Annotated in this window: 40 protein-coding genes and 6 pseudogenes (1 of these 46 only partly in view); 20 read left to right on the top strand and 26 right to left on the bottom strand. The window is 68.0% G+C overall.

From position 1 onward, the window contains the following. Positions 1-45: 45 nt before the first annotated feature. The 3 genes and pseudogenes from CKW46_RS09145 to nei2 all read left to right on the top strand — a co-directional run bounded on the left by CKW46_RS09145 (position 46) and on the right by nei2 (position 6,139). A pseudogene (locus tag CKW46_RS09145) lies at positions 46-719 on the top strand (TetR/AcrR family transcriptional regulator). Between the two features lie 32 nt (positions 720-751). Next, positions 752-5,371 carry an ATP-dependent helicase gene (locus CKW46_RS09140; RefSeq protein WP_482053074.1) on the top strand — a complete coding sequence of 1,540 codons (4,620 nt, stop codon included), beginning with the start codon at positions 752-754 and terminating at the stop codon, positions 5,369-5,371. A 3-nt stretch (positions 5,372-5,374) separates the two neighbouring features. Continuing rightward, positions 5,375-6,139: an endonuclease VIII Nei2 gene (nei2, locus tag CKW46_RS09135; RefSeq protein ID WP_117437985.1), complete on the top strand. Its 765-nt coding sequence runs from the start codon at positions 5,375-5,377 to the stop codon at positions 6,137-6,139. 14 nt (positions 6,140-6,153) lie between these two features. Here the strand turns inward: nei2 and CKW46_RS09130 are convergent, their stop codons facing one another. The 3 genes from CKW46_RS09130 to pstS form a co-directional block, all read right to left on the bottom strand. After that, positions 6,154-7,071 (bottom strand): CE1 family esterase, encoded by a 918-nt coding sequence (locus CKW46_RS09130; RefSeq protein ID WP_012393114.1) that lies wholly within the window; start codon positions 7,069-7,071, stop codon positions 6,154-6,156. A gap of 52 nt (positions 7,072-7,123) precedes the next feature. Beyond that, positions 7,124-8,254: a PPE family protein gene (locus CKW46_RS09125; protein WP_482053073.1), complete on the bottom strand. Its 1,131-nt coding sequence runs from the start codon at positions 8,252-8,254 to the stop codon at positions 7,124-7,126. A gap of 85 nt (positions 8,255-8,339) precedes the next feature. Continuing rightward, on the bottom strand, positions 8,340-9,452 hold the full coding sequence (gene pstS / locus CKW46_RS09120) for a phosphate ABC transporter substrate-binding protein PstS (RefSeq protein ID WP_015354815.1): 1,113 nt from the start codon (positions 9,450-9,452) through the stop codon (positions 8,340-8,342). Between the two features lie 260 nt (positions 9,453-9,712). Between pstS and CKW46_RS09115 the strand changes: the two genes are divergently transcribed. Next, positions 9,713-10,033 carry a DUF732 domain-containing protein gene (locus CKW46_RS09115; protein ID WP_015354814.1) on the top strand — a complete coding sequence of 107 codons (321 nt, stop codon included), beginning with the start codon at positions 9,713-9,715 and terminating at the stop codon, positions 10,031-10,033. A 21-nt stretch (positions 10,034-10,054) separates the two neighbouring features. Here the strand turns inward: CKW46_RS09115 and CKW46_RS09110 are convergent. The 4 genes and pseudogenes from CKW46_RS09110 to phoU form a co-directional block, all read right to left on the bottom strand. Beyond that, a pseudogene (locus tag CKW46_RS09110) lies at positions 10,055-12,951 on the bottom strand (arylsulfatase). 21 nt (positions 12,952-12,972) lie between these two features. Next, on the bottom strand, positions 12,973-13,839 hold the full coding sequence (locus CKW46_RS09105) for a pseudouridine synthase (RefSeq protein WP_482053072.1): 867 nt from the start codon (positions 13,837-13,839) through the stop codon (positions 12,973-12,975). Positions 13,840-14,044: 205 nt separating this feature from the next. Next, positions 14,045-15,043, bottom strand: a pseudogene (locus tag CKW46_RS09100) (magnesium transporter CorA family protein). A gap of 41 nt (positions 15,044-15,084) precedes the next feature. Continuing rightward, positions 15,085-15,750 (bottom strand): phosphate signaling complex protein PhoU, encoded by a 666-nt coding sequence (phoU, locus tag CKW46_RS09095; protein WP_011740600.1) that lies wholly within the window; start codon positions 15,748-15,750, stop codon positions 15,085-15,087. 319 nt (positions 15,751-16,069) lie between these two features. Here phoU and CKW46_RS09090 point away from each other — a divergent pair, with 319 nt between their 5' ends. Then, a complete protein-coding gene (locus tag CKW46_RS09090) occupies positions 16,070-20,533 on the top strand; it encodes a cation-translocating P-type ATPase (protein WP_499019063.1) in 4,464 nt (1,487 codons plus the stop codon). Between the two features lie 132 nt (positions 20,534-20,665). Continuing rightward, positions 20,666-21,304, top strand: a complete 639-nt coding sequence (locus CKW46_RS09085) for a DUF5994 family protein (protein ID WP_482053384.1) — start codon at positions 20,666-20,668, stop codon at positions 21,302-21,304. A 7-nt stretch (positions 21,305-21,311) separates the two neighbouring features. Here the strand turns inward: CKW46_RS09085 and CKW46_RS09080 are convergent, their stop codons facing one another. Further along, positions 21,312-22,856 carry an FMN-binding glutamate synthase family protein gene (locus CKW46_RS09080; protein ID WP_015354808.1) on the bottom strand — a complete coding sequence of 515 codons (1,545 nt, stop codon included), beginning with the start codon at positions 22,854-22,856 and terminating at the stop codon, positions 21,312-21,314. A gap of 211 nt (positions 22,857-23,067) precedes the next feature. Here CKW46_RS09080 and CKW46_RS09075 point away from each other — a divergent pair, with 211 nt between their 5' ends. Beyond that, on the top strand, positions 23,068-23,250 hold the full coding sequence (locus CKW46_RS09075) for a hypothetical protein (RefSeq protein ID WP_482053070.1): 183 nt from the start codon (positions 23,068-23,070) through the stop codon (positions 23,248-23,250). A gap of 13 nt (positions 23,251-23,263) precedes the next feature. On the opposite strand, the gene CKW46_RS09070 is transcribed toward CKW46_RS09075, so the two are convergent. Beyond that, entirely contained in the window at positions 23,264-25,021 is a 1,758-nt protein-coding gene (locus CKW46_RS09070; protein ID WP_012393103.1) for a glycerol-3-phosphate dehydrogenase/oxidase, read from the bottom strand. A gap of 91 nt (positions 25,022-25,112) precedes the next feature. Then, positions 25,113-26,525, bottom strand: coding sequence for an NAD(P)H-quinone dehydrogenase (locus CKW46_RS09065; RefSeq protein ID WP_482053383.1), 1,413 nt, complete (start codon positions 26,523-26,525; stop codon positions 25,113-25,115). Positions 26,526-26,666: 141 nt separating this feature from the next. On the opposite strand from CKW46_RS09065, the gene CKW46_RS09060 reads away from it, so the two are divergent. Further along, positions 26,667-27,146 (top strand): gamma-glutamylcyclotransferase family protein, encoded by a 480-nt coding sequence (locus tag CKW46_RS09060; RefSeq protein ID WP_011740604.1) that lies wholly within the window; start codon positions 26,667-26,669, stop codon positions 27,144-27,146. 91 nt (positions 27,147-27,237) lie between these two features. Here CKW46_RS09060 and CKW46_RS09055 read toward each other — a convergent pair whose 3' ends face one another. From CKW46_RS09055 to CKW46_RS09045, 3 genes are all read right to left on the bottom strand, one after another. Next, positions 27,238-28,125, bottom strand: coding sequence for an endonuclease domain-containing protein (locus CKW46_RS09055; RefSeq protein WP_499019059.1), 888 nt, complete (start codon positions 28,123-28,125; stop codon positions 27,238-27,240). Positions 28,126-28,236: 111 nt separating this feature from the next. Next, positions 28,237-29,406, bottom strand: a complete 1,170-nt coding sequence (locus CKW46_RS09050) for an amidohydrolase (protein ID WP_117437995.1) — start codon at positions 29,404-29,406, stop codon at positions 28,237-28,239. Continuing rightward, the gene (locus CKW46_RS09045; RefSeq protein ID WP_015354803.1) at positions 29,403-30,584 is read right to left on the bottom strand and encodes a M20 family metallopeptidase; all 1,182 of its coding nucleotides are present in this window, start codon (positions 30,582-30,584) and stop codon (positions 29,403-29,405) included. Before CKW46_RS09045 ends, CKW46_RS09050 begins: the two co-directional genes overlap by 4 nt. Before the next feature lie 82 nt (positions 30,585-30,666). Here CKW46_RS09045 and CKW46_RS09040 point away from each other — a divergent pair, with 82 nt between their 5' ends. Both CKW46_RS09040 and CKW46_RS09035 read left to right on the top strand, forming a co-directional pair. Next, a complete protein-coding gene (locus CKW46_RS09040) occupies positions 30,667-31,488 on the top strand; it encodes a purine-nucleoside phosphorylase (protein ID WP_015354802.1) in 822 nt (273 codons plus the stop codon). After that, positions 31,478-33,058, top strand: a complete 1,581-nt coding sequence (locus tag CKW46_RS09035; RefSeq protein ID WP_482053068.1) for a phospho-sugar mutase — start codon at positions 31,478-31,480, stop codon at positions 33,056-33,058. The genes CKW46_RS09040 and CKW46_RS09035 overlap by 11 nt, the downstream gene beginning before the upstream one ends. Before the next feature lies 1 nt (position 33,059). Here the strand turns inward: CKW46_RS09035 and upp are convergent, their stop codons facing one another. After that, a complete protein-coding gene (gene upp, locus CKW46_RS09030; protein ID WP_015354800.1) occupies positions 33,060-33,683 on the bottom strand; it encodes a uracil phosphoribosyltransferase in 624 nt (207 codons plus the stop codon). 91 nt (positions 33,684-33,774) lie between these two features. Here upp and CKW46_RS09025 point away from each other — a divergent pair, with 91 nt between their 5' ends. Next, entirely contained in the window at positions 33,775-34,662 is an 888-nt protein-coding gene (locus CKW46_RS09025) for an alkaline phosphatase family protein (protein WP_085981831.1), read from the top strand. Between the two features lie 48 nt (positions 34,663-34,710). Next, a complete protein-coding gene (gene satS, locus CKW46_RS09020; RefSeq protein ID WP_117438000.1) occupies positions 34,711-36,009 on the top strand; it encodes a protein export chaperone SatS in 1,299 nt (432 codons plus the stop codon). Positions 36,010-36,097: 88 nt separating this feature from the next. Here the strand turns inward: satS and CKW46_RS09015 are convergent. Next, a pseudogene (locus CKW46_RS09015) lies at positions 36,098-36,995 on the bottom strand (alpha/beta fold hydrolase). An 18-nt stretch (positions 36,996-37,013) separates the two neighbouring features. On the opposite strand from CKW46_RS09015, the gene CKW46_RS09010 reads away from it, so the two are divergent. Both CKW46_RS09010 and CKW46_RS09005 read left to right on the top strand, forming a co-directional pair. Beyond that, positions 37,014-38,486 carry an HNH endonuclease signature motif containing protein gene (locus CKW46_RS09010; RefSeq protein WP_015354796.1) on the top strand — a complete coding sequence of 491 codons (1,473 nt, stop codon included), beginning with the start codon at positions 37,014-37,016 and terminating at the stop codon, positions 38,484-38,486. Between the two features lie 108 nt (positions 38,487-38,594). Further along, complete coding sequence (locus CKW46_RS09005) at positions 38,595-40,121, top strand: NCS1 family nucleobase:cation symporter-1 (RefSeq protein WP_117438003.1); 1,527 nt, start codon at positions 38,595-38,597, stop codon at positions 40,119-40,121. Here CKW46_RS09005 and puuE read toward each other — a convergent pair. From puuE to CKW46_RS08990, 3 genes are read right to left on the bottom strand one after another with little or no spacing between them, the layout of a single operon-like run. After that, positions 40,100-40,990, bottom strand: a complete 891-nt coding sequence (puuE, locus tag CKW46_RS09000) for an allantoinase PuuE (protein WP_085979794.1) — start codon at positions 40,988-40,990, stop codon at positions 40,100-40,102. The two genes, CKW46_RS09005 and puuE, sit on opposite strands and share 22 nt — an antisense overlap. A gap of 17 nt (positions 40,991-41,007) precedes the next feature. Then, positions 41,008-41,967, bottom strand: coding sequence for an allantoicase (gene alc / locus CKW46_RS08995; RefSeq protein WP_482053067.1), 960 nt, complete (start codon positions 41,965-41,967; stop codon positions 41,008-41,010). After that, positions 41,964-43,247, bottom strand: coding sequence for a DUF6986 family protein (locus CKW46_RS08990; protein WP_117438006.1), 1,284 nt, complete (start codon positions 43,245-43,247; stop codon positions 41,964-41,966). Before CKW46_RS08990 ends, alc begins: the two co-directional genes overlap by 4 nt. A gap of 122 nt (positions 43,248-43,369) precedes the next feature. Between CKW46_RS08990 and CKW46_RS08985 the strand changes: the two are divergent. After that, positions 43,370-43,897: pseudogene (locus CKW46_RS08985) on the top strand (PE family protein); the annotation flags it as partial. A 1,014-nt stretch (positions 43,898-44,911) separates the two neighbouring features. Next, positions 44,912-45,189 (top strand): annotated as a pseudogene (locus CKW46_RS08980) (PGRS repeat-containing protein); the annotation flags it as partial. Between the two features lie 978 nt (positions 45,190-46,167). Here the strand turns inward: CKW46_RS08980 and CKW46_RS08975 are convergent. The 3 genes from CKW46_RS08975 to CKW46_RS08965 are packed head-to-tail and all read right to left on the bottom strand — an operon-like array spanning position 46,168 to position 48,949. Then, complete coding sequence (locus CKW46_RS08975) at positions 46,168-47,256, bottom strand: adenosine deaminase (protein ID WP_482053066.1); 1,089 nt, start codon at positions 47,254-47,256, stop codon at positions 46,168-46,170. Next, positions 47,253-48,554, bottom strand: a complete 1,302-nt coding sequence (locus CKW46_RS08970) for a thymidine phosphorylase (RefSeq protein WP_482053065.1) — start codon at positions 48,552-48,554, stop codon at positions 47,253-47,255. The genes CKW46_RS08975 and CKW46_RS08970 overlap by 4 nt, the downstream gene beginning before the upstream one ends. Further along, positions 48,551-48,949: a cytidine deaminase gene (locus tag CKW46_RS08965; protein ID WP_012393084.1), complete on the bottom strand. Its 399-nt coding sequence runs from the start codon at positions 48,947-48,949 to the stop codon at positions 48,551-48,553. The genes CKW46_RS08970 and CKW46_RS08965 overlap by 4 nt, the downstream gene beginning before the upstream one ends. A 303-nt stretch (positions 48,950-49,252) precedes the next feature. Between CKW46_RS08965 and sdhC the strand changes: the two genes are divergently transcribed. The 4 genes from sdhC to CKW46_RS08945 are packed head-to-tail and all read left to right on the top strand — an operon-like array spanning position 49,253 to position 52,650. After that, positions 49,253-49,591, top strand: a complete 339-nt coding sequence (gene sdhC / locus CKW46_RS08960; protein WP_012393083.1) for a succinate dehydrogenase, cytochrome b556 subunit — start codon at positions 49,253-49,255, stop codon at positions 49,589-49,591. Continuing rightward, a complete protein-coding gene (locus tag CKW46_RS08955; RefSeq protein WP_012393082.1) occupies positions 49,588-50,055 on the top strand; it encodes a succinate dehydrogenase hydrophobic membrane anchor subunit in 468 nt (155 codons plus the stop codon). The genes sdhC and CKW46_RS08955 overlap by 4 nt, the downstream gene beginning before the upstream one ends. A gap of 28 nt (positions 50,056-50,083) precedes the next feature. After that, a complete protein-coding gene (sdhA, locus tag CKW46_RS08950) occupies positions 50,084-51,838 on the top strand; it encodes a succinate dehydrogenase flavoprotein subunit (RefSeq protein WP_015354789.1) in 1,755 nt (584 codons plus the stop codon). Then, entirely contained in the window at positions 51,838-52,650 is an 813-nt protein-coding gene (locus tag CKW46_RS08945) for a succinate dehydrogenase iron-sulfur subunit (RefSeq protein ID WP_020788440.1), read from the top strand. The genes sdhA and CKW46_RS08945 overlap by 1 nt, the downstream gene beginning before the upstream one ends. An 11-nt stretch (positions 52,651-52,661) precedes the next feature. Here the strand turns inward: CKW46_RS08945 and CKW46_RS08940 are convergent, their stop codons facing one another. The 5 genes from CKW46_RS08940 to CKW46_RS08920 form a co-directional block, all read right to left on the bottom strand. Then, the gene (locus tag CKW46_RS08940) at positions 52,662-54,389 is read right to left on the bottom strand and encodes a hypothetical protein (protein WP_499019253.1); all 1,728 of its coding nucleotides are present in this window, start codon (positions 54,387-54,389) and stop codon (positions 52,662-52,664) included. Between the two features lie 122 nt (positions 54,390-54,511). Beyond that, positions 54,512-54,706 (bottom strand): hypothetical protein, encoded by a 195-nt coding sequence (locus CKW46_RS08935; RefSeq protein WP_499019054.1) that lies wholly within the window; start codon positions 54,704-54,706, stop codon positions 54,512-54,514. Continuing rightward, a complete protein-coding gene (locus CKW46_RS08930; RefSeq protein ID WP_499019052.1) occupies positions 54,706-55,839 on the bottom strand; it encodes a hypothetical protein in 1,134 nt (377 codons plus the stop codon). Before CKW46_RS08930 ends, CKW46_RS08935 begins: the two co-directional genes overlap by 1 nt. Further along, entirely contained in the window at positions 55,778-57,265 is a 1,488-nt protein-coding gene (locus CKW46_RS08925) for a PE family protein (protein WP_482053063.1), read from the bottom strand. Before CKW46_RS08925 ends, CKW46_RS08930 begins: the two co-directional genes overlap by 62 nt. A gap of 212 nt (positions 57,266-57,477) precedes the next feature. Then, positions 57,478-57,671 carry the 3' end of a condensation domain-containing protein gene (locus CKW46_RS08920; protein WP_015354785.1) on the bottom strand. It continues 250 nt past the right edge of the window, so the window shows 194 of its 444 coding nt (coding positions 251-444); its start codon lies off the right edge, out of view — the gene reads right to left on this strand; it ends in the stop codon at positions 57,478-57,480.

Here is a 57,671-nt window from a genome sequence, read left to right as displayed (position 1 = left end):
TGCGCGCTAGCGGAGGGCGTTGGCCGCGTGAGTAGTATCTTCCCCATGGCGACAGCCAGAAGGCGGTTATCCCCGAGGATCGACGCGCTGAACTGCTCGCCCTGGGGGCGGAAGTTTTCGGCAAGCGACCTTACGACGAGGTCCGCATCGATGAGATTGCGGAGCGCGCCGGGGTTTCGCGCGCGCTGATGTATCACTACTTCCCGGACAAACGGGCGTTCTTCGCGGCGGTCGTCAAGGACGAGGCGGATCGGCTCTACGAGGCCACCAGCATCGAGTCCCCCGTCGGAATGACGATGTTCGAGGAGATCCGCCTCGGCGTGCTGGCCTACATGGCCTACCACCAACACAACCCGGAGGCCGCCTGGGCCGCCTACGTGGGCCTGGGACGCTCCGATCCGGTTCTGCTGGGCATCGATGACGAGGCCAAGAACCGCCAGATGGAACACATCATGACCCGGATCGGCCAAGTCGTGAGCGGCATTCCGGGCAGCACCGCGCTGGACCAGCATGTCGAGCGTGACCTGCGGGTGATCATCTACGGCTGGTTGGCGTTCACCTTCGAAATCTGCCGCCAGCGGATCATGGACCCCGGCACCGACGCCGACCGCCTCGCCGACGCCTGTGCCCACACGCTGCTGGACTCGATCGCGCGGGTGCCCGAGATTCCCGGCGAGCTCGCCGAGGCGATGGCGACCGCCCGACACACGCCGCAATAGTTTTTGTCGGTGCCCGTTGGCACCATGGCTAGGTGAGCACCGCGCGCCCCGAACCCCTGGGCCCCGAACCCCTGGGGCGGTTCAGCGCGATCACTCGCGAATGGTTCACCAACACCTTCGCCGCGCCCACCCCAGCACAGGCCAGCGCCTGGGCCGCCATCGCGGCCGGCGACAACACGTTGGTGATCGCCCCGACCGGCTCGGGTAAGACGCTCGCCGCGTTCCTGTGGGCCCTGGACAGCCTGGCCCGTTGCCCCGACCGCACGGCCGGCACCCGGGTGCTCTACGTGTCGCCGCTGAAGGCCCTGGCGGTCGATGTGGAGCGCAACCTGCGCACGCCGCTGGCCGGGCTCACCCGGCTTGCCGAACGCCGGGGTCTGCCCCCACCGCAGATCAGCGTCGGGGTCCGCTCCGGGGACACACCGCCGGCGGTGCGCCGCCAACTCATCACGCGACCGCCCGACGTGCTGATCACCACCCCGGAGTCGCTGTTTCTGATGTTGACCTCGGCCGCACGCGAGACGTTGGCCGGGGTGCAGACCGTCATCGTCGACGAGATCCACGCGATCGCGGCCACCAAGCGCGGAGCGCACCTGGCGCTATCCCTGGAGCGACTCGACCAACTGGCCCCCGATCGCCGCGTCGGGCCCCCCGCGCAGCGCATCGGGCTATCGGCGACCGTACGACCGCCCGAGGAACTCGCCCGGTTCCTGTCCGGATCGGCGCCGACCACCATCGTCGCCCCGCATTCGGCCAAGACCTTCGACCTCACGGTGCAGGTTCCGGTGGCTGACATGGCCAACTTGGCGGACAACACCATCTGGCCCGATGTGGAGTCTCGGTTGGTCGACCTCATCGAGTCGCACAACTCGACCATCGTGTTTGCCAATTCGCGGCGACTAGCCGAACGGCTCACCGCACGGCTCAACGAGATTCACGCGGAGCGGTCCGGCATGACGCTCCCGTCGGAGGCCAACACGCAGGTCGCCGGCGGCGCCCCGGCCCAGATCATGGCCAGTGGGCAGACCTTCGGCGCTGCGCCCCTGCTGGCCCGGGCCCACCACGGTTCGGTCAGCAAGGAACAGCGCGCCCAGGTCGAGGAGGACCTCAAACGCGGAGCGCTCAAGGCGGTGGTGGCAACCTCGAGCCTGGAACTCGGGATCGACATGGGGGCTGTCGATCTGGTGATTCAGGTGGAAGCACCGCCGTCGGTGGCCAGCGGCCTGCAACGCATCGGGCGGGCCGGCCACCAGGTCGGCGAGGTTTCCCGCGGGGTGCTGTTCCCCAAGCACCGCACCGACCTACTCGGCTGCGCGATCAGCGTGCAGCGCATGCGCACCGGCCAGATCGAGACCATGCGGGTGCCGGCCAACCCGCTGGACATCCTGGCCCAGCACACGGTCGCCGCCGCCGCCCTGGAGCCGCTCGACGCCGATCAATGGTTCGACACCGTGCGCCGCAGCGCTTCCTTCGCCACCCTGCCGCGCAGCGTCTTCGAGGCCACGCTGGATCTGCTGTCGGGCAAGTATCCGTCCACCGAATTCGCCGAGTTGCGCCCACGACTGGTCTACGACCGCGGAACCGGAACGCTGACCGCACGCCCCGGGGCGCAGCGCCTGGCCGTCACCTCCGGCGGCGCCATCCCCGACCGCGGCCTGTTCACCGTCTACCTGGCCAGCGAAGCGGAAAAGCCCTCTCGGGTAGGCGAACTCGACGAGGAGATGGTCTACGAGTCCCGGCCGGGTGACGTGATCTCGCTGGGTGCCACCAGCTGGAGAATCACCGAGATCACCCACGACCGGGTGCTGGTGATACCCGCTCCGGGCGAACCCGCTCGGCTGCCCTTCTGGCGCGGTGACGATGTCGGCCGCCCCGCCGAACTGGGCGCCGCACTGGGCGCGCTCACCGGCGAGTTGGCCCGGCTAGACCGCGCGGAATTTGACAAGCGTTGTGCGGGGTTGGGTTTCGACGATTTCGCAACGGACAACCTGTGGGGACTGCTCGACGACCAGAAGACCGCGACCCGGGTGGTACCCACCGACACCACGCTGCTGGTCGAGCGCTTCCGCGACGAGCTCGGCGACTGGCGGGTAATCCTGCACTCGCCCTACGGCCTGCGGGTGCACGGCCCACTAGCGCTGGCAGTCGGCCGGCGACTGCGTGATCGCTACGGCCTCGACGAGAAGCCAACGGCCTCCGATGACGGCATCGTGGTTCGATTGCCCGACACCATTTCCGACACCGGCACCGAAACGCCCCCGGGTGCCGAGCTGTTCCTTTTCGACGCCGACGAGATCGACGCGATCGTGACCGCCGAAGTGGGCGCTTCGGCGTTGTTCGCCTCCCGATTCCGGGAGTCGGCGGCCCGGGCGCTGCTGCTCCCCCGCCGCCATCCCGGCCGCCGGTCACCGTTGTGGCACCAGCGCCAGCGCGCCGCGCAGCTGCTGGATGTGGCGCGCAAGTACCCCGACTTCCCGATGGTGCTGGAAACGGTGCGCGAGTGTCTGCAGGATGTCTATGACGTTCCGACGCTGACCACCCTGATGACCGACATCGCCCAGCGTCGGGTTCGGGTGGCCGAGACCGAAACCACCAAGCCCTCGCCGTTCGCGGCGTCGCTGCTGTTCGGCTACGTCGGCGCGTTCATGTACGAGGGCGATGTGCCGCTGGCCGAGCGCCGCGCCGCGGCACTGTCACTGGACAGCACGCTGCTGGCCGAGTTGCTCGGCCGCGTCGAGCTGCGCGAGCTGCTGGACCCCGAGGTGATCGCCGCGACCGGCGGCCAATTGCAGCACCTGTGCGCCGATCGGGCCGCCCGCGACGCGGAAGGGGTGGCGGATCTGCTGCGGCTGCTGGGTCCACTAACCGAGGACGAGGTCGCGGCGCGGTCCGACACCACCGGCGGCACCGACATCGGCGGCTGGCTAGAGGGCCTGCGTGCCGCGCGGCGCGCGCTGGAGGTGTCCTACGCGGGCCACAGCTGGTGGGTGGCTGTCGAGGACATCGGCCGGCTGCGCGACGGCGTCGGCGCGGCGGTTCCGGTGGGCTTACCGGCCGCCTTTACCGAGGCGGTGGCCGACCCGTTGGCCGAGCTGCTGGGCCGCTATGCACGCACCCACCCGCCGTTCACCACCGCCGAGGCCGCGGGCAGGTTCGGCTTGGGGCTGCGGGTGACCGCCGATGTACTGGGCCGGCTGGCCAGCGACGGGCGCTTGGTGCGCGGCGATTTCGTCGCCACCGGGGTCTTTGGCGGCGCGGGGTCCGAGCAGTGGTGCGATGCCGAGGTATTGCGCATCTTGCGGCGCCGTTCGTTGGCCGCGCTGCGGGCCCAGGTTGAGCCGGTCAGCACCGCTGCCTACGGGCGTTTCCTACCGGAGTGGCACCAGGTGGGCGGCGCCGACTCGGGCCACGGCGGCATTGACCGGCTGGCATCGGTGATCGATCAGCTCGCCGGCGTGCGGATCCCCGCGTCCGCGCTGGAACCGCTGGTGCTGGCCCCGCGGGTGCGCGACTATTCCCCGGCGATACTCGACGAGCTGCTTGCCACCGGCGAAGTCACCTGGGCGGGCGCCGGATCCATTTCGGGCAGTGACGGTTGGGTGACGCTGCACCTTGCCGATTCGGCTCCGTTGACCCTGGCCGCACCCGCCGAGATCGAGTTCGGCGAAGCCCACCGGGCGATCCTGGACACGCTGGCCGGCGGAGGTGCCTACTTCTTCCGCCAGCTCATCGGCGACATACCGGATGAGGCGGCGATCAAGGCCGCCCTGTGGGAACTGATCTGGGCCGGCCGGGTCTGCGGCGACACGTTCGTGCCGGTGCGGGCATTGCTCGGTGGCGGCGGCCCGGGGAGCCGAAAACGCTCCGCCCCCGCGCATCGCGGACACCGCCCACCCCGGCTCAGCCGATACAGCGTCGCCCATGCCCAGCCCCGTTCCGTCGACCCGACCGTGGCCGGCCGCTGGTCGCTGCTGCCGCCGCCGGAGCCGGACTCGACGGTGCGGGCCCACTACCAAGCCGAGCTGCTGCTGAACCGACACGGTGTGCTGACCAAGGGTGCGGTGGCCTCCGAAGGTGTTCCGGGCGGATTCGCGACCCTCTACAAGGTGTTGAGCGCGTTTGAGGATGCCGGGCGATGCCACCGCGGCTACTTCGTCGAGTCGCTCGGTGGTGCGCAATTCGCCGTCGCGGCCACCGTCGACAGATTACGCAGCTACCTCGACGATCCGAGCGCTTTCACCGACAGCCGGCGTCCGCAGTATCAGGCCGTGCTGCTGGCCGCCGCCGACTCGGCCAACCCCTATGGCGCCGCGCTGCCGTGGCCCACTTCGGACGACGACGGTTCCAACGTCGGGGCCCGCCCAGGCCGCAAGGCCGGGGCACTGGTCGTGCTGGTGGATGGCGCCCTGGCCTGGTTCCTCGAACGAGGCGGGCGAACGCTGCTGACCTTCACCGACGACCCCGAGGCCAACGCTGCGGCGGCCATCGCGCTGGCCGACCTGGTCGCCACCCGGCGGGTCGGGTCACTATTGGTCGAGCGAATCAACGGAGTGCCGGTGCTACAGGCCGGGGCCGGCCAGGCGAGCCTGGCGGTCACCGCCCTGGCCGATGCCGGCTTCCTACGCACGCCTCGCGGTCTGCGGCTTCGGTGAGCCATGCCCGAGGGTGACACCGTCTGGCACACCGCAGCCAGGCTGCGTCAATACCTGGCCGGAAAAACGCTGACCCGCTGTGATATTCGGGTGCCGCGGTTCGCGACCGTGGACCTGACCGGGCAAGTGGTGGAGGAGGTGCAAAGCCGCGGCAAGCATCTGTTCATCCGGACCGCTCTGGTCAGCATTCACTCCCATCTGAAGATGGACGGCAGCTGGCGAGTCGGCGACCGGCCGCCGCGGGTAGACCACCACGCACGAATCATCCTGGAAGCCAACGATATCCGGGCAGTGGGCGTTGACCTGGGCGTGCTGGAGCTGCTGGAGCGCGACAACGAGGGCGCCGTCGTCGCGCATCTGGGGCCCGATCTGCTGGGTGAGGACTGGGATCCACACATCGCGGCCGCCAACCTGGCCGCCGACCCGCATCGTTGCATCGCCGAGGCACTGCTCGATCAACGGGTGCTGGCCGGGATCGGCAACGTTTACTGCAACGAGCTGTGCTTCGTCAGCGGACACCTGCCAACCGCGCCGGTCAGCGACGTTGCCAAGCCGCTGCGCCTGGTTACCCGCGCTCGAGAAATGCTGTGGGCCAACCGGCTGCGCTGGAACCGCACCACCACCGGCGAGACCCGCGCCGGTCGGCAGTTGTGGGTCTACGGCAGGGCCGGTCAGCCATGCCGGCGCTGCGCGACCGGCATCGAGCGCCAAGGGCCTGACGGCTCCAGCGAGCGGGTGCGGTACTGGTGCCCGGCCTGCCAACGCTGAGCCGGCGATCCCAGCTACTCGCGGGCGTGGGTCACGAAGAATTGGACAATCGCCTCCGACCCGTCGAATGCGCGGGTGGTGGCCCCGATGACCGGCTTGGGCAGGTACTGCCTGCTGCCCGGCCAGGTGTGCCCGCCGTTGCCGATCTGGTAGAAGATCACTTCCGTGCCGGGGGCGCACGCGGTGGAATCGAAGCGCAGCACCACCGTTGAATCCCCGGCTTCGGGCAACTCTGCTACCGCTGGTTTGCCTTGGCACTCATCGACTGCCCGCCAGCGCTCGATCATGCTCGCGGCCGAGATGGCGCGGCTGAGCCCGCCGCGCCCGCGCACCTTGCCTCCCTTGAAGGGCACCACCCGATCTGCGGTACCGTGCGCCGCCAACACCGACACCGGGCGGGACGGATTGCACGGCACACCCACGCCCAGCGTGCCGGCGATCGGAGCGATCGCCGCGAATACGTCCGCGCGGTCACACGCCAGGCGGTTGGACATGAATCCCCCGTTGGACATCCCGGTGGCGAAGACGTGCCCGGCCGGCACCCCAAAGTCCTTCTGTACCTTGCCCACTAGGGCCACCAGGAAGCCGATGTCATCGAGGTGGCGCCGGTCGGCCGGTGCGGCCCCCCGCCCGTCGGCCCAGCTCTTGTCGTAGCCGTTGGGATACACCACCAGCAAGTTGTTCGCGTCGGCCGCGGAGTCGAAGTCGGTGAGGCGTTGCTGTCCGGCGCCGCTGGAGCCGCCACCGTGCAGATTGAGTACCAGCCCAGTCGGCGGACCGGGCGGCACGTGCAGGATGTAGGTCCGCTTGAGACCGCCGAACGCAAACATTCCGGCCTCGTTTCGCGCGCGGGGCACCGAGGTTTGTTGTTCACCGCACCCCACCAGGCATAGCGCCAGAACCAGCAGTGATAGCCAGCGCACCCCGAGCATGACGCAAAGTTACCGACCGCTGCCCCAACGTGCTTGACGGCCTCCCCGCCGTTCAGCCCGCCGATGGCGGTCGGGGCATGAACGTCCCCTTGAGTTCCAGGCCGTATTCGAGGTCTTCGTACTTCTGCTGCTTGCGCTTGCGCCAACCGCTGCCCGCCGAGATCGGCGGTGGCATCAGCGCTGGCAGCATCGGAAACCCGGACTCCGCGGTCCCGAGCGGTGATGCCACCGACGCGAGTTGCACCGGCGTCTGGGCGGCTGGCAACAGCCCGGCCGCAGCGGGTGGTGCGGTGAGGTTGCCTATCGGCATGCCGACCCCCAACGCGGCCGTCGGCGCCGCCGCGGCGCCGACACCTTCCACAGCGCTGGACAAGGTGGCCGCCGACTCCCCCAGCGCCGACTCACCTTCCGACAGTCCCTCGGCGATGTCGGGGGCCACCGACGTCAACGCCTGCGCCGAGGTGTTCTGCGCCAGGTAGCTGAGCAGGTTGACCGGAAAACCGGACGACACAAATTGATTGGCATAGGTGTTGGCCAATCCAAACCAGCCGCTGTTGGGATCGATAGAGGTCAGCGACTGCAATACATCAAGCGGGGAGGCGGCCGCAACGGGAGCCGCGGCCGCCGCGGCCACGTTGGCTCGAGTGGCCGGGCCGGTCAGATCGGGCGTCGACAGCGGCGAAGAGAACTGCGGTAATGCGACAGCTTGTACCGAGGCCGCCTCGTAGCGACACATGGCCGCAGAGTTGTTCACCCACATGCCCTCGTACTGGGCTTCGGTCTCGGCGATGGCCGCAAGGTTTCGGCCCAGTCGGTTGGTGGCCAACAACTGCGCCAGCGCAATCCGGTTGGCCCTGACCTCCGAGGGGTGCACCACGGTCGCCAGCGTGGAGCCAAATGCGGCCGCGGCGACCTGCGCCGATGCCGCCAGTTGCTGGCACTGTTGGGCGGTGGCTCGCAGCCAGGTGAGATACGGGCTGATGGCCCCAACCATCGCCGCCGAGGACGGGCCGCGCCAGACATCGGTCAACACGGACAACACCGGATCGTGAGCGCGAACGGATTCCTCCAAATCGGCGCCCAGCCGCTGCCACGCATCGGCGGCCTCAATCAGTGATTCGGGACCGGGCCCCGAGTGGATCAACGCCGAGGTCATCTCCGGGGGCATCGCGATGAAGTCCATGACATCACCTTGACTACGCGAGAAAATTTTCCGGAACATCGCGTTGACGACGGCGGGAAATGCCTTGGAACATTGCGCGTCACCGTCAGGCAATGGCACTGACGGCGCGCGACAATCGCGACTTGAATTCGTCGGGAATCGGCACGTATCCGGTGCCCGCAAGGGCATTCTGGCCGGCACCGACCGAGCTCTGCAGAAACGCTTTGACAGCCATTGCGACCTGCGCATCGGGGTACTTCGAGCACACGATCTCATAGGTCGCCAGCACGATCGGGTAAGCGCCCGGTTGGTTTGGCCGGTAGAACGAGAGGGTATCGAAAGCCAGATCGTTGTCCTCCCCGACAAACCAGGCAGCCGAAATCGTCTTTCCCACCGACTCTTCGCTGATCGCTACCGGAGCGGGCCCGGCCGAGGTGATGATCTTGGCCATGTCGAGATGCTGCTCACGAGCGAACGACCATTCCACATAGCTGATCGCCCCTTCGGTGCTGCTGACGACGGCGGCGGCGCCGGCGTTGCCCTTGGCGCCCTCCCCCACGCCGCCGTTGAAATGCTTGCCGGCACGCTTGCCCCACCCACCGTTGGAAGCGCTATCGAGGTATCGCTGGAAGTTGTCCGTGGTGCCGGACCCGTCGCTGCGGAAGACGACGCGAATGGGTTCGGTGGGCAGGTCGGCGCCCGGATTGAGTGCTTCGATCGCGGGATCGTGCCAGTTGGTGATGCTGCCGTTGAAGATCCTGGCCGCGGTGGGGCCGTCCAGGTTCAGCGATGTCAGACCGTTGACCCGGTAGGCGATGGCAATCGGGCCGAACACCAGTGGCAGATTCCAGACGGGCGAGCCGCAGCGTTGCTCGGCCTGGGTGTGCTCGTCGCTGTTCAGCGGCGAATCCGAGCCCCCGAAATCGGTCTGGCCGCGGATGAATTCGCTAATCCCGGCGCTTGAGCCGTTGGCCGTGTAGTTCAACGACTGACCGGGGCAGGCTTGCTCGAAGGAACGGACAAACCGGATCATGGCGTTTTCCTGGGCGGTGGAACCACTGGCCGCCAGAGTCCGCTTGCCGCCGCAGGTCACTTGCGCCGAAGTGGTTCCCGGCGCCACGCTTTTGCCGGCGACGTTGTTGTCACCCGAACATCCCGAAAGTATCGATGCGCCGAGGGCCAATACACTCACCGCGGCGCCAAATCGATTGAATCTCACTTCAATTCCTTGCAACGATGAAATGATCGCCGTCGGCATGGTCGCGGCCAGCCAGACGCATCGTAACAAGATCTCCGATGCAAAGATCGGCTCCGGCGAAGCCGCAACGGGGCCGCATTCGCAAATTCAGCCACAGTTTGCGACCGGTACACGCTCCCGAAAGACGGCCGACATCACCGCGCCCGGATGGCCAACTACAACCTGTTGCGGGTATGGCGGCCGAGGGCCGAAGGGCTCTTCTCGGCGGGGAGGTTCCAGCAATGAGGAGCAGCAGAACGCGTGCCCTGGTCTTGGTGGTCGCGCTGGTCGGGCTCACGGAGTTGGCCACCGCGACCGCGCACGCCGATGCGGTGGATGACGCCTTCTTGAACGCCGTGAGGTCCCACGGCATCAACTTCGCATCGCCACAAGCCGCGATCATGGCCGGTCACCAGGTGTGCAATGCGCTCGATTCCGGCAGGCAGAAGTCCGATGTCGCTGGTGACGTGGCGGTCAGCAGCAGCCTGGACGGCTACCGTGCCGGCTACTTCGTCGGCGTGAGCATTGCCGCGTACTGCCCCAGGCATCACTCCCAGGCCTAAGCGTTGGGCGAGCGTCTCGGGCTAGCCGGCAGCACCCTGACCCACGGCTTGGATCGAGGCATGCTCATGCAACGCCTTCTCCGCGTCAGGATGGACGGGTTTGAGGTCGAAGACGACCTCTTTTACCGTGCCGCTGAACATGTACAGCGCCTTGTCCTCGTAGTCCCGGTCGACGACCAGACCGTTGTCGCGACCGACATCCAGCCCGGCATAGGACGTGAAGGCCAGCGTCACGGTTTGCGGCAACTCGCCCTCGCCGATCAGACGGTCGTTGGCCCACAACGTCACCCGGCCACCGGAGCCGACCACGGGCGCTTCGGATTCGAACAACATCCGGACCGTGACATCGCCGGTGGGGACGGGTTCGGTGGACACCTGCCGGTAGGTCTCGATGCCGAGGAACGAATAGGTGTGGTGCAACCGCCGCTGTTCGTCTACCCATAACGCGAACCCACCCATGAAGTCGGCGTTGGCCACGATCACCCCTTCGGCACCGCCATCGGGGATGTGCAGCCGTGCTTCGATCGCGTAGGAGCGCCCGAAGACGCGCGGCACCATGCCACGCTGGATGTTCTGCACGCCGCCCTGGAAGGCGAACCGGGTGATGGTGGGCAGCGGCGGTAGCTCGCCGTACATCACCGCGAGCCCGCCCAGCAGCGGCAGCACCCGATTGCGTTCGGCTTCCTGCCACCACAGCTCACGTAGCTCGGCCAGTTTGTCCGGATGCTCGGCCGCCACATTTCTGGCCTGAGAGAAATCGTCGGGCAGGTAGTAGAGCTCCCAGACATCCTTCTCCGGGTCGTAGTTGCCGGGCGAAAAGCGCGCCATGGTCTGCGGAGACAGGTCCCACGGCGCCTTGTCCAGCCGGGCACACGCCCACCAGCCGTCCTGGTAGATGGAGCGGCTGCCGAAGTTTTCGAAGTACTGCACGGTATGACGTTCTTCGGCCTGCGCGTCATCGAAGGTGTGCACGAAGCTGGTGCCGTCCATCGGTTCCTGCTCGAAGCCATCGACACTGGTGGGCTCCGGTAAGCCGATGGCCTGCAACACAGTTGGCGCGATATCGATGCAGTGGGTGAACTGGCTTCGAATACCGCCTTCGCGCGGGATCCGGCTGGGCCAGCAGACCACCATCGGGTCCCGGGTGCCGCCGAGGTGGCTGGCCATCTGCTTGCCCCACTGGAACGGCGTGTTGTTAGCGTGCGCCCACGCGCTGGCGAAATGCGGTGCGGTGAACTCGTCGCCGAGCGCCTCGATGCCACCGTATTGTTCGATGAGCTCCAGCTGCCGCTCGGCATCGAGATCCAGGCCGTTGAGGAACGTCATCTCGTTGAACGATCCGGTGTTGGTGCCCTCCATGCTGGCGCCGTTGTCGCCCCAGATGTAGAAGACCAGCGTGTTGTCCGATTCACCGAGACCGTCGATCGCGTCGAGCAGCCTGCCCACGTTCCAGTCCGCGTTCTCGGAGAACCCGGCGAACACTTCCATCTGTCGGGCGAAGAGCTTCTGTTGCGCCTCCGACAAGCTGTCCCAGGCCGGGAACAGGTCGGGACGCTCGGTCAGTTCGGCGTCGGGCGGAATGATCCCGAGCTCCTTCTGGCGCTCGAATGTCTTTTGCCGATACACATCCCAGCCCTCGTCGAACTGGCCCTGGTATTTGTCGGCCCACTCTTTGAACACGTGGTGCGGTGCATGTGTGGCGCCGGTCGAGTAGTACAACAGCCACGGCTTGGTCGCGTTCTGCGCCCGTACGGTGTGCAGCCACTCGATGGCCTTGTCGGTGAGGTCGTCGGGGAAGAAATAGGGCTTCCCGTCGTCCCCCCTGCGGTATGCCCAGCACGGAGTTGTCCTGGGTGATGATCGGGTCATACTGGCCGGCCGCACCCGACGGGAATCCCCAGAAATGGTCAAACCCCCAACCCAGCGGCCAGTTGTCGAATGGACCCGCCGCTCCCTGAACGTTGTCCGGGGTCAGATGCCATTTACCGAAAGCGCCGGTCACATAACCGTTGTCGCGCAGGATACGCGGTAGCGCTGCGCAGCTGCGCGGCTTGACCGTCGAATAGCCGGGGTAGGGGCCGGGCAACTCGCACACCGATCCAAAGCCGACCCGGTGATGGTTGCGGCCGGTCAGTAGCGCGGCACGAGTCGGCGAGCAGATCGCGGTGAGATGAAAGCGGTTGTAGGCCAGACCATTGTTCGCCACCCGCGACAGCGTCGGAGTTCTGATGCCGCCTCCGAAGGTATCCGGTCCCCCGAATCCGGCGTCGTCGATGAGCACGATGAGCACGTTGGGTGCATCGTCGGGGGCGTTGGCGCCCGCGACGATCGTCCAGTCGCCGACCGACTCCGCCATGGTGCGGCCGATGGTGCCACCGAAGCTGCGCTGCGGGATCGGCAGTTTGGTGCGGTCCGGATTGAACTTGCCCATCGCTTCCTGCAGCGCCGCACCCAGGCTCCGCATCGTCGACCGGCTCAATTCGGCAACCGATTTCATCGGCGAGCCCGACAACGTCTGCTCCACCGGCAACCGGCCCTGCGCCGGCGTCACGGCGATGACCACCGCGCTGCCCGCCGACAACGCCTGCCCGATCTTGTCGGCCAGGCCGCTCTTGACCCGGTGCTGGATGAAGGTGCCCGCCAGCGCGCCGGCCGCCGCACCCACCGCCGTCGACGCCAGCAGCGCCGGCGAGAAGAGGCCGACCGCCAGCCCCGCGCCGGCCCCCCCAGGCGGCACCACGGCGGCCGAGACGGTTGCCGGTATCGATCTTGCCCTCATTGTCCTTGCCGACCAGCACCGCGCCTTGCAGCGGCAGAGTCTTGGCGTTGGCCCGACCGGTCAGATTCTCGAAATCGTGTTGAGCCGCATCCAGATCCTGGTACCCGGCGACGATGACCAGTGTGTTTTCTTCACTCATGAGGCACTCCCGGTGGTTGGCTCATATTTCTCGGGGACTGACGAACTCGCGGCGCGAGCCGGACAGCGGATCCTCGAACTCGATGCGCTGAGCCAGCAGGCTCAGCGGCGAGCTGAAGTCGCTAAGGTCATGTGGCGACTCGGGTATCACGTTGGGGTACAGGGGATCCCCGAAGATCGGCAGGCCAAGCGAGGCCATGTGCACCCGCAGCTGGTGGGTGCGCCCGGTCCGCGGGGTCAACCGGTACAGGCCCTCGGGTGAGATCAGCTCCACCAGCGTTTCCGCATTGGGCTCACCGGGCTCGCAGACCGCCTGCAAGTGGCCCCGCCGCTTGACGATGCGGCTGCGGATAACCCGCGGGAATGCCAGGTCAGCATCGACCGCGGCCCGGGCCAGGTAGGTCTTGCGTACCGCACCCCGGGCAAACAGCGTCTGATATCGCCCGCGCAACTCGCGCCGGGTGGTGAACAGCAACACCCCGGCCGTCAGCCGATCGAGCCGGTGCGCCGGGCTCAGCTCGGGCAACCCGAGCTCGCAGTGCAACCGCACCAGCGCGGTTTGCGCGACGTGGCGACCCCGCGGCATGGTCGCCAGAAAGTGCGGCTTGTCGGCGACCACGATGTCCTCGTCCTGGTGGAGCACCGGCATCTCGAAGGGCACCGGCACTTCTTCGGGAAGATCACGGTAGAGGTACACATGCGATCCGGGCTCCGCCACCGTCGCGGTATCGACGATGGCGCCTGCCGCGTCGACCACCTCGCCGGCCAGCACCTTTGCGCGGGCGGCCGCGCCGAACCGTTCGCTCAGCTCGGCCAGCACCGGCCCACCGTGCAGTCGTACCCGCGCCGGCCCCAAAGCGTCGCGGACGCGCAGCGGTGCGGGCTTCACAGCGGTCCTCCTAGCCGGGTGGCGACGTCGCCGGTGGCGAGACTACCGACCCAGCCGAGCATAGGGGCCCTAACGGCAAAGTTTGCGCCGTCGCGTCCGGGGTTGGCGCTGCGGACTCCTTGGGTTCATTCACCCAAATGCCGGACGGACTGGTGCTGGGCGCGCCCTTGAACGCAAAACACCATGTCCCGCATGTGATTCGGGATCAGAGCCAGTCGCGACGGCGGAACATCACGTAGAGCAACGCCATCAGGACCACGATCACGCTGGTACTGGCGAGGAAACCCGCTAGCGTTCCGAAGCCCGGGTAGGGAACGTTCTGGCCGTAGAAGCCCGTGATCGCGGTTGGCACCGCGATGATGGCCGCCCATCCGGTCAGCTTCTTCATGACGGCGTTGAGCCGGGCGTCCTGCAGCGAGAGGTTGGTTTCGAAAATGATTGAGATCATGTCGCGTAACGACTCTGTCCACTCCGAAACCCGAAGCACGTGGTCATACAGATCGGCGTAGAGCGGGTCGAGTTCCCGGGCGGCCTCAACGTGCAGGCGGTGATGCTGCAGGGAGTTGACCACTTCGCGCATCGGTAGCGCGATGCGCCGCAGGTTGACCAGGTCTCTGCGGATCTGAAAGGTTCGGCGCTGAAAGCTCCCCCGTGGCGAGTTGTTTTCGAACAATTCATCTTCGATCGCCTCGATGCAGTCATCGAGGGCTTCCACCGCCGCGAAGTGACTGTCGACCACCACGTCAAGCAAACCGTGCACCAATGCACCCACGCCGTACTGTTGCCCGCCGATCTCATCCCAGCGCCGGGTGACTTGGGTGATGTCGAAATCCGGCGTCAGCCGCACGGTGATCAACCCCTGACCGAGCACGAACGCCGAAATCCGGCGCATCGACAACATAGGCGCAGTGTCTTCGCCCAGGCCGCCGACCACACCGGCGTCTTAGACGGTGAAGAAGGTGTGGGTCACATAGGCGGTCGACTTGACCCGCTCCGCCGCCGCCACCGCGTCTTCGACGGCCCAGTGGTTCAGGCGGAGTTTTTCGGCCAGGTTGCTCAACGTGTCATGGTCCGGATTGCACAAATCGGCCCAGACCAGGGTGTTCTCCTCGCTGAGGTACTCAGCGATCTTGTCGAAATCGAACTCATCCTGGAGCTGCCCAGACCGCCACACGCGGCCCCGGACACTCGGCGCTACCTGCACGAGGTCATCTTGTCAGCCCAGAGCAGATGCGGCGCGCCGACCTAATACGTGGATATCTCGTCCTCGGAAGGCAGTACCCCGGTGACCATGAAGATGACGCGGCGCCCGACCTCCACCGCATGGTCGGCGAAGCGTTCGTAGAAACGGGCCAGCAGTGCGGTTTCCACACCCGTGGCGACCCCGTATTTCCATTCCTGGTCAATCAGCACACCGAGCAGGCGCCGATGCAGATCGTCCATCGCATCATCTTGGTCGTGCAGCAACGCGGCCTTCTTCGGGTCACGGGTCAGCAGCACCTGTTTTGCGCTGTCCCCCAACGCGATTGCCACCTTGGCCATCTCGGCGAAGCAGCCGCGGACTCCCTCGGGAAGCACCTGCTTGGGATACTCCACCTGGGCGATCTTGGCGATGTGTACCGCCAGCGCACCCATCCGCTCGGTATCGGCGATGATCTGCGCGGCGCTGAAGACCGACCGCAACTCGCTGGCCACCGGCTGCTGCAACGCCAGCAACGCCAACGCGTCTTTTTCGATTTTCGCGCGCATCGCCACGATCTGCTCGTGGTCGGCGATCACCTGGTCGGCGGCCACCGCATCGGCCTCCAACAGGGCTTGGGTCGCACGCTTCATCGCCAACCCGGCCATGCCACACATCTCTCCTAGTCGCGCGGCCAGATCGGCGAGCTGCTCGTGGTAGGCGGTCCGCATGGGTAGAACCTCTCTAGGCGTGAATTTCCGGGTAGTGCCACCGCGGAGTCGACAGGGCCATCATGGACCAGGCGGCGCCCGCAGACATGAGATTGCGAGCCAAATTTTTCAACCCGCGCGGTCACCGTCGCGCGACTTGCGCTAGTGACGAAAGACCCGCGGATCCGGGCCTGAATGGCTCCTGCGCATGTCGTCGCGCCCGACTAGTGTTCCCAGTGAGAGCAGCGGCGCTAACGCATTCGAGTGTGGTGCGACCGGGGAGGCTGCCAGACCGCCCGGAAGTTCTTGACAGACCAATCGGGAATCGGTGCTAGGTAACGTGAACAACTCGATCACGCGGTATCTGCCCGGTTTCGGCCTGGTGACGGCGCCGCTGCGGGCGGGAGCCCTGCTGGCGGCCACCGCCGGCAGCACGGCTCTGCTGGGCGGCAACGTTGCGGCCAGCATCGGAAAGTCCTTGGCCCGCGCCACCCCCGATGTGCCGGCCTTGGCCCGGGCGGCGGCGGGCGTGGCGGTCGAGGCGATGGGCGGCCCACCGGCACGGCGCTGCAGCACCAATGGTCGGCGGCGCTGGATCGAGGTGCGCGGCTTGAGCGGCGACGACGCCGCGGCCATCGCCGGCGACGTACTGGCGGCCGTGCGCCAGACACCGGGCGTGCACACCGCATTCCTCAATCGCACCCTGGCACGGCTGGTGGTCACGTTGGATGCCGAGGCCGAGGGGCCCTCGACGGCGCAACTGTGCCGGATCGTCGCCGCTGCCGAGGGGCGCCATCGGACCCGGACAACCGGGCAGCAGCCGACCGGCCTGCCGGGCGACGACGTGGTGCTGATGGGCCGCATGATCGCGGCCGGGGCCGCCACCATGGGCCTTGGCCTTTCGCTGACCGGCAGCCTGCTGCGGCTGCCCCGATTGCCCGACTTGGTCGCGGTACCCCCGACGCTGATAGACCACCTTCCCCGGCTACGGCGTGAACTGGAAAAGCGGCTCGGGCCGGAGGGCACCGACGTCCTGTTCGGCGTCGTCAATGCCACCATGGCCGCATTGACGCTGTCGCCGACGGCCGCCGCCGCCGAAGCCGCCACCCGGGCGATGCTCGCCGCCGAGGCGTGGAACGGCCGGTCCACCTGGTTTCGGCACGAGCCGCGCCTGGGCAGCTACGCCACCCCGGACGCTACCGCGGCAACACCAAAGCGCATCTCGAGTCCGCCCGATGGACCCGCGGAACGCTACGCCAACCGGATCGGTTTGACCGGTCTCGGCGCCGCCGCCGTGGTTGGGCTGTTGTCACGTAACCCGGACGCGGCCGGCGCCGCCGCCCTGGCCGCGGTCCCAAAGCCGTTGCGCACCGTGCGCGAAGCGTTCGGCTGCGCATTGAGCAACGGCCTGACCTCCCAGCACGACGCGCTGGTGCTGCGCCCCCGCGCCCTGCGGGCACTCGACCGGGTCGACGCGATCATGATCGATCCTCGCGCCCTCTACACCGACGAGTTGACGGTCAGCCGCGTCTTGGGAGTACAGAATTCGGCGCGCGGCAAGGCCTGGGAGGCGGTCGCGGCCGCCCTCGACGACCAACGGCTGGCCCCCGGATGGCACCACCTGGCTGACATCCCGGGAGCCGGGCGGACCGGCCGGGCCCTGATCAGCCCCGTTCGCGACCCATACGCGGCCGCGGTGATCACCGAAGCACGCCGCGCGCGCCCTCGGGTCTTTTCCCTGAAGGATGACGGATTACGTTCTCTGGCGCAAGGATTCGACCATCTTTATCCCTCGGCCGAGTCGATCGACGATGCGATGGCGGCCGCGCTTGCCGAGCTGAAAGCCGGTGGGGCCACGGTGGCGCTGTTGACCACCTCGGCGCTGCAGGCCGAGCACCGGTCCGACGTCACCATCGGGGTGCTCCGGGCGCGCCATCCGCCGCCGTGGGGCGCCGATGTCCTGGTTTCGGACCTGACCGGCGCCTGGCGGGTGCTGCACGCGCTGCCGGCGGCGCGCACCGCCACCGACAGCGCCATCCGCCTGTCGGCGTCGGCTTCGGCGATCGGCGCGCTGATGCTGATTCCCAGTGTGCCGGGGCGCGGTTCGGCGTCGGTCAATGTCGGCATGGCGGTCAGCCTGTATCTGGGATTCCGCTCGGGCACCAAGGTTTTTCACGATACGGTGCCGGAGCCCGAAGCCGGCCACGACTGGCACAGCCTGCCCATCGCGGAGGTGCGGCGGCTGCTGCCGCGTCCGGCCGAAGAAGACCGTCGTGACGCGGAGAACCGATGGGAGAAGTTGCCGCCGATTCGGATGGTGCACCGCGGCACCGCAGCATCGTTGCGCCTGGTTCGTGATTTCGCCGCCGAGATGCGCGACGATCTGTCCGTTCCGATCACCCCGATGCTGGCCACCGGCGCCGCCGCCAGCGCATTGCTGGGTTCTCCGCTGGATGCCTTCCTGGTCAGCAGTGTGCTGTTGCTCAATGCCGCGCTGTCGGCCGAGCAGCAACTGCACGCCGAGCGCATCCTGAATCGCTTACTGGCAGTGCAGGATCCACCCGCGCGGCGACGACTTGGCCCGCTCGACGACCAGCGCCGCGAGAAGGTTCCGGCCAAGCGGCTGCGTCCGGGCGACATCATCGAAGTCCACGCCGACGAGGTGGTGCCCGCCGACGCCCGGCTGTTGCACGCATCCAGTGTCGAGGTCGATGAGTCGACGTTGACCGGCGAGTCGCTGCCGGTCTCCAAGCAGACCGAGCCCACCCCGGGCGCCCCGCTGGCCGAGCGGGCCTGCATGCTCTATGCCGGCACCACGATGGTGGCGGGCACGGCGGTGGCCGTGGTCACCGCAGTCGGTTCGCGTTCGGAGATGCGCCGGGCGCTGGCGATGGCCCCGCGCAAGTCCCGGGAAATCGGCCTGCAGCGACAGTTGAGCCGAATCACCCGGCGCGCGTTGCCGTTCAGCGTCGCCAGCGGGGGCCTGGTCGGGCTGCTCAGCATGTCGCGCGGCACTCCGCTGCGAGAGGCGGCGGCCAGTGCGGTCACCCTGGTCGTCGCGGCAGTGCCGGAAGGCTTGACGCTGGTGGTGACGCTGGCCCAGCTCGCTGCGGCGCGCCGGCTCACCGGCGAATCCGTGCTGATCCGCAGTGCCCACTCGATCGAAGCGCTCGCCCGGTTGAACGTGGTGTGCTTCGACAAAACCGGAACGCTGAGCGAGAACCGGCTGAAGGTCAAAACGGTGCGCCCGGCGCCGGGTTTCACCCCGGGGCAGGTGTTGGATGCCGCGCTGAGCACCACCTACTCCAGACACACCCACCGGGTTGAGCATGCCACCGACGACGCGATATTCCAGGCCGCCGACGACCCCGCGGTTCGCGGCGACGGTTCCCAGCCGCAACCGCGACTCTCCCGTGACGCGTTCCTGCCGTTCCAGTCGGGCCGCCCGTTTGCCGCCGCCCTGGCCGGGACCCGACTGACCATCAAGGGCTCACCGGAGGTGCTCTCGGCGGCGCTGCGGCGGGCCCCCGAGGCCGCCGCGGACCCCTTCACCAAGCAGATCGACGAGATGGCCACCGGTGGCCTGCGGGTGCTGGCGGTGGCCGAGCGTCAGCTGCGCCCCGAGCAAGCCACCGCGGCCGCCGCCGATCCCGATCTGCTGGAATCCCTGTGCCAGTCCGAACTCACGCCGGTCGGTCTGCTGGGCCTGGCCGACACTCCCCGGCCGACGGCCCAGTCCGTGCTCAATGGGCTCGCCGACCGCGATATCGGGGTCCGCCTGATCACCGGCGACCACCCCGCCACCGCCACCGCAACCGCCCAGGAGCTCGGACTGGACGTCACCGACTCCGAGGTGATCACCGGCGCCGAATGGGAAGCGCTGTCGGCCGACCAGCGGGCCACGGTGGTCGCATCACGGCTGGTCTTTGCCCGGATGTCGCCCGAACACAAGGTGGAGGTGGTGCAGGCTCTCGAGCGCGCCGGGCTGGTTACCGCGATGGTCGGCGACGGGGTCAACGACGCCGCCGCGATCCGAGCGGCCAGCGTGGGTATCGGGATGGCCGCCCGCGGCAGCGATGCGGCCCGGACGGCGGCCGATGTGGTGCTGTTGGACGGACGGATCGACGCGCTGCTGGAGGCTCTCGACGAAGGCCAACAGCTGTGGCGTCGCGTGCATTCGGCGGTCTCGGTGCTGTTGGGCGGCAACCTCGGCGAGGTGTCGTTCGCGCTGATCACCACGCTGCTGACCGGCCGCTCGGTGTTCAATGCGCGGCAGATGCTGCTGGTCAACATGCTTACCGATGCGCTGCCGGCGGCGGCGTTGGCCGTCAGTCCCCAAACCAGCAACGTCGAGGTGGAACGCGACGAGGCGGCCATGTGGCGAGCGATCGGGATACGCGGCGCCTCCACCACGACCGGCGCCATGCTGGCGTGGCTGATGGCCAGCGCGACCGGCACCCTGCGCCGGGCGGCGACGGTCGCGCTGATCGGTTTGGTCGGCACGCAACTCACGCAGACCGTGGCCGACTCGCACGGCCCGCTGGTGGTGCTGACCACGGTCGGGTCCTTCGGGGTGCTCGCGGTGGTGGTGACCACCCCGGGCCTCAGTCACCTGTTCGGTTGCACCCCGGTGGGCCCGTTGGCCTGGGGTCAGGCGCTGCTGGCCGCCGCGGTGGCGGGTTCGGCGTCGGTCATCGCACCCGAACTGCTCATGCGGGTGTCGCGGCAAGCTCAGCGCCTAATCAGCGTCACCGCCGATGGGCAGGCAACGGTGCAGGAACGCGAAGCCGGGGCGCCCACGTAACCAAATGTTCGTTCAGCCGCTACCCCGACGTCGAGCTTTCGAGTCGCGGGGCGTTCCCTACGCCCGTAGTTTTTGATTCGGGGTCCGACGGGTTGGCTGACAACCCGCACAGTCAACCGACGGGTGGTTGGGATGGAGCGCGAAACTCGCTTGCAGCTGAGATCATTTCGGCCTGCTTTGGAACATGTCGATGGCGCGTGGTGGCCGCGGTCGAGGCAGTTGGTGGACGAGCTGCCGGGCCTGGTTGCCTCGATTACCGAACGCCTGGGACCGATCGTGATGGTCAGCTACCACCGCAATGGGTGGGAACAGACCCCGACGGTGGCCGAGATCGCCGGTCACACTGTCGAATTGCTGGGCTTCAGCAGCGACGACCCGGCCAGTCTCATCCTGATCGGCCAAGACGGTCACCATCTGACGCTGCGGGTGATCTCACCGGATGCCAGCGACCAGAGTGCGCAGTGGACCCTCGATGAGGTGCGGGTCGATACCGGCGCCGGCAGCCCGCCCGCGGGCCGCTCCCTGGTGGAGCGCAACGTCGCCGACATCGCCGACAAGCTGGCCCGCCACGAGGGGCTCGACGACGATCAGCGGACCGCCCAGATCAAGCGGTGGTGTGAAGAGGCCGCAGCACAGTTCGTCGATGCGCCGGTGCAAACGTTCGTTCCGATCCTGGTCGAGCACATCGTGCGCAATCGCATGATCGAATCCCGTGGTGCGACGCGCTCGCCGCTGCTGGAACGCTCACCCGAGCCGGCGAACAGCCGCTGAACCGTCCCTATCGGGGCGGGCTCGCCTTGGTCATGAGAGCCGTGATCGCCGCCACGTCAGCGGGGCTGGGTATGCCCCAACCGGGCTGGTAGCCGAACAAGTCGTCGACCTGCACCGTCTGCAGATCCACGTCGAGAAGCTCGATCGCCTGCAACGGGACGAGGGCGGGGTGCACGTAGCCGCAGGCCCGGGCCAAAGACAGCAACTCGAAGCGCAGCGTGGCCAGATAGTTGGCACAGCGCACCGCTTTGAGGGCCGGGTCCAGACCGTGCTGCAACCACGCCGACTGGGTGGCCACGCCGGACGGGCATCGGCCGGTGTGGCAGCGCTGAGCCTGGATGCAACCGATGGCGAACATGGCGGTCCGTCCGACGTTGATCATGTCGGCGCCCATCGCCAGGGCCAGCAGCGCGTTCTCGGGGATACCGAGCTTGGCGGAGCCGATGAACACCACGTCGTGGTGCAGGTCCTCTTCGGCGAAGGCGCGAAACACCCTGGGGAAGGCCCATTTGAAGGGCAGGGCGACATGGTCGCTGAAGACCAGCGGGGCCGCGCCGGTGCCGCCCTCTCCGCCGTCGACGGTCACGAAATCGACACCGCGACCGGTGCGTGCCATCCGCGCGGCAAGCTGGGGCCAAAACAACCCTTCGCCGACGGCGGACTTGATGCCGACGGGAAGACCCGTCGCATCGGCGATGGTCTCCACCAGCTCGAGCATCCCGTCGATGTCAGCGAACGCGGAGTGTCCGGCGGGGCTCTTGCAGTCCACTCCGACCGGAATCCCCCTGATGGCAGCGATATCCGCGGTGACTTTGGCGCCGGGCAGCATGCCGCCCAGCCCCGGCTTGGCGCCTTGGCTCAGCTTGATTTCGATCGCGCGTATCGAGGGCGTGGCGGCCACCCGATCGATCAGCCGCGACAGGCTGAACGTCCCGTCGTCGTTGCGGCAGCCGAAGTATCCGGTGCCGATCTGCCATACCAGGTCGCCACCGTTGAGGTGATAGGGCGACACCGCGCCCTCACCGGTGGTGTGCAGGGCGCCCGCGATCCCCGCGCCCTGATTCAGCGCGCTGATGGCCGCGCCACCGAGCGCGCCATAGCTCATCCCGGAAATGTTGACCAAAGACGAGGGCCGGAAGGCTTTGGCACGCCCGCGGGCGCCACCAAGCACCTTTGCCGCCGGCAGCGCGACGGCGGGATCCGGATGAGCGGGCTCGCCGTCCGGGGCCGATACCGGAAATGCCGCGTGCTTGATGATGGGGTAGTTGTGGGCCCGCTCCAGGTCGTTGTCGGTGCCGAATCCGAAGTATCGGTTGGTCAATTTCGATGACGTGTACACCCAGCGCCGCTGGTCACGGCTGAAGGGCCGCTCTTCGTTGTTGTCGGTGACGATGTATTGGCGCAACTCCGGTCCAACGGCTTCGAGCAGAAAGCGCAGATGGCCGATGATCGGGAAGTTGCGCAGGATGGCGTGCCGGCGCTGCCAGAGATCCCAGCCCGCTACCCCGGCCATACCGCCGCCGAGCACCGCCGCCACCGATCGCGGCTTCATGCCGAACCCGGGTTCGTCGTCATCACCATGTTTGCCCCTTGCTGATCCCCAGGAGAAATTTGTTCACGTGGATTTGACGCGCAAATGTCGGATTTGACGTCACCGATGAATAACGTGATCTACCAGCGGCCGGGTGACGGTTCGACGGCGAACCGGGGCCGCTGGCCTTAAATCCCGGGCCGCAGGTGTCCTCTTCCCACGAAGGAGGCCAATGGTGTCGTTGCCCGATCACATCAACATGCGGCCCGACGGTGTGCGAGCCGCGGCCGTTCTGACAGCGCGATCTCGCGAGGCGGTGCGCTCGGCGTTGGTGGCGGTCGCCAGCAAGCTGACCCCGGCCGCCAGCGATGAGGACGACCCGATGCTCATGGCTCGCGGCGCCGAGCGGTGTTGAGGTCCAGCTAGTTTCAATTCAGCGGCACCGGCTCGAGGATCTCGGCACGCGCCTCGGGTGCGCTGGCCCGCAACATGTCCGCCGATACGTCGTCGGGCTGGGCCTGCGACAAGACCTCCGCTTCCACCCGCGCCTTGTAGTTCGCGACTTCTCGCTCGATGTCCTCGACGGTCCACCCGAGCACCGGTGCGACCACGTCGGCCACCTCACGGGCGCAATCGACACCTCGGTGCGGGTACTCGATGGAGACTCGCATGCGGCGGGCCAGGATGTCTTCCAGATGCAGCGCGCCCTCGGCGGTGACGGCGTAGAGGGCCTCCACCTTGAGGTAGCCAGGAGCCTCCTTGATGGGCGTCAGCAGGTCCGGATCGTCGGCCGCCAGTTCCAGCACCTCGTTGATCAGCGATCCGTAGCGGTCCAATAGGTGACGCACTCGGTAGGGGTGCAGGCCGACCATCTCGCCGACGTGTTCCACCTGGTTGACCAGCGCAAAGTAGCCGTCGGCGCCCAGCAGGCTGACCTTCTCGGTGATCGACGGCGCCACCCGGGCCGGAACGAACTGCACGGCGGCGTCGATCGCGTCGGCCGCCATCACCCGGTAGGTGGTGTACTTGCCGCCGGCGATGGCCACCAGCCCTGCCGCCGGTACCGCCACAGCGTGCTCGCGCGACAGCTTGGACGTGTCGTCGCTCTCCCCGGCCAGCAGCGGCCGCAGACCGGCGTACACGCCGTCGATGTCGGCATGCGTCAGGGGCGTGGCCAGCACCGCATTGACCGTTCCCAGGATGTAGTCGATGTCGGCCTTGGTGGCCGCGGGGTGGGCCAGGTCCAGGTTCCAGTCGGTGTCGGTAGTCCCGATGATCCAGTGGCTTCCCCACGGAATGATGAACATGACCGACTTCTCGGTGCGCAGGATCATCGCGACGTCGCTGACGATGCGGTCCCGGGGCACCACCACGTGCACACCCTTGGACGCTCGAACCTGGAATCGCCCGCGTTGCTTGGACAGCGCCTGAATCTCGTCGGTCCAGACCCCGGTGGCATTGACCACCACGTGCCCGCGGACCTCGGTGATCGAGCCGTCCTCGGAATCGCGCACCCGCACCCCGACCACCCGGTCGCCCTCGCGCAGCAGCGCTACCACCTGGGTGGAACAACGGACGACCGCCCCGTAGTGCGACGCGGTACGAGCGACCGTCATGGTGTGCCTGGCATCGTCGACGACGGTGTCGTAGTAGCGGATACCGCCGATCAGGGAGCTGCGTTTGAGGCCCGGGCTCAGCCGCAACGCGCCGGCACGGGTCAAATGCTTCTGCGCGGGAACCGATTTCGCGCCGCCGAGGCGGTCGTAGAGGAAGATCCCGGCGGCAATGTAGGGACGTTCCCAGCCACGCTTGGTGAGCGGGAACAGAAACGGCAGGGGCTTGACCAGATGCGGCGCCAACGTGGTCAGCGACAGCTCCCGCTCGAAAAGGGCTTCGCGCACCAGGCCGAATTCCAGTTGTTCGAGGTAACGCAGTCCACCGTGGAACATCTTCGACGAACGGCTCGACGTGCCAGAGGCCAGATCGCGGGCTTCGATCAGGGCCACCTTCAGCCCGCGGGTGGCGGCGTCCAGCGCACACCCGGAGCCCACTACCCCGCCGCCGATAACCACCACATCGAACTGCTCGGCACCGAGCCGCTCCCAGGCCAACGCGCGCTGCTCGGGCCCCAGCGAACCGGCGGGCCCGGTCTGGTCACGCTGCGATGCGTCGGTCGGATTGCTCACGACAATGAACTCCTGTCGGTAGCTTGTCAGTAGGCGTTAGGCGTTAGGTGCACCACAAGGCTAATTGGTGGGGCGTGGCAGTAGTTGGGCTTCAGTCCAGATCATCGTGGGCCATCAGGCGGCGAGCGGCCTCGGTGATCGAACCCGATAACGACGGGTAAACGGCCAGTGTCTGGGCCAGCTCGTTGACCGTGATCCGGTTCTGCACCGCCACCGCGATCGGCAGGATCAGCTCGGATGCGATCGGCGCCACCACCACGCCGCCGATGACCACACCGGTGGACCGCCGGCAGAAGACCTTGACGAAACCGTGCCGCACCTCCGACATCTTGGCCCGGGCGTTGGTCCGCAACGGCAACATGATGGTGCGGGCAAGCACCGAACCGTTGTCGATCGCCGACTGCGGCACGCCGACGGCGGCGATCTCGGGCCTGGTGAACACCGTCGCCGCAACCGTGCGCAAACGGATCGGGCTCACGCCCTCGCCCAGCGCGTGGTACATCGCGATGCGGCCCTGCATCGCGGCGACCGAGGCCAGCGGCAGCAGGCCGGTGCAGTCACCCGCGGCGTAAATGCCGGGCACCGACGTGCGCGACACCCGGTCCACGTTCAGATAGTTGCCCGGGCCGAGCTCGATACCAACGCGCTCCAGGCCGAGGCCGCTGGTGTTGGGGATCGACCCGATCGTCATCAGCGCGTGGCTGCCCTCGACGGTGCGGCCGTCGGTCATGGTCACCAGAACCCCGTTTTCGGTGCGGGTGACGGACTGGGCGCGGGCGTTCTTGAACAGTCGGACGCCACGTTCGGCGAACGACTCCTCCAAGACCAGTGCGGCGTCGGCGTCCTCGTAGGGCAACACGTGATCCTGGCTGGCCACCACCGTGACCCGCACACCCAGCTCGGTGTAGGCGTCGACGAACTCCGCGCCCGTCACCCCCGAGCCCACCACGATCAGGTGCTGCGGCAACGCGTCCAGGTCGTAGAGCTGCCGCCAGGTCAGGATGCGCTCGCCGTCCGGTCGCGCCGACGGCAGGATCCGCGGGCTCGCTCCGGTGGCGATCAACACGACGTCGGCGTCGTGCTCGCTGGTGGTGCCGTCGGCGGCCGTCGCCTTGACGCGGTGGCGCAGGCCGGGTGCGGGGTCGAGCAGCTCGCCCTTGCCGGCGATCACGTGCACGCCCACGCTGAGCAGCTGGGCGGTGATGTCCGCCGACTGCGCCGCGGCCAGCTCCTTGACCCGGGCGTGGATCTTGGACAACGAGATTTTCGCCTCGTCGAAGTCGATGAGGAAGCCCAGGTGAGGCGCTCTTCGCAGCTCGGTGCGCAGGCCGGTGGACGCGATGAACGTCTTGGACGGCACACAGTCGTCCAGAACGGCGGCACCACCGATACCGTCGGAGTCGATCACTGTGACTTGGGCTGATTCGGGGTGTGAGGTGGCGGCCACCAGCGCGGCTTCGTAACCGGCTGGGCCTCCACCGAGGATCACGATGCGGATCACCACACGCAATAACCTAGCTTGAGGGGCTCAGAACTGCCTCGCGTGCCGCCGTGAGAGCCCGACCGGGCGCGCCTGAGCATGAAGAGCCAAGCATCACACCCAGGGATGAGCCGCATCCGTTTACGTGACGTTTAAGATTTCTGCGTGCCGCTCTACGCCGCGTACGGATCGAACATGCATCCCGATCAGATGCTCATGCGTGCACCCCACTCCCCGATGGCCGGAACCGGCTGGTTGCCCGGGTGGCGGCTGACCTTCGGCGGCGAGGACATCGGCTGGGAAGGAGCCCTGGCCACCGTCGTCGAGGATCCCGACTCCAAGGTGTTCGTGGTGCTCTACGACATGACACCGGCCGACGAGAAGAACCTCGACCACTGGGAGGGCTCGGAGTTCGGCATCCACCAGAAGATCCGCTGCCGGGTGGAGCGATTGTCCTCGGACACCACCACCGATCCCGTCCTGGCCTGGCTGTATGTGCTCGACGCCTGGGAGGGCGGTCTGCCGTCAGCGCGCTACCTGGGCGTGATGGCCGATGCCGCCGAGATCGCGGGCGCACCAAGCGATTATGTGCACGATTTGCGTACCCGGCCGGCCCGCAACATCGGCCCGGGGACCGGAACCTAGCCGGGGGTTGCGTCACCCTCTGCCGCGAGGGTGCGTGTCTGCACGCCGACACGCCGTTGCGGCCGGCAATTTGGGCACCCTCGCGAGCCCATCAGGCGGCCTGAGCCCGGGCCAGCGCCCCGGCCAGCCGCTGAACAAGTTCGGCCGGCCGATGCCTGACATCGCCGGCCACGATGGGCACTATCACCCACCCCAACTCCTGCAGCGCCGCACTGCGCCGTCGATCCCGCAGGAACGCTTGCGGCCCGCTATGCCAGTCGACGCCGTCGTACTCTGCCGCGACCCGCAGACCCGGCCACGCGAAATCCAGTCGCCAGCCCCGGCCGTCGGAGCCGACCAGCTCGTATTGCAGCACTGGCGCGGGTAGTCCGCCTTCGATCATCACCAGCCGGGTCTCGCTCTCCATCGGCGACTCCGCCAGCGGACTCGCCAAGGCGAGCAACTCGCGCACGGCCACGACGCCGCGCCGGCCGGATTGCAGACAGACCGCTCGGTCGAGGTCGTCACGGTCGCATGTCCCGCTGCGCAGGGCGGCGTCCAGTGTCGCCAACGCTCGCGGCCGACGCAGCCCCCGGGCGACCTCTATCGCCGTCCACGCCGGCGTCGTGAGTTCTCGCCCCGCGAGGCGAGTCAACGGTGCACCGGCGCGCCGGTGCACGGTCAGGCCGTCGGTGGATCGCAATTGCCGCCCCTCGGGATTGAGCACATGCAGATCCCCGGTTTGCTCGGTGTCAAAGCCGTAGGCCGCGGCGGCGGCCCCCAGGCATGCGGCGACCGGTGTGCCGACTGCCAGGTCCACTCCGCGCAGCCGCAGCCCACTGGTCAACTCACCGCGGCCATAAATGCCATGCCAAACTCTGCTCAGTACCCCGCTTTTCAGGTCGGCTTCCAGCCCGCGCCGGGTCAGGAACGTCAGTACCTGGGCGGACGTCGCCACCCCGCCTTGGGCGTCGAGCAACCGGGCGAGCTCTGCGTACATGGGGCCATCGTCGAGGCGCAACTGACGGGCCCACAATTCACCACGACGAGCGTGCGCATAATGCCGGCAATACCGGCGTGTCGTTGTCCAGACACGCACCCTCGCGAGCGGTTAGAACGCCGCAGCCTGCTCGATGATGTTGACCATCACGCGCACGCCGATCCCCAGTGCCCGCTCATCGAGGTCAAACGTCGGCTGATGTAGGTCCAGCTGCGGTCCGTCGCCGGACCAAACTCCCAGACGCCCCATGGCACCCGGGACCTCTTCGAGGTACCAGGAGAAGTCCTCGCCGCCGCCTGACTGGCGGGTATCGGTCAGCGCATCCGGGCTGACGGCTTCGATGGCGTGAGTGAGGATGTGGGTCGAGACTTCCTCGTTGACCACAGGTGGAACGCCGCGCCGGTATTGCAGCGTGTGCTCGATCGCCAAGGGCGACAGCAGCGCAGTGATGGACTCACGGATGATCTCTTCCAGATCGATCCAGGTCTGCCGGCTGGCGGTGCGAACGGTGCCGGCCAACACGCCGGTTTGCGGAATGGCGTTGGCCGCCACGCCCGCGTTGACCGCCCCCCAGACCAGGACGGTGCTGTTACGGGGGTCGACGCGCCGCGACAGCACGCCGGGCAGCCCGGTGATCAGCGTGCCCAGCCCGTAGACCAGGTCGGCGGTCAGGTGTGGCCGCGACGTGTGCCCACCGGGTGAATACAGCGTGATCTCGATATGGTCGGCCGCCGAGGTGATAGGCCCCTGCCGCACCGCAACCCTGCCCACCTCGAGCCGGGGATCGCAGTGCAGGGCAAAGATCCGTGACACCCCGGTCAGTGCTCCGGCCGCGATCGCGTCGATGGCGCCGCCGGGCATCAGCTCCTCGGCGGCCTGGAATATCAGACGCACCCCGACCGGCAGCTCCGGCACCGTCGCCAACGCCAGCGCGGTACCCAGCAGAATCGCGGTGTGGCCGTCGTGCCCGCAGGCGTGGGCGATGTTGGGCATCGTCGAGGCGTACGGCGCACCGGTGCGCTCGGCCATCGGCAGCGCGTCCATGTCGGCACGCAGCGCGATCCTGGGCTGATGCTCGGGACCGAAATCGCAGGTCAGTCCCGTCCCGCCGGGCAATATCTTGGGGTTGAGCCCGGCGTCGGCCAGCCGTTCGGCGACAAACTGGGTGGTGGCGAACTCCTGGCGGCCCAGCTCCGGATAGCGATGGATGTGCCGGCGCCAGCCGACCAGGTCGTCATAGTGCGCGGCCAGCCAGGATTCAGCGGTGTCGACAAGGCTCATGACGCCGCCCTGCGCTGCTGGGCGGCCAGCACTCGGTCCCGCTGGTCCGGATTCTCGGCCAGCGCGACCGCGGTGCGCGCCAGCATGATTGCGCCGTCGACGACCGCTTGGTCAGCGCTGTGACCGGCCGCGGCGGCCGCGAAGGCGCGCTGGTGCACCGTGGCCCCGCCGGCGTCGACACCGATCACCGGATGGATGCCCGGCAGCACCTGTGTCACGTTGCCCATGTCGGTGCTGCCCAGCGGCAGCCCCTCCTCGACGCTGGCCGGCACCGGGGTGCGCCCAAGCCGAAGCATCTCTTCTCGACACACCTCGACCAGCCAGTGGTCGGGTTTCAATTCCGCATATGCGGGTGCGGCCGCATCGATGTCGTATTCACATCCGGCGGCCAGCGCCCCCGCCGCAAAGCAAGCAAACATCCTGCCCTCCAAGTCGCGCAGCGATTCCGACTCGACCGCGCGCATCGCGTACTGCATCATCGCGTGCCCGGGAATTACGTTGACCGCCTGACCTCCGTCGATAACGATTCCATGGGTCATCTGCCCCGGCGCCAGTTGCTGCCGCAGCAATCCGATTGCCACCTGCGCAATGGTTAGGGCGTCGGCAGCATTGACCCCCAGGTGCGGCGCCACGGCGGCGTGTGATTCCTTACCCCGGTAACGCACGGTGACCTCGGACAACGCCAGGGATCGAGCGCCGGCGATGTCCGTGGGCCCCGGATGCACCATCAGGGCCAGCGTGATGTCGTCGAATACCCCGGCGTCCAACATCAGTGCCTTGCCACCGCCGGACTCCTCGGCCGGCGTGCCCAGCAATGCGACCGTCAGACCGAGATCGTCGGCGACTTCGACCAGGGCCAGCGCGGTCCCCACCGCCGATGCCGCAATGATGTTGTGCCCGCAGGCGTGCCCGATTTCGGGCAGCGCGTCATATTCGGCGCAAATTCCCACCACCAGCGGTCCATCGCCGAAATCGGCCCGAAATGCGGTGTCCAGCCCCGCGGCGGCCCGGGTGATCTCGAAGCCACGTTCGGCCACCAGCGCCTGTGTCTTGGCACAGCTGCGGTGCTCGGCGAAGGCCAACTCCGGCTCGGCGTGGATCGCGTGGGAGAGCTCGACCAGATCACCGGCACGCCGTCGCACCAACTCTTCGACGGTGTCCAAGACGAGTGCGGGCATTCTGGCAGTATCTCATCGACGCGCGCCCGGCCCCGCACAACAGCCATCTCAACGCCCGGCCACACTCGCTAGGCTCCCCAGTGTGACTGGCCCCCAGCCCGATCCCGACGAACTCGCACGCCGCGCGGCCCAGGTCATCGGCGAGCGCACCGGGATCGCTGAGCATGACGTCGCGGTAGTTCTCGGATCCGGATGGTCGGCGGCCATCGCCGCGCTGGGATCCCCGACCGCCGTGCTGGCGCAGACCGAAGTTCCCGGGTTTACCCCGCCGAGCGCGGCCGGGCACGCGGGCGAGCTGCTGTCGGTGCCCGTCGGCGATCACCGGGTGCTGGTACTGGCGGGCCGCATTCACGCCTACGAGGGGCATGACCTGCGCCATGTGGTGCACCCGGTGCGAACGGCGTGCGCGGCGGGCGCGCGGACCGTGGTGCTGACCAACGCGGCCGGCGGGTTGCGACCGGACATGCAGGTCGGCCAGCCGGTGTTGATCAGCGACCACCTGAACCTGACCGCGCGATCGCCACTGGTCGGGGCGCAGTTCGTGGATCTGACCGACGCCTACTCGGCGCGGCTGCGCGCGGTCGCCCGGCAAGCCGACCCCGAGTTGGCCGAAGGCGTGTACGCCGGCCTGCCGGGGCCGCATTACGAGACACCCGCCGAGATCCGCATGCTGCGGGTGTTGGGCGCCGACCTGGTCGGCATGTCGACGGTGCACGAGACCATTGCCGCCCGCGCGGCGGGGGCCGAGGTGCTCGGTGTTTCGCTGGTGACCAACCTGGCCGCCGGGATCACCGGTGAGCCGCTGAGCCACGCCGAGGTGCTTGCGGCGGGCGCCGCGTCGGCGGCGCGGATCGGCTCACTGCTAGCCACCGTCATCGCCGGGTTGCGCAACAGTGACGCCTGAGGAGTGGATCGCGCACGATCCTGACCCGGTGACCGCCGCCGAGCTGGCGGCCTGTGACGCCCAAGAACTTGCCGCACGGTTCGCCCGGCCGCTGGCCTTCGGCACTGCCGGGCTGCGCGGACCGGTGCGCGGCGGGCCGGACGCGATGAACCTCGCGGTGGTGTTGCGCGCCACCTCGGCGGTGGCACGGGTGCTCGCCGAGCAGACCCCGGCGGGGCCCGCGACAGTGATCGTCGGACGTGATGCTCGTCACGGCTCGGCGTCTTTCGCCACTGCGACAGCCGAAGTACTTGCCGCCGAAGGATTCCAGGTGGTGCTGCTGCCCGAGCCGCTACCCACACCGATAGTCGCGTTCGCCGTACGTCACAGCGGCGCGGTGGCCGGCATCCAGATCACGGCGTCACACAACCCGGCCACCGATAATGGCTACAAGGTCTACCTCGATGGCGGAATCCAGATCATCTCCCCCACCGACCGCAAGATCGAGGCCGCGATGGCCGCCGCTCCGCCGGCCGACCAGATCGCCCGCAAACCCGTCACACCCGCTCGCACCGATCTGGTTGAGCACTACATCGCGCGTGCGGCCGGGATCCGCCGTTGCGCCGGTTCGGTGCGAGTCGCCCTGACCCCGATGCACGGGGTGGGCGGCACGGTTGCCGTGGCGACGCTGCGTCGGGCCGGCTTCACCGACGTGCATACCGTCGCGACACAGTTCGAGCCCGATCCGGACTTTCCCACCGTCGCATTCCCGAACCCGGAGGAGCCGGGCGCGACCGATGCGCTGTTGGAGCTGGCCGCCGGCGTGCGGGCGGACGTGGCAATCGCGCTGGACCCCGACGCCGACCGATGCGCGGTCGCGATACCGACGTCCTCCGGCTGGCGAATGCTATCGGGCGATGAAACCGGTTGGCTGCTGGGCAATTACATCCTCTCGAAGCAACCGCCTGGCGACTGGATCGTGGCCAGCACGCTGGTCTCGTCGCGGATGCTGGCCGCTATCGCCGCGGACTACGGCGTGGTCCACGTGCAGACCCTCACCGGCTTCAAATGGCTGGCCCGCGCCGATGCCGACCGGCCCGGCACCCTGGTGTACGCCTACGAGGAGGCGATCGGGCACTGTGTGGACCCCACCGCCGTGCGGGACAAAGACGGCATCAGCGCCGCCGTCTTGACGTGCGATCTGGTGGCCAGCCTCGAGCGGCAGGGCCGATCGGTTCCCGATGTCCTCGACGACCTCGCCCACCGGTACGGAGTCCACGAGGTTGGCGCGGTAGCGCGCCGGGTTGCCGATGCCGACCAGGCCGCGGCACTGATGCGTCGGCTGCGTGAATCCCCGCCGGATCGGCTCGCCGGTTTCACCGCAACCGTGACCGACATCACCGACGCGCTGATCTTCGCCGGCGGGGACGACCGCACCTCGGTGCGAGTGGTCGTGCGGCCGTCGGGCACCGAACCGAAACTGAAGTGCTACATCGAAGTTCGGTGCGAAGTAGCCGGCGACTTGGCGGCCACCCGTCAACGGGCCCAGGAGCTGCGTCGTGAGCTGGCTTCCACGGTCAGCGGTTGGTAGTTCAGCGCGGACCGAATTGGCGGTCGCCCGCATCGCCGAGCCCGGGCACGATATACGCCTCCTCGTTGAGCCCGTCATCGATGGCTACCGTGAACAGCCGCGCGTTCGGTGCCGCCTTCTCGAGCGCCGAGACGCCTTGCGGCGCCGCCACCACGCACAGCACCGTGATGTCCGTCGCACCGCGGGACAACAACAAGTCGACGGTAAAAGTCATCGATCCGCCGGTGGCCAGCATCGGGTCCAACACCATTACGGGTAGCCCGGACAAGTCGTCGGGCAGCGATTCAAGATATGGGACGGGCTGGTGGGTCTGCTCATTGCGGGCGATACCGACAAAGCCGACCCGCGCCTCCGGCAGCGCCGCATGCGCTTCGTCGACCATGCCCAGTCCGGCGCGCAGCACCGGAACCAGAAGCGGGGGGTTGGCCAGTCTTAGGCCTGTCGTGGCCGCAAGCGGTGTACGGATAGCGACGGATTCGGTGGGCGCTGCGCGGGTCGCCTCATAGACCAGTACCAGTGTCAGCTCACGCAAGGCCTGGCGGAAAGCAGCGTTTCCGGTGCGTTCGTCACGCAGCGCGGTCAGGCGGGCCGCCGCCAGCGGGTGATCAATGACGTGGACTTCCACATGGGTGACTCTATATAACAATCGGATTCAAGCCGCTGACACGCTCCCCCTTCTCGCGGCGCCGAGGCCGAGCCGCCCATATACTCCGGGCGTGTGTGGCCTGAAACAGCATTTTACCAGTACATTTCGAGCTCTGGCGGTGCTCGGCGCGGTGGCGGTATCCCTACCGGCCCACGGTAGCGACGCTCCCCCGCGTATCGACCTGACCGCCACTGCGTTGCCGGCGTTCTCACATGTGGTGGTCGTGGTGGAGGAGAACCATTCGCAGGCCAACATCATTGGCAACAAGGCGGCCCCGTTCATCAATGCGCTGGCCGCCAATGGCGCGATGATGTCGCAGTCGTTCGCCGAAACGCACCCCAGCGAACCCAACTACCTGGCCTTGTTCGCCGGTACCACCTTCGGCTTGAAGAAGAACACGTGTCCGGTCAATGCGGGCAGCACGCCCAACCTGGCTTCGGAGTTGCTCGCCGCGGGCCACACGTTCGTAGGTTTCGCCGAGAGCCTGCCCGAAGTCGGTTCGACGGTCTGCAGCGCCGGAAAGTACGGGCGCAAGCATGCGCCTTGGGTGAACTTCAGCAATGTTCCGGCCACGCTGTCGATGCCCTTCTCCGCGTTTCCGACGCCGGCGGACTACGCCAGGCTGCCCACGGTGTCCTTCGTCATCCCCAACGGGGATAACAACATGCACGACGGCACCATCGCGGCAGCTGACGAGTGGTTGAACCGTCAACTGTCGCCGTACGCCAACTGGGCCCGATCCAACAACAGCCTGCTGATCGTGACGTGGGATGAGGACGACGGCGGCAGCCGCAACCAGATTCCCACGGTGTTCTACGGCGCACACGTACGGCCGGGCACTTACAACCAGACCATCAGCCACTACAACGTGCTTTCCACGCTGGAGCAGATGTACGGCTTGCCCAAGACGGGTTTCGCGGCGAACGCCCCGGTCATCGCTGATATCTGGGGCGGCTAACCACTACCGGGCCGGGCCCGCCGGCGGGCCGTCGCTATTCTGTGCCGCATGGCTGCTGACCTCGTGCCCATTCGCCTGAGCCTGTCCGATGGTGACCACTACACGCTGTGGGCACCGCGCTGGCGTGACTCCGGGGACGAGTGGGAGGCGTTCCTGGGCAAGGACGAGGACCTCTACGTCTTCGACAGCGTCGCGGACCTGGTCGCATTCGTACGCACCGTCACCGACAACGACCTGGTTGATCACCCGGGGTGGCAGGACCTGACGAAGGCCCACGCCCACAACTTCGATCCGGCCGACGACAAGAAGTTCGATCTGGTCATCGTCGAGGAGCTGGTGGCCGAAAAGCCGACCGAGGAATCGGTGAACGCGATGGCCGCAACCCTGGCGATCGTGTCGTCGATCGGATCGGTCTGCGAGCTGACGGCGGTTTCGAAGTTCTTCAACGGCAATCCCACGCTGGGCACCGTGTCGGGCGGCATCGATTACTTCTCCGGTAAAGCCGGCCAGAAACGCTGGAACGCGATCGCCGAGATCATCGCTCGCAGCTGGGACGACGTGCTCAAGGCGATCGAAGAAGTCGTCAGTACCCCTGAGGTTGACGAGAAGCTATCCGCCAAGGCCGCCGAGGAATTGGAAGAGGAGCCCGAAGAGGACGAGGGCGCAGCCGGCGAGGACGACGAGGCCAGCGCTGACTCCGCGGATGAGGACGACGAGGACGAGGCCGCCGAGGACGAAGACGAGGAAGACTCCGTCGAAGAAGACCGCGCCGCCGGCGACACCGTCGTGCTGGGCGGCGACGAGGATTTCTGGCTGAAGGTGGGGATTGACCCGATCCGGATCATGACCGGCGCGGGCAACCTCTACACGCTTCGTTGCTACCTGGACGATCGCCCGATCTTCCTGGGCCGCAACGGCCGGATCAGCGTCTTCAGCTCCGAGCGGGCGCTCGCGCGCTATCTTGCCGACGAGCATGATCACGATCTGTCGGATTTGGCCACCTACGACGACATCCGCACCGCCGCCACGGACGGCTCACTGGCGGTGGATGTGACCGACGAAAACATCTATGTGTTGACCGGGCTGGCCGACGATTTCGCCGACGGACCCGAGGCGGTGGATCATGACCAGCTCGACCTGGCCGTCGAATTGCTCCGCGACATCGGCGACTACTCCGAGGAAGGCACCGTCGACAAGGCGCTCAACCCGGCCAAGCCGCTGGGCAAGTTGGTGGCCTACGTGTTGGACCCCGATTCGGGCAGCAAGCCGGCGGCTCCGTATGCGAAAGCGGTGCGCGAGTGGGAACAGTTGGAGCGGTTCGTGGAGTCGCGGCTAAGGCGCGAATAGCGCCGCCAGCCGGCGACGACATATAACCAAAGCGTCGCGGCTAAGGCGCGAACAGCGTCGCGGCTAAGGCGCGAACAGCGTCGCGAGCTCAGATGTCGGCGGCGCAGGCAGCGAAAATCGCATCCCAGTCCTCGACGTTGAAATGGCCCTTGCCGGCGGCCCAATGCAACTCGACGTTGGGGATCACACGCTCGAGGTACTCCCCCATCTCGCGCGGCACGAAGCTGTCGTGGGTGCCCAGCCAGATATGGGTGGGCACGTCCACCTCACTGGGGTCGAACTCCCACGGCCGATACTCGAGAAACGCTTCGTATGCGGCACCCCGGCTGCCTTGCCGAAACGCCTCGAGCTGCACCGCCTGGAAGTGTTGGACGAAGCGTTTGTCACGCATCCGGTGCTTGTCGACCGCGGGTACCGAAGCGGTTATCAGCTTGGTGAACAGTCCGGGTGCGTACTTTGCACACCAACCGAGCGGGGCGAACAGGGCGTGAAACAACCGCGGCCCATGTTGGGCCAGACGGGCGTAGGACCGGTCCGCCAAATTGAGGCTACCCATGATTTCCGGCGTCGCCAGCGGCCCCCAGGGGCCGAGTGCGCCGATGAACGCCAGCCGCGAGAGGGCAATCCGGGCACCGCAGGCGAACAGGTGCGGTCCCGCCCCCGAATGACCCACCACGCCGAACTTGTCCAACCCCAACGCGTCGGCCAAAGCGCAGACGTCTGCCGGCCAGTCCCGCAATGTGCGGCCCTCTTGGAACGTCGATCGCCCGTAGCCGGGCCGGTCGACGGCGATGAGCCGAAACCGGGCACGCCGCGCGGCGCCGTCGGCGAAGGCTCCTTCCAGCCGCGAGCTGGGTGTGCCGTGAAAAGTAGAACGTCGGGTATCCGGTGGGGTCGCCCCATTCGAGGCAGGCAAGTTCGCGCCCATCGGGCAAGGTGACCACGTTGGCCTCGTCGGCGCGAATGTCTTCCGGCAAGGTCTGCATCAGGCGCTGCGCCCCACGGTGTCGGTGGACCAGCATATTATCGAACATGTGTTCGATATTGACGATTCCGCGCCCCTGACTCGGATCACCGCTGCCGCGCGGGCCGAGGCCCGGGCTGCCGCGGAACGCCTGGCGGCCATCGGCGATCTGTTCCGGTTGCGGCTGTCCCAGCACGGCAACCGCGAGGATTGGGTGGCCGACACCTGCGACGCGGTAGCGGCTGAGGTCGCCGCAGCGCTAAACACCAGCGTGGCGATGGGGCACAGCAACCTGCGTTATGCGCGGGCGATGCGTGAGCGGCTACCGCAGTTGGGTGCGGAGTTCCGGGCCGGCGGCATCGACTTTCGGCTGTTCCGCACGATTGTGTTTCGCACCGATCTGATCACCGACTCTGACGCCCTGGCGGCCGTGGACGCTCGACTGGCCATCAAGGCGCCCCGCTGGCCATCGATGACCAGTTGGAAGCTCGCGACAGAGGTCGATCGCGTGGTTGCAAAATTCGATCGCGACGCGGTACGCCGCTCGCGACGCGATGCCGCCGACCGGTATGTGGACTGCGCCCCGCTCGAGCCCGGGATGGCCTTGGTCAACGGCCAGGTCTTCTCGGCGACGGCCGAGGCGCTAGCGCGTCGCCTCGATGAACTCGCCAAGACAGTCTGTGCCGATGATCCGCGTACCGTCGTACAGCGGCGTGCGGACGCACTGGGCACGTTGGCCGCCGGTCAGGACCGGCTGATATGCGACTGCGGCAGGACGGACTGCCCGGCCGCGGGCGCTCCGCAACAACCCAGCCGAGTGGTGATTCACGTTGTTGCCGGTCGCGAGACGGTGGACGGGGCGGGCGAGGCGCCGGGAGTTCTTCCGAGCGACGGGATCATCCCCGCCGAGATCGTGCGCGAACTGGCCAAATCAGCCAAGCTCCAACCAATGTCGACGCCGATACTGGCCGAAACCGGATATGTACCGTCCCCGGCACTGATGGACTTTGTTCGCGCCCGCGACCTGACCTGCCGGGCTCCCGGCTGCGATCGACCCGCAACCCAGTGCGATGTCGATCACACAATCCCGTACAGCGACGGCGGAGCGACGCATCCGTCGAACCTGAAATGCCTCTGCCGCAAACATCATCTGCTCAAGACATTTTGGGGCTGGCACGACGAGCAGCTACCGGATGCAACTGTCATCTGGTCGTTGCCCGATGGGCAGACCTACGTCACCACGCCGGGCAGCGCATGGCTTCTCCCGGGACTATTCGCGCCCAGCCCAGAGCTGCCGCCCCCCGCTCGGAAGCCACAGGATCACTGCGGAAGCCGCGACGCGATGATGCCCAAACGCGCCCGAACTCGCGCCCAAAGCTCGGCCGCACGCATTGCGGCCGAACGCAACCACAACATGACTAGCCGCGAAGCCCGGCGACGGCGTTGGGAAGAGTGCTATTTCGGGCCGCGCGACGCATCGGCATCCGATGACGAGGAACCGCCACCCTTCTAACGCTGGACCCATCCGCCTCACGCGCAATAGGCACATAGCCCGCGCGAAATGTGACGGCAATACCTTGGAAATAGTGTCATAGGTTCATCGACGTCCGACGGAAGAGCCATGATCGACACCACCGCACCGCACAGTCCAGTGCATTCGCCGAGCCATGGAGCCGGACCCGCCAACATCAAGCCCGATTATCACCCTAGGCTGACCAACGACGACCTGGCGCCGCTGCGCGAGCAGACGTGGGGCACCTACAACATCTTCGCTTTCTGGATGTCAGACGTGCACAGCGTCGGGGGCTACGTGACGGCGGGGAGCCTGTTCGCGCTGGGACTGGCCAGCTGGCAGGTGTTGGTCTCACTGGTCATCGCGATCACCATCGTCTACTTCCTGTGCAACCTGGTGGCGCGGCCCAGTCAGGCAACCGGCGTGCCGTATCCCGTCATCTGCCGGACCGCATTCGGCGTTCTCGGCGCGAACATCCCGGCAATCATCCGCGGGCTGATCGCGGTGGCTTGGTACGGAATCCAGACATACCTTGCTTCGGCCGCACTCGATGTGGTCATGATCAAGCTGTTTCCCGGCCTGGCCCGCTACGCCGTCGTCGAGGACTACGGATTCCTGGGGTTGCCGGCACTGGGCTGGGCCAGCTACTTGATTCTGTGGGTTCTGCAGGCATGCGTGTTCTGGCGCGGCATGGAGGCCATTCGCAAGTTCATCGACTTCTGCGGTCCTGCGGTATACGTCGTGATGTTCGCGCTGTCCGGATATCTCATCAGCAAGGCCGGTTGGGCTGCCATCGATTTGAATCTCGGCGACGTGAGGTACTCCGGATGGGATGCGATACCGGTGATGTTGGGGGCCATCGCGCTGGTGGTGTCCTACTTCTCCGGCCCGATGCTCAATTTCGGCGACTTCTCCCGCTACGGACGCTCGTTCGGCGCGGTACGCAAGGGAAATTTCCTGGGGCTGCCGCTCAACTTCCTGCTGTTCTCGCTTCTGGTGGTGGTCACGGCCTCGCTCACCGTTCCGGTGTTCGGCGAACTGATCACCGACCCGGTGCAGACGGTGGCACGCATCGACTCCACCTTCGCGATCATTCTGAGCGCTTCGACATTCACCATCGCGACCATCGGCATCAATATCGTCGCCAACTTCATCTCCCCTGCGTTCGACTTCTCCAACGTCAACCCGCAGCGGATCAGCTGGCGAACCGGCGGGATGATCGCGGCGGTGGGGTCGGCGCTGATCACGCCGTGGAATCTGTACAACCACCCTGATGTCATCCACTACACGCTCGAGACCCTTGGCGCCTTCATCGGCCCACTGTTCGACGTGCTGATCGCGGACTACTACCTGGTGCGCAAGCAACACGTCGTCGTCGACGACCTGTTCAGCCTCTCGCACGACGGAACCTACTGGTACCGCAAGGGATACAACCCCGCCGCGGTCATCGCCACGGCCGTGTCAGCGGCGATTGCCATGGTCCCGGTGTTGGCCAGCGATGTCTACGGCATGTACACCGCCGCGGAGTACAGCTGGTTCATCGGCTGCGGTGTCGCGCTAGTCGTCTACTACCTGTTGGCTACCCGCGGCCGGCTCGCCATAGCGCCGCCCTATCACCCGGTTGGCGCCGGATGAACCTCGCGCCAGTGCTCGGCGATCTCGACGCGCCGGGCCAGCCACACCCGATCGTGGGACCGCACATGGTCGAGGAAGCGCTGCAGGGCAGCCGTTCTGGCCGGGCGGCCGACCAGCCTGCAATGCAAACCGACGGATAGCATCTTCGGGCTGCCCGCACGCCCCTCGGCATACAGCACATCGAACGCGTCGCGCAGATGGGCGAAGAACTCATCGCCGTTGGAGAACCCCGCCGGTGAGGCGAATCGCATGTCGTTGGTATCCAGGGTGTACGGCACGACCAGGTGATCGCTGGCGCCGACCCGCACCCAGTACGGCAGGTCGTCGGCATACGAATCGGAGTCATAGAGGAAACCACCGTGTTCGACCACCAGCTCGCGGGTGTGCGGTGAGTCGCGACCGCCGTACCAACCGCGCGGCGCGGACCCGGTGAGCTCATGGTGGATTCGCACCGCCTCGGACAGGTGGGCCCGCTCGGTATCCCGGTCGATCTCTTGGTAGGACTTCCAACGCAGCCCATGGCAAGCAATTTCATGACCGAGCTCACGAAAAACCTTTGCCACCTCTGGGTTTCGCTGCATCGCCTGGGCGACGGCGAAAATGGTCAGCGGCACGCCGGATTGCTCGCAGACCCGCAGCACCCGCCACACGCCCGCCCGAGATCCGTATTCGTAGAGCGACTCCATGCTCATGTGCCGGTTCGGAAATGACTGTGCGGGCACGATCTCGGACAAGAAGGTCTCTGACCCCGAGTCGCCGTCGAGGACGCTGCTTTCGGCCCCCTCTTCGTAGTTCAGCACGAATTGCACCGCGATCAGCGCACCGCCGGGCCACTGGGGATCGGGCGGCGTGCGACCATACCCGGTCATATCCCGCGGATACCCGGTCACGCCAGGTCCCCGAACAGCCGCAGCCGCGATAGCCCGCCATCCGGATAGATCTCCAAACGAGCCTGATCCACAACATCTTTGGTGCTGACCAGAAACCGGTGCCGGGTGTCGGGCAAGAGGTTGGTGCGCGGTAGCAGCTCGATCCATTCGCCAGTGGGCTGCCGACCAACCACCGCCGCCGCGCCCGGACTATTCCCGACGAAATACGACGTGTCGATTTCGACCAGCCGCACCACGCCGGGGCCGGCCAGCTTGATCAGCACCCAGTCGTTGCCATCGTCACGACGCCGGGCAGTCTCCCAACCGTCACCCATGACTCGCGCCAGGCCCGGGAAGATGACGTGCTGCGGCGAGCTGTAGAAGCGGTTCGAGCAGTCCAGCACCAGCCCGCCATTTTCCAGCGCGGCCAGATCCAGCAGGCCGGCACCTAGGAACCGACGGTCGGGACGTCCCTCTCCGTGTACCCGCAACCGCGCCACGCCGCCGTCCGGATAGATGCTGAGCCGCACATGGGTCCAACGCTTTTCGGAGCTGACCACAGAGGGATTGTCGGCGTCACCGACCACCTTGGCACGGGCCACGATCGTTTCCCAGCCACCGTCGCTGGCCAGCTGCTCGGCCGGCGGATAACCGTCGACCGCTAACGCCTCGATCGAGACTTCGGGCGGGTAGTTGCCCTTGAACCACGCGGTGTCGACCACCACACCGCGGATCACACCCGGGACACCGAGTCGCACGATCGCCTGGTCGTGACCAGGCTCACGGCGACGGCGGGTCTCCCATCCGTCATAGACCTGGCCCTTGTGCCCAAAGGAAGCCGGGCGATAGCTTGCGGGGCCCGGATTGATCAGGTTCTCTTTTTCGGCGAACGACTCATCGTTGGCCCAAATCACCGCGCCGCCAAGCGGTCGCAGCGCCAGATCGGGCAGCCAGGTGAAGTCCGGGGTATCTGTCATGAAGGGTTGTACTCCTGCGGTATTCGCATTTTTAGGGCTCGCAGCACTGACTCAGTGGCGCCAGGTGCGGCGTCGCGCACCTGGTCGGCACTGAAGGCTCCACAATCAAGGCCACGCAGCACGACCGCCGCCAGTGCCTCCGCGGTGGCCGGCTCGTCGATGACACCACCACCGGCGCGCTCGAGATAAGCCTGCAGCCGCGGGGCGGCAACGCCCAGCGCCGCCCGGAAAAAGGTGAAGGTGGCAAGCCATCGGGTGACCAGGTGGCCGGGATGCATGTCCCATCCCTGGTAATAACCGCGTTCCAGCGACCGGGTGACCAACCGGTAGTGACTCCGAAACGCCTGCACCACTTGCTCTTCGGTTCCCTCAGGCATCACGTTGGTGGATCCGTCGGAGACCCGGACACCGGTCTGCGCGGCCGCGGCAAGCATCACCGCCTTGGCGTGGTCGGCCACCGGGTGATCGAGCGCCTGGTGCTGAGGTGCGATCCCGCACGCGGCACTGTAGTCGTAGGTGCCGTAGTGCAGGCCGGTGCAGCGGCGCTGCGACATGTGGATCGCTCGTGCGAGGGTAGCGGCGCCGTCCGGGCCGATGACTGCCTGCGGGCTCTCGATCTGCAATTCGAACTTCAGAGCGCCCGTCGGCAAGCCGTGCGCTGTTTCCAGGGCCTCACACAATTGCACCGCCGCGCCGACCTGGTCCCCGGCGCGAAGCTTGGGCACGGTGAAGACGAAACCGTCCGGAACGCCACCCGCACCGTCGAGCACCAGCTCCAGTGTGCGTAGCGCCCGACGCCACTCGGAGCTGGTCAAGCCCTTGATCCGGACGCCGCAGACAGGCAGTCCCAGCGACCGCAACGTCTGTCCGGCGCGCACGGCGTCGTCGTCCTCCACGTCGTCACCGCGTATCCCGTACCCGTCCTCGAAGTCCAGCCGTAGGTCCTCGATGGGGCCGGCGGCCAGACGTCGCTGGACCAACCCAAGTGCCGCATCGTCGCCAAGTTCGCTCAATAGGTCGACATGGCGCTGCAGCAACGCGGCGGCGGCGGCACCCCACTGGGAAGGCGTCTGGGAGGTAGCTTCGGCGGCGCTGACGTACACGGTGTGCACCGGTTGCACGCCGGGGCCGTCGCCCGGGTAGCGAGCCGCCAACTCCTGGTCAACCTGCGCCAATACCGCATCGATGTGTGCGAGAGCCGGCGAGTCGACGGGTCTAGACCCCGATTTGGGGTTTTCGGTCGCTGCTGCCACCCGCCCATCATCACAGATGCCCCGCACCCGGCTGACAGCCAATGGCGGGCAAGCACGACGGGGCGTCCATGAATTGGACGGGGCTTCAGCAAATCATATGAATCACAATCGAAACGCCCGGATGCCACCATGCGCTGTCGATCTTGTTGATGGGGAATCCGACTTGGAGGGCAGCGATGGCGTTTGTGTTGGTGGCTCCGGAGATGGTGACGGCCGCGGCGTCGGATTTGGCGAATATCGGCTCGGCGATCAACACGGCCAATACCGCGGTCGCGGCACCCACCGCGGAGCTGCTGGCCGCCGGGACCGATGAGGTCTCCGAAGCCATCGCCTCGCTGTTTTCCGGCCACGCCCTGGACTATCAGAGCCTCGGCGCCCGGATGACAGCGTTTCACGATCAATTCGTGGCGGCCCTGACCGCGGGTGGCGGCCTGTACTCCAGCGCCGAGGCCGCCGCCGCCACGCCATTGCAAGACCTGCTCAATGTCGTCAACGCCCCCACCCAAGCACTGTTGGGGCGCCCGCTGATCGGCGACGGCGCCGACGGAACCGCGCCAGGGCAGGCCGGCGGAGCCGGTGGACTGCTCTACGGCAGCGGCGGTAACGGCGCCGCGGGCACCAACCCCGGAGCGGCCGGCGGGGCCGGCGGGGCGGCCGGGTTGATCGGCAACGGCGGTGCCGGCGGGATCGGCGGCGCCGGTGGCTCCGGCGGTGCCGGCGGGACCGGGGGCTGGCTCTACGGCAACGGCGGCGCGGGTGGTGCCGGTGGGGCCGGCGCGCCGGGGCCGGTGAGCTTCAACGGCAACAACGGTGGCAACGGCGGCAACGGTGGCGCGGCCGGCTGGTGCGGCACTGGTGGGGCCGGCGGCGCGGGCGGCGAGGGCGGGGCCGCCGGCGGCGACCCGGCCGATATCGCCTACGGCCAAACGGGCGGGGTCGGTGGCAACGGCGGCAGCGGCGGCAACGGCGGATGGTTCGCCGGCAACGCCGGTGCCGGTGGCAACGGCGGAGTCGGCGGAGACGGCAACGCCGCCGACCATGGCCTGGTTGCCGGTGCCGGCGGGGTCGGTGGGGCCGGGGGCGCCGCCGGGCTCTTCGGCGACGGCGGAGCCGGCGGACAAGGCGGCGACGGCGGACCGGCGGGATTAGTCGGCGCGAGCGACGGCGGCGCCGGTGGCGATGGCGGGCGCGCCGGGTGGCTCAGTGGTAACGCCGGGGCCGGCGGGGTCCTGGACAGTACCAGCCCCGTCTTTCCCGGCAACGGCGGCGCGGGTGGCAGCGGTGGTGCCGCCGGATTGTTCGGCGACGGCGCCGCCGGTGGCGCCGGCGGGGCCGGCGGGGCAAGCCAGACGTTTACCGGCGACGGCGGGGCCGGCGGGACCGGTGGCGCTGGCGGGTGGCTCTACGGCAACGGCGGCGCCGGCGGCAGCGGCGGTAATGGCGGCACCGGCAGCATCGGCGGGCTGATCGGCAATGGTGGCGCCGGCGGCGCCGGCAATACCAACCAAGTCTCGGGCTACAGCGGCAACGGCGGCAACGGCGGCAACGGCGGGGCGGCACAGCTGATCGGTGCCGGCGGTGGCGGCGGGGAAGGCGGGGTCGGCGGAACCGGGGCCGCGAGGGTGACCGGAAGCGCCGGCGCCAGCGGCGTGGGCGGACGACTGTACTCGGGCAACGGGATCCCCGACATCTTTGGCCGCCCACTAATCGGCGACGGCGCCGACGGGGCACCGGGCACCGGGCAAGCCGGCGGCGACGGCGGCTGGCTCTACGGCAACGGCGGCGCCGGCGGCTCCGGCGCCGCCGGGCAAGCCGGGGGGCCGGAGGTGCAGCCGGGTTGATCGGCAACGGCGGCGCCGGTGGCACCGGCGGCTCCGGTGCGGCCGGCGGCAACGGCGGCGCCGGTGGCTGGCTGTTCGGCAACGGCGGAACCGGCGGAACCGGCGGAACCGGCGGAGACGCCGTCGCCGGCTTGCCCGGTAACGGCGGTAACGGCGGAGCCGGCGGAGCCGCCGGCTGGTGGGGCCGCGGGGGCATCGGCGGCCAAGGCGGCACCGGCGGAGAAGCTGGTGGCGGGACTGGAATCCATGCCGGAAATGGCGGCACCGGTGGCAACGGCGGAGGCGGCGGCTGGCTGTCCGGCGACGCCGGGGCCGGCGGGCAAGGCGGCGCCAGCGTGGCGTCAAACTACATCGCCGGCGGTGGCGGGGCGGGAGGCAATGGCGGTGCCGCCGGATTGTTCGGAGCCGGCGGGGCTGGTGGGACCGGCGGAACCGGCGGCAATGGCAACGCCCCCGCCGGTGGCGACGCCGGTCACGGTGGCCAGGGCGGCTACGGCGGTTGGTTGGCCGGCAGCGGAGGTGCCGGCGGGACCGGTGGTGTCGGCGGGTTGGGGGATTCCGCAAGCGGGACCGGTGGTAGTGGCGGTGGCGGCGGGGCCGCAAGGCTATTCGGCGACGGCGGAAGCGGCGGAAACGGCGGAGTAGGGGGGGCCCGGCACCGTAGTGTTCGCCGGCGGCGGCGGCAGCGGCGGCACCGGCGGCGCCGCCGGATGGTTGATCGGCAACGGCGGGGCCGGCGGATAAGGTGGAGTAGCGGGTACCCCGGATGGGGTCGACGGTCTGCTCGGAGGCACTGGCGGAGCCGGCGGCACCGGCGGCACGGCCGGATGGCTCTACGGCTCCGGCGGCAGCGGCGGCGCGGGCGGAGCCGGAACGGCCAGCTTTTACCCGGGTAGCACCGGCGGCAACGGCGGAAACAGCGGAAACGGCGGAGCCGCACAGGTCATCGGCTCCGGCGGCTCCGGCGGAGCGGCGGGGACCGGCGGGGCCGGCGGGCCCGACAGTCCGCCCGACATCCCGGCCGGAAACGACGGACAGGACGGAGTCGGCGGTGCCGGCGGGTCCGGCGGACTGGTGTTCGGCAATTCCGGCGGGTAGCCGCCCGGCTAGCCGATCAGCACCGCGAACCGCGGCTTGATCACCTCGTCGATGATCTCCAGGCGCTCGTCAAAAGCAATGAACGCCGACTTCATGGCATTGATCGTGAAGCGTTGGATATCGCTCCACCCGTAGCCGAACGTCTCCACCAGGCGGTACATCTCCTGGCTCATCGATGTGTCGCTCATCAACCGGTTATCGGTGTTGACGGTGACCCGGAATCGGCTGCGGGCCAACAGGTCAAAGGGGTGCTCGGCGATGCTGGCCACCGCTCCGGTCTGGACGTTGGAGCTGGGGCACAGCTCCAACGGAATCCGCTTGTCCCGCAGGATTGCCGCCAGCCGGCCCAACTTCACATCGCCGTCGGGACCCACCTCGATGTCGTCGACGATCCGCACCCCATGACCCAACCGGTCCGCTCCGCAAAACGCGATCGCCTCGTGGATGGACGGCAGACCGAACACCTCACCAGCATGAATCGTGAAGCGCGCGTTGTTGTCCCGCATGTACTCGAATGCGTCCAAGTGCCTCGACGGCGGGTAGCCGGCTTCCGCGCCGGCGATGTCGAAGCCCACTACCCCTTTGTCGCGGAACCGGATCGCCAGCTCGGCAATCTCGCGCGACATGGCCGCGTGTCGCATCGCGGTGACCAGCAGGCGCACCTTGATGGGACACCCGGCACCGGCACAGGCCCGTTCGCCGGCGGCAAAGCCCGCCAACACCGCGTCGACGATCTCGTCGAAGGTCAATCCCTGATTGATGTGTAGTTCTGGCGCAAAACGAATCTCGGCATAGACCACCGCGTCGGCGGCCAGATCTTCCACACACTCGTAGGCGACCCGATACAGCGCTTCGGGCGTCTGCATCACCGCGACGGTGTGCGAGAACGGCTCCAGGTAGCGCTCCAGCGAGCCGCTGTGCGACTGCGTGCGAAACCAACTCGCCAGCTCCCCGGCATCGGTGGAGGGCAAGCCGTCGTACCCGACCTGGCCGGCTATGTCGAGCACGGTTTCCGGACGTAACCCGCCGTCGAGGTGGTCATGCAGCAGGGCCTTGGGCGCCTGCCGGATTGCGTCTAGCGTCGGCATGTCTGTCATCGGCTGATCCGATCAATGATGAGAGGCCGAGTGGTCGGCGCGCTGTCAGCGACGCTGAAGCCGGCGGCCAGCTCGGCTACCGCGGCGCCGAACCGCTCGGGGGTGTCGGTATAGAGCGTGAACAAGGGCTCACCGGCCGCCACCGGCTCCCCCGGTCGCCGATGGATCCGAATGCCAGCGCCGTGCTGGACCCGTGCGCCGGGGCGGGACCTGCCCGCGCCGAGCCGCCATGCCGCCAACCCCACCGCCATCGCATCGATGTCGCCCATTGTGCCGCCGCGGCCGGCCCGGACGGTTTCCGAATGCGCACCAATCGGCAACGGTTTGGCCAACTCTCCCCCCTGGGCCGCGATCAGCCGGCGAAACCGGTCCATCGCGGAGCCGTCGCGCAGCGTCTCGGCCGGGTCGCGGCCATCGATCCCAACCAGGTCGAGCATCTCGGCTGCCAACCGCACCGTCAGTTCCACCACGTCGGGCGGCCCACCGCCGTCGAGCACCTCCAGCGCCTCGGCCACCTCGAGCGCATTGCCGACGGTCGAGCCCAACGGACAGTTCATGTCGGTCAGCAGCGCTCGGGTGGGCACGCCGTGTGCCGCGCCCAGCTCGACCATGGTGTGTGCCAATTCACGTGATTGGGTTTCGGATTTCAGAAACGCTCCCGAGCCGACCTTCACGTCCAGCACCAGCGCGCCCGCCCCCTCGGCCAGCTTCTTGCTCATGATCGAGCTGGCAATCAACGGCAGCGATTCCACGGTGCCGGTGATGTCGCGCAGCGCGTACAGCTTGGCATCGGCGGGCGCCAGCTCACCAGCGGCGAAGATCGCGGTGCCGACATCGCAAAGCTGTTCACGCACCTGCTGGTTGGACAGCGTCGCGGTGAATCCACTGATGGATTCCAGTTTGTCCAGGGTGCCGCCGGTGTGGCCGAGCCCACGACCCGACGCCTGCGGGACAGTGCCCCCACAGGCGACGACGACAGGCACCAGCGGCAGCGTGATCTTGTCCCCCACCCCGCCGGTGGAGTGCTTGTCCACGGTCACCAACGGCGCACCGCCCGCGCGCAGATCGGAGAAGTCCAACCGCGGGCCCGACGCCAGCATCGCCGATGTCCACCGGGCGGTCTCACCTCGGTCCATGCCCTGCAAGACAATCGCCATCAGCAGCGCCGACATCTGTTCGGGCGCGACCCGGCCCTCGGTGTAGGCGTCGATCACCCAGTCGATAGCAGCATCGGACAGCCGACCGCTGTCACGCTTGATGCGGATCACCGTCGGTGCATCGAACTCGAAGTCGGTCAAGTTGGTTCCCCGGTGAGGTCGGCGTGGAAAGGTTCGGGCAGCAGATCGCCGAGCCGGCGAGGCCCGGCGAGATGGTCGACGAGCAGCTCCGGGCCGCCGTGCTCGAACAACAGCTGGCGACACCGGCCGCACGGCATCAGCGGTGCTCCGCGGCCGTCGACACATGCCAGCGCGACCAGCCGACCCCCACCCGTGGCATGCAGGGCGCACACCACACCGCATTCCGCGCACAGGGCAAGCCCGTATGAGACATTTTCCACATTGCACCCGGTAACGACCCTGCCGTCGTCGACCAGCGCGGCGGCACCGACCGGGAACCGCGAATAGGGTGCATAAGCCCCGGCCGCAACCTGGGTTGCTTTGTCGCGCAATTGTTTCCAATCAATATCGGGCATTCCCAACCCCGCTCGACGATGGCCTGTTTCAGGTAAGTCACCCTAACTCCCGGTAGCCGACACATGATCTGGATCGCAGAGTGCGGTATCGCGCGCATCGCGGTCAAGATAAGCTCGATTGCCCGACAAGAGCTGTTCGACCGTGGTTTTGAGGGGCTTTTAGGGGTGCTTGAAGGGCTTGGAAGGGGTCAGTAAAAGGTGAGCACAACGGCGACAAGCGTGGATCCGGCCGCCGCGAAAAAGGCGCCGGGATCTTCCCGTAAAAGGCGACCGCCACGCACCCTGTATCGGGGCGATCCCGCAATGTGGTCGTGGGTGCTGCACCGCATCACCGGCGCCGCCATTTTCTTTTTCTTGTTTGTCCACGTTCTGGACACCGCCCTGGTGCGGGTGAGCCCACAGGCTTACAACTCGGTAATCGACACTTACAAGACACCGATCGTCGGCCTGATGGAATTCGGGCTGGTTATCGCGGTCTCCTACCACGCACTGAACGGGATCCGGATCATCTTGATCGACTTCTGGTCAGAGGGGCCGCGCTATCAGCGGCTGATGTTGGCGGTCGTCGGCGTGGCCTGGCTGCTGATCCTGGTGCCGTCGGCGGTGGTGCTGGGCATTCACATGGCGGAGCACTTCCTATGAGCGCCCCAGACCACCAGCTCGGCCGGGGCGAGCACGCTCCGGTGTTGCAGCGCAGCCACGACCGGCCCGCCAGCCTGGACAATCCACGTTCGCCGCGTCGCCGCGCCGGCATGCCCAACTTCGAGAAATACGCCTGGCTGTTCATGCGATTCTCCGGCGTAGTGCTGGTGTTCCTGGCGCTGGGGCACTTGTTCATCGGGCTGATGTGGGAAAACGGGGTCTACCGAATCGACTTCAACTACGTGGCGCAGCGCTGGTCGTCCCCGTTCTGGCAGACCTGGGATCTGCTGCTGTTGTGGCTGGCACAGTTGCACGGCGGCAACGGGCTGCGAGTCATCATCGACGACTACAGCCGCAAGGATTCCACTCGATTCTGGCTGAATTCGCTGCTGGTGGTGTCGATCGTGTTCACGCTGGCCCTAGGCAGCTACGTGCTGTTGACGTTCGACGCGAACATCTCCTGAAAGTCCAGAAAGTCCGGAAAGGCAAGCCTTGATCCAGCAACACCGATACGACGTGGTGATCGTCGGCGCGGGCGGTGCCGGCATGCGTGCGGCGGTAGAAGCGGGTCCGCGGGTCCGCACCGCGGTGCTGACCAAGCTGTATCCGACCCGCAGTCACACCGGCGCGGCCCAGGGCGGCATGTGCGCCGCGCTGGCCAACGTCGAAGACGACAACTGGGAATGGCACACGTTCGACACCGTCAAGGGCGGCGACTACCTCGCCGACCAGGACGCCGTCGAGATCATGTGCAAAGAGGCCATCGACGCGGTGCTCGACCTGGAAAAGATGGGGATGCCGTTCAACCGCACCCCCGAGGGCCGCATCGACCAGCGCCGCTTCGGCGGGCACACGCGCGACCACGGTAAGGCTCCGGTGCGCCGGGCCTGCTACGCCGCCGACCGCACCGGGCACATGATCCTGCAGACGCTGTACCAAAACTGCGTCAAGCACGACGTGGAGTTCTTCAACGAGTTCTATGCGCTCGATCTCGCGCTCACCGAGACCCCGAGCGGTCCGGTCGCCACCGGAGTCATCGCCTACGAGCTGGCGACCGGCGACATTCACATCTTCCACGCCAAGGCCATCGTCCTGGCGACCGGCGGTTCGGGCCGGATGTACAAGACCACCTCGAACGCGCACACGCTGACCGGTGATGGCATCGGCATCGTCTTCCGCAAGGGACTCCCGTTGGAGGACATGGAGTTCCATCAGTTCCACCCGACCGGCCTGGCCGGCCTGGGCATCCTGATCTCCGAGGCGGTACGAGGCGAGGGCGGCCGGCTGCTCAACGGCGAAGGCGAGCGCTTCATGGAGCGCTACGCCCCCACCATCGTCGACCTGGCGCCCCGCGACATCGTCGCCCGCTCGATGGTGCTGGAAGTGTTGGAGGGCCGCGGCGCCGGTCCGCACAAGGACTACGTCTACATCGACGTCCGCCACCTGGGCGAGGACGTGCTGGAGGCCAAGCTGCCCGACATCACCGAGTTCGCCCGCACCTATCTGGGGGTGGACCCGGTGCACGAGCTGGTGCCGGTCTATCCGACCTGCCACTACGTGATGGGCGGCATCCCCACCACCGTCACCGGACAGGTACTGCGGGACAACACTCACGTCGTTCCCGGCCTGTTCGCCGCGGGTGAGTGCGCCTGCGTCTCGGTGCACGGCGCCAACCGGCTGGGCACCAACTCGCTGCTGGACATCAATGTGTTCGGCCGCCGGGCCGGTATCGCCGCAGCTCGCTACGCGCGCGGGCACGACTTTGTGGACATGCCGGCGGAGCCGGCCTCGATGGTGGTCAGCTGGGTAGCCGACATCCTGTCCGAGCACGGCAACGAGCGCGTCGCCGACATCCGCGGTGCCCTGCAGCAGACCATGGACAACAATGCCGCGGTGTTCCGCACCGAGGAAACCCTCAAACAGGCACTCACCGACATCCACGCGCTCAAGGAGCGGTATTCCCGCATCACCGTGCACGACAAGGGGAAGCGGTTCAACAGCGATCTACTGGAAGCCATCGAACTGGGCTTTTTGCTGGAGCTGGCCGAAGTCACCGTGGTCGGCGCATTGAACCGCAAGGAGTCCCGCGGCGGGCACGCCCGCGAGGACTACCCCAACCGCGATGACGTCAACTACATGCGCCACACCATGGCCTACAAAGAAGGCACCGACCTGCTCAGCGACATCCGGCTGGACTTCAAACCCGTCGTGCAGACCCGCTACGAACCCAAGGAACGGAAGTACTGATGTCTTTGGACACTGAGAGGGCCTCCTCCGACGACGTCACCGACTCGCTGGCCCCACCGTTGCCGCCGGTTCCGGACGGTGCGGTGATGGTGACGGTGAAGATCGCGCGGTTCAACCCGGATGCCCCCGAGGCCTTCGCATCGACCGGCGGCTGGCAGAGCTTCCGGGTGCCGTGCCTGCCCAGTGACCGGCTGCTGAACCTGCTCATCTACATCAAGGGCTACCTGGACGGCACCCTGACCTTCCGACGTTCCTGCGCACACGGAGTGTGTGGCTCCGACGCCATGCGGATCAACGGCGTGAACCGGCTGGCCTGCAAGGTGCTGATGCGTGACCTGCTGCCCAAGAAATCGGGCAAACAGCTCACCCTCACCGTCGAACCGATCCGTGGGCTGCCGGTGGAAAAAGACCTGGTGGTCGACATGGAGCCGTTCTTCGACGCGTATCGCGCGGTGAAGCCCTATCTGATCACCAGCGGCAACCCGCCCACCCGGGAGCGCATTCAGAGCCCCACCGACCGCGCCCGCTACGACGACACCACCAAGTGCATCCTGTGCGCGTGCTGCACCACCAGCTGCCCGGTGTTCTGGAACGAGGGCAGCTACTTCGGCCCGGCGGCGATCGTCAACGCGCACCGCTTCATTTTCGACAGCCGTGACGAGGCGGCCGCCGAGCGACTCGACATCCTCAACGAGGTCGACGGCGTGTGGCGCTGCCGCACCACGTTCAACTGCACCGAGGCCTGCCCGCGCGGCATCGAGGTGACCAAGGCGATCCAGGAAGTCAAGCGGGCGCTGCTGTTCTCCCGCTGAGCCGGTCCGTCTCAAGATAGGGAGATGCCGAAGCCACCGGCACCGCCGCCGCCGCCATCGATGCCATTGGCAGCGCCGCCGTATTCGCCTTGCGCACCCGGAATGACCCCCAGAGCACCAGCATTACCACCGTTCCCGCCGCTACCGGCCAGGTAGTCGCCACTCCCAAATGGGGGCGGGACCCCTGGTAGGCCGGTGCCGCCGGCACCGCCCCTACCGCCATCGCCCGAGTGGACGTTGCTGGCCCCGCCGACCCCGCCGTTTCCGCCATTTCCGGCGTTGTGGCCGGCATAGGCGTCGCCGCCCCGGCCGCCGGCGCCGCCGTCGCCCGCTGTCCCGTACAGGCTGTCACCGCCACGACCCCCACGTCCGCCGGCCTCGCCGCCGGCGCCGTCGGCGCCGTTTCCGCCGTTCCCACCGTTGCCCCAGGTACCCGCCGCGCCGGTAGCACCGTTGGCACTTGTGGCTCCGTTACTGTCAGCGCCGCCACTCCCGCCCGCACCCCCTGCACCGGAGGCGCCAGCGTTACCGCCACTAGCGCCGTGGATGTAGCCACCCGTTTGCCCGTTGGCGCCGTTGCCGCCGTTGCCGCCGTCGCCGCCCTGGCCGCCGGTTCCACCGACCCCGCCGGCACCCAAGCTGCCCGCGTCGCCGACCGGTGCCGCACCCGCGGCCCCGCCGGCCCCGCCCGCACCGCCGGTGCCACCGGCACCGCCCGCCATTCCGAATACACCGCTGGCACCGGCGGCCGAATTATCGCCACCATCGGCGCCCCGGCCGCCGGTACCGCCGGAGCCCCCATCACCTGCGAGGCTTCCGCCCATACCACCGTTGCCACCGGCACCGCCGATCCCGCCGGTGCCGCCGTCTTCGCCGTTCGTTGGGCGACCGACGGAGCCATCCGCGCCCGCAGCGCCGGCCCCGCCGCTGGCGCCGTTACCTCCGTTTCCACCGTCGCCGCCGTCGCCAACCAGGCCGCCGTTGCCACCAGCGCCGCCCGCGCCACCGGCGGCCCCGGCAGTAGTGGCGGTTGCGCCGTTGCCGCCGTTGCCGCCGTGATCGGCGGCGGCGCCTGAGACGCCGGACGCACCTCTCACGGAGCCCGCGCCTCCCTTGCCGAGAGCACCACCGGCGCCGGGATCGCCGCCGTTACCACCGGCCCCACCGGCTTGGCCCGGGTTGACGGCATTGGCGCCGTCGCCCCCGTTGCCGGCGATGCCACCGGTCCCGCCGTCACCTCCCACCCCACCGTGGCCCTGTTCGCCGGCATGACCTGCTGCCGCGGTGCCCCCTTTCCCGCCAGCTCCGCCAGACCCGCCAGCCCCGCCGGTCCCGCCGTCACCGCCAGTTCCGCCGCCGATATCGTTCGACAGCGCGTTGCCGACCGTCCCGTCGGCGCCAGTGCCGCCAACACCGCCGGCGCCGCCGGCCCCGCCCGCCCCGCCGTTACCGCCGTTGCCGAACTCGGAACCGCCCTTGCCGCCGGCGCCACCGGAACCGCCGGTCCCGCCGGCCTGACCAGCGCCGCCGCTATCGCCCGCGGCGAGCCCGCCGCTGCCCTCGGCACCGACCCTCCCGGCTCCACCGGCCCCACCGGTGCCGCCGTTGCCGAGCCGCCCGCCATCGCCACCTACCCCGCCGTCACCGCCGTTGGGGGAACTGGCCGACCATCCGGAATCAGCGCCCGCCCCGCCGTTGCCACTGCCTGCAGTGAGCGTGGTCGAGCCGCTGAAACTGATGCCGGAACCGGTTCCGCCCGCGCCGCCGGCCCCGTTATACCCGGAGTCACCGCCGGAGCCGCCGGCGCCGCCCGTGGGGTCGACACCATATGTCCCCCCTCCGGATCCGTCTCCCCCGCCGATCAGCCTCGAGTCATAGGTACCCCGGTGGCACCGTCTCCGCCGTCACCAGCAGTCCCGGCCAGTCCACCGTTACCACCGTTGCCGCCATGACCCTGGGTGCCCGCCGCCGCCGTGCCGCCGTTGCCGCCCTTGCCGCCGGAGCCACCAGCGCCGCTGTCTCCACCGTTACCGCCCGCGCCGTTGTGGACCGACATCAACTTGCCGTCAGCGCCGTCCCCGCCGTTGCCGCCGGCCGCTCCGTTGCCGCCGACCCCGCCATCGCCGCCGTTGCCGGCACCGGCGCCGCCCTTGCCGCCGTCCCCGCCGGCACCACCGCTGCCGCCAGCACTGCCATCGCCGCCGGATCCGCCGACAACGGTGGCATCCGCACCCGAAGTTCCCGCCATACCGTCACCACCGGCACCGCCGGCACCGCCAGACCCAATGCGCCCGCCATCGCCGCCGGCCCCACCAGCGCCGCCGGCACCACCGGCCACGGTCGCGTCGGCACCTCGACCTCCAGCCCCGCCATTACCGCTGATGCCGCGGGTCCCGGTGCCGTCATCACCGGCGGTGGCACCGCTAGCGGCATGGGTGCCGTTGCCGCTGTCACCGCCAATGCCCCCTTGCCGCCCGCGCCGGGATCACCACCGGCACCACCAGCGCCACCGGCGCCATCGTTGACCGCCGCGCTACCGGCGGCCCCGGCACCACCGTCACCGGCGGCCCCGCCCAGCGCTCCGTCACCGCCAACGCCGCCCGCGCCATGACCGCCGGAGACATAGCCAGCCGCTACCGCACCGCCGCCAGCCCCACCGGCACCGCCGGAACCACCAGCACCGCCGACGCCACCATCGCCACCATCGTCTCCATTGGCACCGGCCTGCGTACCGGCAGCACCGGTGGCGCCGTGCCCGCCAAGACCGCCGGCCCCGCCCTTGCCGCCGATGCCACCATCTCCGCCGTTGCCGGCATGCGTGCCGCCCCTGCCGCCGTCCCCGCCGGCACCACCGCCGCCGCCGGCCCCGCCGGCACCACCGGTCGCACCGGCGACGGTGGCATCCGCACCCGAAGTTCCCGCCATGCCGTCACCACCGGCGCCGCCGGCGCCGCAAGACCCAATGCGCCCGCCATCGCCGCCGGCCCCACCAGCGCCGCCGGCACCACCGGCCACGGTCGCGTCGGCACCTCGACCTCCAGCCCCGCCATTACCGCTGATGCCGCGGGTTCCGGTGCCGTCATCACCGGCGGTGGCACCGCTAGCGGCATAGGTGCCGTTGCCGCTGTCACCGCCAATGCCCCCCCTTGCCGCCCGCGCCGGGATCGCCACCGGCACCGCCGGCACCACCGTCACCGCCCGTCGGTCCCGCGGCGCCGTTGCCGCCGGAGCCACCATCACCAGCAGCCCCGCCCAGGGCACCGTCACCACCGATACCACCGGCACCGGCACTGCCGTGCAGCCCGAACAGTCCGCGCGCACCCCCACGACCACCGGCACCGCCCGCACCACCGTCACCGCCCGCACCACCGGCGCCACCGACACCGCCGTCACCCCCACTGAGACCACTCGAGCCCGTAGCACCGGGGTCAGCGACCACCGCACCGGCCGCCCCCGCTACCCCGGTGCCGCCGACACCCCCGTCCCCGCCCCAACCGAACAGCAGCGCGGCGCTACCGCCAGCGCCGCCGTCACCGCCAACACCACCAGCACCGCCCGCACCACCGAGGCCGAACACCAGCCCGCCGCTACCACCAAAACCGCCGTCACCGCCAACACCACCAACACCGCCCGCACCACCGCGGCCAAGCATCAACCCGCCGTTGCCCCCGCCGCAACCGTCACCGTCCACACCACCGACACCGCCGGCACCGCCCTGACCGATCAACCAACCACCGTTGCCACCGCGACCCCCAGCGACTCCATCGACGTCGGAATCCCCACCCTGGCCGCCACTGCCGTACAGTCCCGCGGCGCTGCCCCCGTCACCCCCATTGGCGCCGCCGGCGCCACCATTGCCGATCAGCCAGCCACCGTTGCCGCCGGCACCACCCGCACCGGCCGCCCCGCTGAGCCAGTTCCCACCGTTTCCGCCCAATCCGCCGTTGCCGAACAGTCCGGCGTTTCCACCGGCCCCGGCGTTTCCGCCGATACCGGTGACGCTGTTCCCGCCCCACCCGCCGGACCCTCCGGAGCCGTAGAGCCACCCGCCGGAGCCGCCGGCACCGCCCGCGCCGCCCGGACCAGCCGCACTCGCGCCACCGGCACCGCCGGCACCGCCGTTGCCGATCAGTCCCGCGCCACCACCCCTACCACCGGCTAGCCCACCCTCGGTTTGGCTGTAGCCGTTTCCGCCGTTGCCATAGAGCAGCCCGCCGGCCTGGCCGTTCGGGCTGGCCGCTGTCCCGTCGGCGCCATTGCCGATCAATGGGCGCCCGATCATGGCCTCGGTTTGCGCGTTGACCGCTCCCAGCAGAGTCTGCAGTGGCGACGCGTTGGCGACCTCGGTGGCCGAATACCACTCGGCAGCCGCGTTCACGGCCTGAACAAACTCGGCGTGAAACCCAGCCGCCTGTGCGCTGATGGCCTGATAGTCACGGGCGTAGGTGCCAAACAGCTCCGCAATGGCTTCCGATACCTCGTCGGCGGCCGCCGACAGCACCGAAACGGTCGGGGTTGTCGCGGCCGCGTTGGCGGCCTGAAGCATCGACCCGATGTTTGCCAGATCAGACGCGGCGACCGACAAAATTTCCGGCGCGGCAACCACATACCCCATTCGGGACCTCCAGGACGTCTTAGCTACTCACCGGAGTCATACGGTCACTTTGTTGATTAATCAATAGAGTAGACGCGGCGGTCTCGCCCGCAGTACATTTTAGAATTTCATTCTAGAATGCTTGGGATGGCGCGGCCAACGGGCAAGTGACGCAACTGGCCCCGGGGTATCGGAGCCGCTCCGGCACGCACCAACGCACGGCGCTGGTTACCTCATGCGTTCGACGTTTCAGACCTTAGGACGTCCCCGTCACACTCGCGCACCAACTCGTCGACCACCGACTGCCACCCCGGGCCGTCGATGCAGAGTTGGCTGGCGGTGAGCACCAACCGCTCGGGTGCCCCGGGAAGTAGCGACGCAGCGAACAGCCGGCCGGTGCACATGTCGAAGCTGGACCGATGCCGTG

The sequence above is a fragment of the Mycobacterium liflandii genome, assembly GCF_022354805.1.
Taxonomy (GTDB): domain Bacteria; phylum Actinomycetota; class Actinomycetes; order Mycobacteriales; family Mycobacteriaceae; genus Mycobacterium; species Mycobacterium marinum.
This window is presented reverse-complemented; position numbering and strand designations above follow the sequence as displayed.

Coding starts and splice junctions, on each gene's coding strand:
- nei2 (WP_117437985.1), top strand. CDS start 5,375: ATGCCCGAGGGTGACACCGTCTGGCACACCGCAGCCAGGCTGCGTCAA.
- CKW46_RS09130 (WP_012393114.1), bottom strand. CDS start 7,071: ATGCTCGGGGTGCGCTGGCTATCACTGCTGGTTCTGGCGCTATGCCTG.
- CKW46_RS09125 (WP_482053073.1), bottom strand. CDS start 8,254: ATGGACTTCATCGCGATGCCCCCGGAGATGACCTCGGCGTTGATCCAC.
- CKW46_RS09115 (WP_015354814.1), top strand. CDS start 9,713: ATGAGGAGCAGCAGAACGCGTGCCCTGGTCTTGGTGGTCGCGCTGGTC.
- phoU (WP_011740600.1), bottom strand. CDS start 15,750: ATGCGGACCGCCTACCACGAGCAGCTCGCCGATCTGGCCGCGCGACTA.
- CKW46_RS09085 (WP_482053384.1), top strand. CDS start 20,666: ATGGAGCGCGAAACTCGCTTGCAGCTGAGATCATTTCGGCCTGCTTTG.
- CKW46_RS09080 (WP_015354808.1), bottom strand. CDS start 22,856: ATGAAGCCGCGATCGGTGGCGGCGGTGCTCGGCGGCGGTATGGCCGGG.
- CKW46_RS09075 (WP_482053070.1), top strand. CDS start 23,068: ATGGTGTCGTTGCCCGATCACATCAACATGCGGCCCGACGGTGTGCGA.
- CKW46_RS09055 (WP_499019059.1), bottom strand. CDS start 28,125: ATGTACGCAGAGCTCGCCCGGTTGCTCGACGCCCAAGGCGGGGTGGCG.
- CKW46_RS09050 (WP_117437995.1), bottom strand. CDS start 29,406: ATGAGCCTTGTCGACACCGCTGAATCCTGGCTGGCCGCGCACTATGAC.
- CKW46_RS09045 (WP_015354803.1), bottom strand. CDS start 30,584: ATGCCCGCACTCGTCTTGGACACCGTCGAAGAGTTGGTGCGACGGCGT.
- satS (WP_117438000.1), top strand. CDS start 34,711: ATGGCTGCTGACCTCGTGCCCATTCGCCTGAGCCTGTCCGATGGTGAC.
- CKW46_RS09005 (WP_117438003.1), top strand. CDS start 38,595: ATGATCGACACCACCGCACCGCACAGTCCAGTGCATTCGCCGAGCCAT.
- puuE (WP_085979794.1), bottom strand. CDS start 40,990: ATGACCGGGTATGGTCGCACGCCGCCCGATCCCCAGTGGCCCGGCGGT.
- alc (WP_482053067.1), bottom strand. CDS start 41,967: ATGACAGATACCCCGGACTTCACCTGGCTGCCCGATCTGGCGCTGCGA.
- CKW46_RS08975 (WP_482053066.1), bottom strand. CDS start 47,256: ATGACAGACATGCCGACGCTAGACGCAATCCGGCAGGCGCCCAAGGCC.
- CKW46_RS08965 (WP_012393084.1), bottom strand. CDS start 48,949: ATGCCCGATATTGATTGGAAACAATTGCGCGACAAAGCAACCCAGGTT.
- sdhC (WP_012393083.1), top strand. CDS start 49,253: ATGTGGTCGTGGGTGCTGCACCGCATCACCGGCGCCGCCATTTTCTTT.
- CKW46_RS08955 (WP_012393082.1), top strand. CDS start 49,588: ATGAGCGCCCCAGACCACCAGCTCGGCCGGGGCGAGCACGCTCCGGTG.
- CKW46_RS08945 (WP_020788440.1), top strand. CDS start 51,838: ATGTCTTTGGACACTGAGAGGGCCTCCTCCGACGACGTCACCGACTCG.
- CKW46_RS08935 (WP_499019054.1), bottom strand. CDS start 54,706: ATGTCGGTCCACAACGGCGCGGGCGGTAACGGTGGAGACAGCGGCGCT.
- CKW46_RS08925 (WP_482053063.1), bottom strand. CDS start 57,265: ATGGGGTATGTGGTTGCCGCGCCGGAAATTTTGTCGGTCGCCGCGTCT.